This window comes from Rhizobium sp. R711 (assembly GCF_002211365.1).
Classification (GTDB): domain Bacteria; phylum Pseudomonadota; class Alphaproteobacteria; order Rhizobiales; family Rhizobiaceae; genus Rhizobium.
The window spans coordinates 57,015-111,487 of the sequence record NZ_LOKZ01000006.1 but is presented as its reverse complement, the minus strand read 5'-3'; the positions used below and the strand labels follow the sequence as shown (position 1 = coordinate 111,487).

Genomic DNA, 54,473 nt, shown 5'->3' with positions numbered 1-54,473 from the left:
CGTCGATGCGGTTCAACCGCGATTCAAGCTCGCGCTGGCGATCGCGCAGGATCTTCTCATAGGTCTGCATGTCGGTCATGGATGTTCCTCCATCGGTCCTTTGCCGTTTTTCTTCTTAGCGCTGCCTATCGACCAGCACCGAGCATTTGGCATGCCTGACGACACGGTCGGCGGTGGCGCCGATGAAGTAGTTGCTGAAGTCGGGGGTATGTGAAGCGACGATGATGAGATCCGCACCATGCGCTTCCGCGGCGGCGAGGATGCTGTGGGCCGGGCGGCCGTGACCGATCTCGATCATTGCCGGTATGCCGCTCGTTCGGATCAGCATGCCGAGCTTTTGCTCGGCATCATCGATGGCGTTCTGGATCAATTCGGCGGGCAGATCGATCGCGACATAGGTGGGCACGTCCTCGACAACGTTGAGCAGGACGATCTCGCCTCCCGTATCAAGGAGCGTGGATGCCTTGCGGAATGCCCTCTCGCCGCGGTCCAACGCGCCAATTTCGATCGGAACGATGATTTTCTTATACATTCAGGCCCTCCAGCGGTGCCGTTTCGAACTGCCCACATCCTCTCAGGAGATAAATAAGGCGCTTTGATCAAGATCAAGATCGGCACCGATTGTCGTCAATGATTGTCGAACGCTGAATCGCCAAAAACTGGGCTTCTGTGAACAATCGAAATCCGCCATATAGGGACCAAGTACAGCAACCAAGGATCTCTGAGGCACATGAACCGGCGCAAATTCGTTGGTATCGCTACGGGCGGCGCTTTCGCCGCCACCGCCGGTACGCCTCTCTCATCCAAGGCAGGAGAAAGACGCATGACCACTGAAACTTCCTACGCTCTGACGCGCCCTGCCTATGTCGACCAGTCGCATCTCGTCGTTACCGACCTGCCGCTGGTTTCCAGTTTCTATCAATCCATGCTTGGCCTTGAGGTCATCGAGAATAGCGCCAGCGGCGAAGTTCTCGGTGTGGACGGCACGCCGCTTCTGACGCTGACGACAGGCAAGGATGTCCGTATCGCGCCGCGCAATGCCGCCGGTCTTTTCCATACGGCCTTTTTGATGCCCAGCCGCACCGAGCTTGCCCGTTGGCTGCGCCACGCCGCACACAACAACGTCGTGCTGGACGGCGCATCCGATCACCTCGTCAGCGAGGCCATCTATCTCTCCGATCCGGAAGGCAACGGTATCGAGATCTATGCCGACCGTCCGCATGAGCAATGGAAATTCCATCAAGACGGCCAAGTGGAAATGGCGACGCTTCGGCTCGATCTCCAGTCGCTCTACAACAGCGCGCCTGACGACGCCTGGGACGGCATGGCCGGCGGCACAGCCATCGGCCACATCCACCTGCAGGTCGGCAATATCCCGGAGGCCGACACCTTCTACCGCGATGTGCTCGGTCTGAAACTGATGGCGCAGCGTCCCGGCGCCAGCTTCTTCGCGACCGGCGGCTACCATCATCATGTCGCCGCCAACGTCTGGAACAGCCGGGGCGCCGGAACCCGCGCGGACGGCATGACCGGTCTCTCGGACTACACGCTTCGCTTCAACGACAAGGCTTCGCTCGACAAAGCCGTCGCCAAGCTCGACGAACTCGAGATCAACAGCGAAAAGCGCAATGGCGGCGTCTTCCTGCACGACCCCTGGGGCATCGGCCTGACGCTCTCTGCCTGACCCCTCAGGAACCTCAAGGGGTTTCCACGCGTTTCCGTCGCGAAGCATCTGGGCTTCCGGGGGACCTTGTAACGATGGGAATTGCCAACGGCATCCGCAAGCAGGCCAGCAAGATTACGATGGGCGAGCGCCCTGTCAGTGCCTGGGCCGAAAAACTGAGCCAAGACGCGGAGGAGATGCCGCAGGCGCCGACGCGCCGCGTCGAAAAGGACGGGCTGGACATCACGATGGCCTGGGCGGTTATCGGCATCTTTGCGGTACTGGCTCTTTCGGCAATCTACATGATGTCGCTCATTCTCGTCCCGGTGACGCTTGCTGTGGTCGTCGGCATGATTCTCGGGCTGCTGGCGGAAAAGCTCAGCAGACTCGGCGTTCCACGCATCACCAATGCCGTCATCCTGTCGACCGGCGTCGCGCTGGTGATCATTCTCGTCGCCAATTCGCTTGCCGGACCGCTGACGACCCTTGCCAATGAGGGTCCGGCTTTTGTGGAAAAGACTTTCAACCGGCTGATGCCTTATCTCGAGCGGATCAGGTGGCTGCACATTACGCCCCAGACCTTCCAGGGCGGGCCGATGTCGAGCGAAAAGCTCCTGGAAAACACCGGCAACGTGCTGCATCTCATCGGCGCCAACCTTACCCCCGCCCTTGTCCAGGCGCTGATTTTCTTCGCCGCGCTGCTGCTGTTCCTTGCCGGACGTGTCAACCTGCGCAAATCGATCATCATGGTCTTCCGGACTCGCTCACAGCGGCTTGCCGCCATCCGGGTGATCAACGGCGTCGAACAGGTCCTCGGCTTCTACTTTGCCACGGCTTCGCTGATCTATGCGTGCCTCGGCGTCGTCATGATGGTGATTGCCTATCTCGGCGGCCTCTCAGCGCCGATGCTCTGGGGCTTCTTTGCCTTTCTTTCGAGCTTCATCCCCTATCTCGGCATTGCCTCCATGACGCTGGCCGTCGCCATCGCAGGCATCCTCACCCATGATGGCCTCGTGGTGGGGCTCGCGCCGGCCGCGGCCTTCTTCATCGTCCACCTCGTCATGGAAAATCTGGTCTTCCCCGCTGTGATGGGAAAGCGCTTGGAAATCAATCCTTTCGTGGTGTTTCTGGCAATTCTGTTCTGGACTTGGATGTGGGGCGCGGTTGGTGCTATGCTGGCTTTGCCACTATCACTGATTGTCATGACCATCGTCGATGAACTTTTCGTCGAGGAGAGACTGCAGCCGCAATTGCCGAAATGATTGAGGTAAGACGCGTCAGATGGCAGAAATCGATTTTGCAGAGTCCAGCCAGAACCGGCTGAAGAGCGGCCCCCCCCCGTGGAGCCGTGCCGGCACGAAACCCGCCTACCAGCCACTTCAGGATAATCTCAAGGTCGACGCGATGATCATCGGCGGCGGGATTACCGGCGCGCTGATGGGCCAATACCTTTCCGAACGCGGCCTTTCGGTGGTCGTCATCGACCGCGAGACACCCGGCCTCGGCAGCACTACGGCGAGCACGGCCATGTTGCAATGGGAAACCGACCGGACGCTCGGCGAACTCGAGCACTTCTATGGCTTTGAGCGCGCCGTCGGCATCTACAGGCGAAGTGCCGCCTCGGTCGCAGGCCTCTCCAAGCTGATCGTCGCCAACCGCATCGCCTGCAATCTGCTGCCACGGCAATCGCTGTTCCTGACCAGCAACCAGGAGGGCGCGGGTGATCTTCTGAGAGAGGTCGAGCTTCGTCGCCGGGCCGGTCTGCCGAGCCGGTATCTGGAGCATTGCGATCTCTTTACCGAGTTCGAATTGGACCGCGACGCGGGCATTCTGTCCCGCGGCTCTGCGGAGGCAGATCCGCTGCTCCTGACCTGGGGGCTGCTGGAGATTGCCGTGAAGCAGGGTGCACATCTCATTGGCACTTCGGTAACCAAGCTTCACAGCGAAGGCGGACATGTAACGGCGGAGACCGACGGCTCTTTCGTCATCGAGGCGAAAACCGCGGTGCTTGCCACCGGCTATGTCATGCCAGGGATCGAGATGCCGAAACTACATCGGACGACGTCGAGCTGGGCTCTGGCGACAATCCCGCAGGATCCTGCGGCGCACTGGCGGGACCAAGTGCTGATCTGGGAAGACAGCCGCCCCTATCTCTACATGCGCACGACGCCGGACGGGCGGATCATCGCCGGCGGCGAGGATGACGACACTATTGATCCTGATGCCCGCGACGCCAAGCTTGCCGGGAAGATCATGGCAATCCGGGAGAAGATGAAGCGGCTCTGGTCGAGGGCCGACACCCGCGTCGCGACGGCATGGTGCGGCACCTTCGGCGAAACGTCGGACGGACTGCCGCTGATTGGCCCGGTTCCCTCGATGCCGCAGGTCTATGCCGCCTACGGCTACGGCGGCAACGGCATCACCTTCTCTTATCTTGCGACACAGGTTATCGGCGCAATGATCGGTGGGGGATACCGCGACTGGTTTGACGATTTCGCCCTCGATCGCGATGCGCCGGCGTTCGTTGAGCGTCTGAGCATCGGCGAGGACAGCCGGGAGGTCGCCCTTAGCTAACTCACTGCGTCGTCTGGTCGTCGCCCATGTCGTCGACATCCTGCAGGCGGACGAATTCGACGCCCTTGGCCTTCAGGTCGAGGATCGCTTTGGCGACGCCCTCGCCGGCCGCATGGGTCGGCTGATTGATGTGGGAGATCACCACGTCGCCGTCCTTGGCGGCTGCAATCCGCTTTTCTGTGACACCAGCGCCGAGCAGCGAGCCGCCGTCGCCGTTCACGGAATAACCGGCGATGCGGTATCCCATTTCACGGATCTGCACGATCGAGGAGCGGTCGTATTTGGCCGTCGAGCCGCGGAACCAATGCGGCGGGGCAATGCCGGCCGCAACCATAGCATCGGCGCCACCCTGCACTTCCTGGCGCACGGCCTCCGGCGACCCGGCTGCCGCAATGCCGTAAATCGAGACCGGCTTGTCGACGGCTGGAGTGTGGTTCTGCCCGTGATTCTCGATTTCGAACAGATCGGGATTCTGAAGGAGGACCTGCAATGCCTGCGGATTGTGCTTCAGCCAGCGCGCGGTGACGAAAATGGTCGCGGAGATCCGCTCGTGGACCAGCACCGAGAGGATACGGTCGTCGGCTTGGCCCATGCAGGCGTCAAACGTCAGCGCCACGCGTGCGTGACCCTTGATGCCCGACGCGCCAATGCGCAGCCGCGGCTCCACCAGCTTCGGCCCGACCGCCTTAGGCGCCTGCGCGACATTCCGCGGTGCAGCGACGATGGTCTCGTCCTGCGCGGGAAGAGCGGCAGCAGCGGCTGCCGAGACGGAGGCGATCACCAGCGCCGAAACAAGAAAAAGACGATTCATGCCAAGGAGAAGCCATTCATGGTTCAAGCACTGCATAATGCACGCAGCGCGCCGGCGCCATGTGGTCTGATGCCGCTTGCGATTCGCGCCAGCATCAACGAAAGAGTTGATGCCTGAGGACTAAGGCTTCACAAAGGCAAAGCAGGAGAAGGCCTCTCCGCCACGCAATCAGTCATAGAGATAGTACTTTTCCCACTTCTCGCGCGGGACCTTCTCGCCGATCGTGTATTGCAGATCGCGGACGTTCATGTGCTGCGGACCGGTGATGCAGGTATAGGACAGATGATACCAATCACCCTTGCTGCGGAAGACCGCGCCGGGCGCCTCCAGCTTGTCGTCGCTAGGGACCGGATCCTTGAAGGTATAGGCAATCACCTTATCGGGCTTGTAACCGGTCTCGTCCTTGTTGATTCGGCTCATGGCCTCTGTGTCGCAACTCTGTTCGAGACGGGTCGCGGGATCGAGCTTTTCGAGTTGCTTCTTGATTGCGGGATCGACTGCGAAGGCTGGAAAGGCAAGGCTAAATGCGGACAGAAGCAACACGAGACGTTTTGGCATTACGGTGGGATTCCTTTGCATTCTCATTCCGGAATCGCCTGTGGAGAACCGAGGTTTCCGCAGTCGTACAAGGGGGCAAATTCCGGGCGACGCAGCGGACTTTCTTAAACAATGTGGTGACATCAAGGCAACGTGAGCATTCCTTCGGTTTTGCCGCTGACCTGTCTTCGGCGCTTGATCGAAGGCATCCGCGTCTCTATCTCTTGCCCACCTGACACCACGCATCCGGAGCCTTCCTTGACTGTCTTCAAGAACCTGCCGAACCCGCCCGCTGCCGCCAAGAAGCCGACCTCGGATACGCGCCACGGCATCACCCGCACCGACGACTACGCCTGGCTGCGCGCCGACAACTGGCAGGCGATGTTCAAGGATCCGTCGATCCTCGATCCCGCGATCCGCCAGCATCTCGAGGCCGAAAATGTCTACATGAACGCGGCGATGGAAGACACCAAGGCGCTGCAGAAGACGCTGTTTGCCGAAATGCGCGGCCGCATCAAGGAAGACGACAGCTCCGTGCCGATGAAGGACGGCGACTACGCCTACGGCACCTTCTTCGTCACCGGCGGCGAACAGCCGCGCTACTTCCGCATTCCGCGCAACGGCGACGTCAAGGACGAGGCGATCCGCAGCGTCCTGCTCGATGGCGACAAGGAGGCCGCCGGCAAGGCCTATTTCCGGCTCGCCGGCCTTGACCATTCGACTGACCACCGCCGCGGCATCTGGGGCTATGACGACAAGGGCTCTGAGTTCTATACGCTCCGCGTCCGCGATCTTGCGACCGGCGAGGATATGGCCGACGTGATCGAGAACACCGGCGGTGGCGGTGTCTGGGCGCCCGACGGCAAGAGCTTCTTCTATTCGGCGCTCGACGAGAACCACCGTCCCTCGAAGGTGTACCACCACATTCTCGGCACGCCTCAATCCGAAGACCGGCTGGTCTACGAGGAGAAGGATGCGGGCTTCTTCATGGGCGTCGGCGGTTCGCTGCTCGACGACTTCATCTACATCGACATCCACGATCACGAGACCTCGGAATACCGCCTGCTTTCCACGAAGGACCTGACGGCCGAGCCGAAGCTGGTCGCCGAGCGCGAGGAAGGTATCGAATACTCGATGACGGAAGGCGGCGACGTCTTCTACATCCTAACGAACGACGGCGACGCCAAGGATTTCAAGATCATGGAAGCGCCGGTTGAAAACCCGGGCAAGGTGAACTGGCGCGAGGTCGTGCCGCACAAGCCGGGGACGCTGATCATCAGCCACATGGCCTTTGCCCACCACCTGCTGTGGCTGGAGCGCAAGGACGGCCTGCCACAGATCATCATCCGCGACCGGCGCACCGGCGAGGAACACGCCATCGCCTTTGCCGAGGAGGCCTATTCGCTCGGGCTGCAGGGAGCCGCGGAATATGACACCGATGTCATCCGCTTCTCCTATTCCTCGATGACGACGCCGTCGCAGCTCTACGACTACAACATGGTGACGCGCGAGCGCACGCTCCTGAAGACCCAGGAAGTGCCCTCCGGCCACAATCCGGACGACTATGTCACCCGCCGCGTCTTCGCCCCGGCCTGGGATGGCGAGCAGGTGCCGGTTACCCTGCTCTATCGCAAGGACACACAGCTCGACGGTTCGGCGCCCTGCCTGCTCTATGGCTACGGCGCCTATGGCATCACCATTCCGGCCGGCTTCAACACCAACTGCCTGTCGCTCGCCGACCGCGGCTTCGTCTATGCCATCGCCCATATCCGCGGCGGCAAGGACAAGGGCTTTGCCTGGTACGAAGACGGCAAGATGGAGAAGAAGACCAACACCTTCAAGGACTTCATTGCCGCCGCTGGCTATCTGAATCAGGAGAAGTTCACCTCCTACACCAACATCATCGCCGAGGGTGGCTCGGCCGGCGGCATGCTGATGGGCGCCGTTGCCAACATGGCACCGGAAAAGTTCGCCGGCCTGATCGCCGCCGTTCCCTTCGTCGACGTGCTGAACACCATGCTCGACGACACGCTGCCGCTGACCCCGCCGGAATGGCCGGAGTGGGGCAACCCGATCGAGAGCAAGGAAGAGTACGAGCAGATCGCCGCCTACTCGCCCTACGACAATGTCGGCGCACAAGCCTATCCACCGATCCTGGCGCTCGGCGGCCTCACCGATCCGCGCGTCACCTATTGGGAGCCGGCGAAGTGGGTGGCGCGGCTGCGCGAAAAGACGACCGGTTCGGCGCCGATCCTCTTGAAGACCAACATGGACGCCGGCCATGGCGGCGCTTCGGGACGCTTCCAGCGCCTCGAGGAAATCGCCTTCGAATACGCCTTCGCGATCAAGGTTGCGGGCAAGATGTAAGAGGCTGGGAGAAGCCCGTGACGGTCTATGTGGCGCTCCTGAGAGCCATCAATGTCGGCGGCACGGGCAAGCTGCCCATGGCGACGCTGAAGGCGGTCTGTGAAGAGCTCGGCTTCAGCGATGTGAAGACCTACATCCAGAGCGGCAACGTGCTGTTTCGCGCCGATGCGGCGGAGGCCGAGGTCGAGCAGAGGCTGGACGACGCGCTGGGAAAGCTGCTCGGCAAGAAGCCCGGCGTGATGCTGCGCAGCCGCAAGGAGCTGGCAGCGATCGCCGCCAACGCGCCCTTCCCCGACGCCAAGCCCAACTATCTGCTGGTGAGCTTCCTCCCTGGAGCACCGCCAGCCGATGCACTGGACAAGATGGTCGCCCCTGATGGCGAAGGGGCTGTTGTCGCCGGGCGCGAAATCTACGTCCACTTCCCTATCGGTTCCGGCAGATCGAAGCTCAAGCTGCCGGCCCTGAGGCCGGGAACGGCGCGCAATCTGAATACCGTGCGCAAGCTCGCCGAGATGGCGGCTCAGATGGAGGATGGAGGTTAGGCTCCGTTCCTGGCCTCAGTGCTCGACGGCGTGTGCGGCCTTGCCAACCTCGTGACCGCTGATATCGGCGCCAGCGCTCCGCGAGAAGCGCAGGTTCCAGAAAGTCGCCGTGATCGAGATCGCGGTGACGAAGAGGAAGGCCGCGGAGAAATCGTGAAGCTGCGGCGTCTCGCTGCCGTTGACCGTCATCGATGTGTGCAGTGCCAGCGCTCCGACGCAGATGCCGAGTGACAGCATCAGCTGCTGGAACGTCGTATAGAAGCTGGTGGCCGAGCTCATCCGGTCGCGGTCGATCTCATCGTAAGCCACGGTATTGTAGGCCGTGAACTGGAACGACATGAAGAAGCCGCACATGACGAGGATCGCGAAGATCAGCGCCAGCGGCCAGTCCGGGCGGAAGGCGGCGCAGAGCGCATAGCCGCAGGTGGCGATCACGCCGTTCGCAACAAGGCTGTTGCGAAAGCCGAAACGGCGCAGCACGCGCGGCGCAAAGGCTTTCATCGCCATCGAGCCGAGCGCTGCGGCAGTGACGAGCTGGCCGGCCTTCGCGGCCGAAAGGCCGAAACCGAGCTGAAAGTAGAGCGGCAGCAGGAAGGGTTGCGCGCCTTGCGTGATGCGGGTCAGCGAACCCGCGATGACTGACGTGCCGAAGCTCGGCACCTTCATCAGCGAGAAATCCATGATCGGCGACGGATGGCGGCGAGCGTGCTTGAGATAGGCGGCGCCGAAGAGCAGTCCGACGGCGATCAGGAACAGTGAGAAAGCGCCCTCGCCCGGACGGCTCGAGCTCTCGAAGCCGAACAGCAGGGAGCCGAGCGCAATGCCGGAGAGGATGAAGCCGACTGTGTCGAACCGGCGCTTCGCCTCTCCCTTGAAGTTTTCGATGAAGATCGAGACCAGCGTGAAGCCGATGATGCCGATCGGCACGTTGATGTAGAAAATCCAGCGCCAGTCGAGATAGGTGACGATCAGACCGCCGATCGGTGGCCCGAGGATGGGGCCAACCAGGGCCGGTCCGAGCAGCCACGACATGGCGTTGACCGTGTCCTTGCGGCTGACGCTGCGCAAGAGGACCAGTCGACCGACCGGCAGCATCATCGCCCCGCCAAGACCCTGCAGCAGCCGCGCCAGGACGAGACAGAGGAGATTGGGCGAAAGCGCGCAGAAGATCGAGCCAGCCACGAAGACAGCGATCGCCGAGCGAAAAACGGTGCGCGAGCCGAAGCGATCGGCAATCAAACCGCTGGCCGGAATGAAGATCGCGAGACTGAGAAGATAGGAGGTCAGCGCGATGCTCATCGACGGGGCGCTGACGCCGAAGTCGCGCGCCATGGTCGGCAGCGCCGTTGCCAGAACGGTGGCGTCGAGCTGTTCCATAAACATGGCGCTCGCCACGATCATCGCTATCACGCGGAAATTCGGCTTGGCGCGCGCGATGGTCGCCGCCTGGTAGATCTGATCCGACATCGTCAGGGATCACTCGCAATGACGTGGCCGACGCGGAAGCGATGGCCACGGTATGGTATGGCGTGATGCCAAAAGAGGATTGGAGATCTTTGTATACGCCCGCAAATGTGGCGTCGTTATGCTTTTATGGAAAGGCAGCCGTGCCGTCCGGGAATGGCTGGGAATCGTGTCTGCTCAGTTGTCGCGCAGCAGTGCTTCGTAATCCTGTCCGCCGGCGAAAATGTTGGTAATTTTGACCACATGACCTTCGACGAAGTAAAGTATCACGATGCTTCTCTCAAAAACCGCCATACGCAGGTTGGTGTCGAGGTCCGGTCTCGCCACGCCGCCCAACGGCGCATCGCCGATACGCTCACAACGGTCGTACAGGCGCTCTATGTAGCGCTCCGCCGTAACGTGATTTTGACTGGCTTCGAGAACATAAGTGAAGATTGAGACGATCGCATCGAGTGCCGCTGGCCGGTATTCAACCTGGTAGTGCCCATTGCTCATCGGTGCTTTGCAAAGAGGGCATCGATGGCCGTTCTCATCTCCTGGCTGCTCAAATTCGGCCTTGGGTCGTCCAATGACGCCCGCACTTGAGCGCGGATCGCCGCGACACGCTCCTTGTGCTCCTCCTCGCGCCGCATCCAGACGCGCATGGCTTCACGCAGCACTTCGCTGGTCGAAGCAAAGGTGCCGGCCTCGACTTCGGCCTTGATCACATTGACCATCTCGGTCGGCAGGGTGATGCTCAACTTTTCCATCGAACGTGCTCCATGCGGAAGTAGGATAAAATCCTACCACCGCTTATCGCTTGCGACAATCGGCGCTGAACCCTACTTATGAAGCATGACCCAGGCCCTGCAAAACACCGCGCGCACCGGCGCCCCCTTCGCCTTCGACAACAGCTATGCACGGTTGCCGCAGCAGTTCTTTACGCGCCAGGCTCCCGCGCAAGCCGCCGAGCCATGGCTGATCAAGCTGAACGAACCGCTTGCCGAAGAACTCGGCCTTGATACCGAGGCACTGAGGCGAGACGGCGCGGCGATCTTTTCGGGCAACCTCGTGCCCGAAGGCGCGGACCCGCTGGCGATGGCCTATGCCGGGCATCAGTTCGGCTCCTTCGTGCCCCTGCTAGGCGACGGGCGGGCGATCCTGCTTGGCGAGGTCGTCGATCACAACGGTCAGCGTCGCGATATCCAGCTGAAGGGCGCGGGCCAGACGGCCTATTCCCGCCGTGGCGATGGACGTGCCGCACTCGGGCCGGTGCTTCGGGAGTATATCGTCAGCGAGGCGATGTATTCGCTCGGCGTCCCGGCGACCCGGGCGCTTGCCGCGGTTTCGACAGGGCAGCCCGTCTATCGCGAAGACATCCTGCCGGGCGCGGTCTTCACCCGCGTCGCCTCGAGCCACATCCGCGTCGGCACGTTCCAGTTCTTTACCGCGCGCGGTGATACGGACAGCGTGCGGGCGCTGGCAGACTATGTGATCGACCGGCACTACCCGGAACTCAAGGACAGGGACAATTCCTACCTTGCGCTCTATGAGGCCGTTTGCGAGCGGCAGGCGGCATTGATCGCCAAGTGGCTTCACATCGGCTTCATCCACGGCGTCATGAACACCGACAACATGACCATTTCGGGCGAGACGATCGATTTCGGCCCCTGCGCCTTCATGGACGCCTACGATCCGCGCACCGTCTTTTCCTCGATCGACCAGGGCGGGCGCTATTCCTATGCCAACCAGCCGGGCATCGGCCAATGGAATTTGGCGCGACTCGGTGAAACCCTGCTGCCGCTTTTTGATGCGGATGCGGAGAAGTCCGTCGAACTCGCCAACACCGTGATCCAGCAATACGGCGAGCGCTTCCAGATCCACTGGCTGCGCGGCATGCGCGAGAAGATTGGTTTGGCGACCGTCGAAGGTGGCGATCTGGACCTCATCCAGTCGCTGCTTGCAGTGATGCAGGCGAGCCAGGCCGACTTTACCCTCGCCTTCCGCCGCCTTTGCGACTGTGCCGGCCCTGGAGATGGCGAGGCACTCTTCCTCTCGACCTTCCGTGAGCCGGACGGTGTGCGCGAATGGCTTGCCCGTTGGCGCGATCGCCTCACGCGCGACGAAGGTCGGACCGCAGCCGACCGCAGGATGGCGATGCGCGCGGTCAATCCCGCTTTCATTCCACGCAACCATCGCATCGAGCAGGCGATCAACGCCGCCGTCGAGGATGCGGACTTCTCGCTCTTCGAGGCCCTGCTTTCGGTGCTCGCCAAGCCCTACGACGATCAACCCGGCTTTGCGGCATACATGGAGCCGCCGAAACCGGAAGAACGCGTGCTGCAGACCTTCTGCGGCACGTGATCGGGCGACACCTATGGTCGCAGTTGACGCTCGTTGCGACCGCTCTATCTCGCTGATTTGCAGACTTTTTTCGCGCTCTGATCGCACCCGTCTAACATCAGCGGGAGTCTTCCCAGATGGCAATCGTCATTACCTCCGTTCTTTTCATGCTTTTCGGTCTTGCCCTCGTCGGTGGTGGGCTCTGGCTCATCATACTCGGCGGCAGCTTCTTTTATCTCTTCACCGGCGCCATGTTCCTGCTGACCGCCATCCTGCTCTTGATGCGCAGGGCAGCCGCGTTGTGGGTCTATGCAGCGCTCATCGTCGTCGCTTTGGTCTGGGCGATCTGGGAAGTCGGCTTCGACTGGTGGCAACTCGGACCGCGCGGCGGACTGATCATTCTTTTCGGCCTGTGGTTGTTGACGCCCTGGATCCGCCGGCCGCTTGGCTTCGTCAGCCCGACCGGTATTTCCTATGGGCAACCCCCTGGCCGCTGGCGATACCAGTTGTGATCGCGATCGCGATCGCCGGCTATTCGATGACCACCGATCCGCAACGGATCACGGGCAATCTGTCGACGGCGGCCGTTGCAAGCCCCGCGACCTTCGGCGGTGTCGTGCCCGATGGCGAGTGGCATCAATACGGCCGCACACCCTTCGGCCAGCGCTATTCGCCTCTCGACCAGATCAATGTCAGCAACGTCAAGGATCTCAAGGAGGTCTGGCGCTACCAGACCGGTGATGTGAAGCGACCCGAGGATGTCGGCGAGACGACCTATCAGGTCACACCGCTGAAAGTCGGCGACACGCTGTACCTCTGCACGCCGCACAATTGGGCAATCGCGCTCGACGCCAAGACCGGCAAGGAGAAATGGAAGTACGATTCCAACTCCGGCATGAACCCGAACCGCCAACACCAGACCTGCCGCGGCGTCACCTACTATCGTGACACGGCCGCAGCCCCCGGCTCTGCCTGCGCCGAGCGTGTGTTTCTGCCGACCTCCGACGCGCGCCTGATCGGGCTCGATGCGGCAAATGGCCAAATCTGCACGAGCTTTGCCGAAGATGGCGTGCTGCATCTCGAAAAAGGCATGCAGTACAATCCGGCCGGCTACTACTATTCGACCTCGCCGCCGGTCGCGGTCGCAGGCAAGCTGATCCTCGGCGGCGCCGTCAACGACAACTATTCCACAAAGGAGCAGTCCGGCGTCATCCGCGCATACGACATCAATACCGGTGCGCTCATCTGGAACTGGGATTCAGGCAATCCCGATGTCACCACGCCGCTGGCCGAAGGCCAGACTTACACCACCAACTCTCCGAACAGCTGGTCCGTCTTCAGTGTCGATGACGGTCTCGGCATGGTCTACATCCCGCTTGGCAATCAGGTACCCGACCAGCTCGGCATGAACCGCAGCGCCCATGTCGAGAAATACTCCTCCTCGATCGTCGCGCTCGACATCGCCACCGGACAGGTGAAATGGGTGCAGCAATTCGTGCACCACGACCTGTGGGACATGGACGTCCCCGCCCAACCTGTGCTGTTCGACATGACGAAATCAGACGGAACGCCCGTGCCGGCGCTTGTTGCCCCGACCAAGCAGGGTGACATCTACGTACTCGACCGGCGCACCGGCGAGGCGATCATCCCGTTCAAGGAGATACCCGCCCCAGGCGGCGCGATCCCTGAAGACCATACGTCGCCATCCCAGCCGATCTCCGACCTCACCTTCTCGCCGCCGCCGCTGCAGGAGAAGGACATGTGGGGCGTGACGCTGCTCGACCAGCTCGCCTGCCGCATCCAGTTCCACCGCTACAAGTACGAAGGCCGCTATACGCCGCCGTCGCTGGTGGGTTCGATCATCTATCCCGGCAATTTCGGCACCTTCAACTGGGGCAGCGTTGCTGTCGACCCGGAGCGGCAGATCATGTTTGGCATGCCGACCTATCTCGCCTTCACCTCGCGGCTGGTTCCCGCCGCCGATATCCCGCCAAAGGGGTAGGATGAGAAGGGCAGCGAACAGGGCCTCAACCGCAACGATGGCGCGCCCTACGGCGTGTTCATGGGGCCGTTCCTCGGACCACTGAAAATCCCCTGCCAGGCGCCACCATGGGGCTATGTCACAGGTGCGGATCTGCGTACCGGAAAGATTGCCTACAAGCGCAGGAACGGAACCGTCTACGATATGACGCCACTGCCGTTGCCCCTCAAGGTAGGCGTACCGGGCATCGGCGGCCCGATCCTGACAAGGGGCGGCGTTGCCTTCCTCGGGGCCGCCGTCGACAACTTTCTGCGCGCCTATGACATCACCAATGGCGACCAGCTCTGGCAAGCCCGTCTGCCGGCCGGCGGCCAGGCGACGCCTATGACCTATACGACGAGCGACAACAAGCAGTTCGTCGTCATGGTGGCCGGCGGACATGGCTCGATCGGAACCAAACCCGGCGACTATGTGATCGGCTACGCCCTGCCCTGAAGTCTCCCAAACGTGCCGGATGGTCGCCGCCGAAGACGGCCATCCGTGCCCGCAGCCACAGGGCATCAGGGTCACGCATTGGAGCATGGTTCACGAACCGACGGACGGAAACAACCTGTCCAGCGGACGGAGAAGATTTAGCCGATCGGCCAAAATGCCGGTCAAACCATAACCGAACCCAAGGAAAAGCCGGCAAATGGCGGTGTTTTGTCCCTTGTGTTCTTTCATTGGAGAATTTCATGAAGATCGGCAGCAGCATTTCCAGCACCTATGGACTGAGCAGCCTCTTTAGCCAGTCCGGCCAGCGCAACAAGCAACAGACCAGCGATACCGAGGTCGGCGTTCGCCAAAGCGGGGCGGCACTACAGCCGAGCAGCACGCCAACGTCGATCTCCAACACGAAGTGGGCGCTGCAGAGCAGCGGCACGGCGACCATGGATGGCACCGAAGCCCTCAAAAGCGCGTCATGACGCTGTCATCTCTGAGTTCACGGACCTCGTCAACCAGACCCCCGCGGAGCGGATGCGCAGCCAGATCCTCGAGCGGCTCGGGCTGACAGAGGACGATCTGAAGGCGATGCCGCCGGAGGAGCGCGAGGCTATCGAAAAGCAGATCGCGGACGAACTGAAGCGGCAGCTGACCGGTGATGAACGGCAAGGACAAGCCGAGCGCCGATACGCTCGTCAGCGCCTGAGACCTCCATAAACTAAATTAGATCGATGCGACGGAGTTTCACATTTCCGTCGCATCCCTTTGACAGGAAAGCCCTATCCGACCATGTCGGCCACGATCTTGCCGACTTCGGCAAAGACCGGGTTGATCTCGGACACCGGCGCTTTGGCCTGCGTCACGTAAGCCGCGACCAGGATCGCTCCGTGACCAGGCGGCCAGATGACAGCAATATCGGCAGCGCTGCCATTGTTGGCGGTGCCGGTCTTGTCGCCGATCTTCCAGGTATCCGGCAGGCCTGCGCGCAGGCGAGCGCCGCCTGTCGTGTTCGCCACCATCCACTCTATCAGCTTGTCGCGCGACGGTTCCGACAGGGCGGAGCCCTGTGTCAGGTTGCCGAGCGTGTCGACCATCGCATCGGGAGTGGTCGTATCCTGCGGATCGCCGTCCTTGGCTTCGTTGAGCGCCGTCTCCCAGCGGTCGAGCCGCGTCGAACGATCGCCCAGCGTGCGCAACCATTTGGTCAGCTCAGCCGGTCCGCCGAAGCTTTCCAGCAGCAGGTTCCCGGCCGTATCGTCGCTAAGGGTGATCGCCGCCTGGCAGAGTTCACTGAGGCTCATGCCCTCGCCGCCGACGTGCTTTTCCGTTTCCGGCGAGTAGGTGACGAGCTTGTCCTTTTCGTAGACGACGCGCCGCTCGAGAGTCTCCTGCCCCTTGTCGACACGCGCCAGCACCAAGCCGGCGGCTAAGACCTTGAATGTGCTGCAGAGGGGAAAGCGCTCAGTCTCGCGATAGCCGAAAGAAATGTTGGTGTCAGTGTCGATGGCCGACACACCGATGCGACCGCCGATGGCTTTTTCGAGCGCATCCATCCGCCGATTGATTTCATCATCGCTGTCCTCCGACCATGCAACGCGCGGCAGAAGCAAGGCGGGGGAAAGCAGTGCCGAACCGAGAAGGGTTCGGCGGCGGATCGAAAAGCCACGCATGAAAATTCCTCTGCCTGAATCAATGGACACAGGGCTAGAGCCTGATTGTGGCCCGGATGCGTCGCGTCAGGCCGCTGCCGACTGCGTGACCTCGACGGTGACGTGCGAGAGGCCGGTAACGGGTTCGAGCTTCGCCTTGTAGAAAGCCGGGCTTTCCGGCTGCGGCGTCACCAGAGCGACAATCGCGGCGTGATGGCCGGGTCCGACCTGCCAGACGTGAAGATCGGTGATCCGCTCGCCACTCGTTTCCAGCGCCGAACGAATCTCGTCCTGCAGATCCGCTTCCTGCGGCACGACATCAAGCAGCACGCGGCCAGACGACTTCATGAGACCCCAGGACCATTGCGCAATGATGAGGCCACCGACGATGCCCATCAGCGGATCGAGCCAGAGCCAGCCATAGATACTGCCAAAGAGCAGTGCCGCGATGGCCAGCACAGAGGTCAGCGCATCCGCGATGACATGGACGTAGGCGGCGCGCATGTTGTTGTCGGAGGCATGTGCTGAATGAGCGTGATCGCCATGATGGGCATGATCGCCGTGGTCGTGGTGATGATGGTGCTCGTGATGATGGGAATGGCCGTGGCTGTGGCCATGATGGGCATGGTCATCTTTCAGGAGCCAGGCGCTCGCCAGGTTGACCAGCAGACCGACGACGGCGACGCCGATCGCCTGCGCAAAGCTGATCGGCACTGGATGGGTGATGCGCAGGAAGCTCTCCCAGGCCATCAGCAAGGCGATCAACATCAGGATGATGGCGCTGGTAAAGCCCGCGAGGTCGCCAAGCTTGCCGGTGCCGAAGGTGAAGCGAGGATTATGCGCCTGCCGACGGGCATAGAGGTAGGCAACCGCCGAGATCAGCAGCGCGCTCGCATGGGTCGACATGTGCCAACCATCGGCGACCAGCGCCATGGAGCCATAGTAAGTTCCGGCGCCGATTTCGACCACCATCATGACGGCGGTCAGCGCAATGACGAACCAGACACGGCGGGCGTTGCGGTCATGATCGGCGCCCAGGAATACGTGGCTATGTTCAAGTGTTTCGGTCTGTACGCTCATCGTACGCTCCTCATGTCGGTTGTCTTAGCGAATATAGGTTCGCAGAACTTCGGATATTTCCTCGACGGCTTCCGCCCGGGCCCTCTCATCGGCGGCACGCAGGACATGCTCGTGCAGATGGTCGTCCAGCACCTCGCCCGTCAGGCCGTTCAGGGCGCCGCGGATCGAGGCAAGCAGCTGTAAAATCTCTCCGCAGGGCCGCTCTACATCCAAGGCGCGCTCGACGGCCTCCATCTGGCCTTTCAGGCGGCTTACGCGGGCCATCAGCTTTTTCTTCTGGTGTGTGGTGTGGGACATGACATATCCATTTAGTATAGGGGGGTACCCTATAACAATGACCTGATGATGAAAAGTCCCCTCGGTGGACAGCGGCCGTGTCGACAGACGCCGTGCGCTTCCGGGCGCCCACGCGCAAACCCCATTGACAAACGGCACGTTCTGGATGATCTATCGACGCATGATCAAGAACACGCACATCACCAGCTCGTATTTTTGGCTGTACCTGTAAGGGGCGGCCGGACAGATCATATTGTCAACAAGCCGCCGTCAGGCGGCTTTGTTGTATCGGCAGCGTCCTGACGGCAGAACACCACACAAGGACGCGAAGACCATGGTTGAAATCGAAGACAGCGAAATCTCATTGATCCGCCCGCCGGTGATCAATATCCGCGCCGCCAAGCCGCGCGATCTCCCTGAACTCAGCGAAATGATCGGCCTGCTCGCCAGGCATCACGGCGATCCATCCGCCTCGAGCCCGGAGCAGCTCGAGCGTGATCTGTTCGGCCCGGTGCCGTGGATCAGCGCGCTGGTTGCCGAGAGCGATGAGGGCCTGATCGGCTACGCCATTCTCGTGCCGCTCTACAGGGCGCAGGACGGCGCGCGCGGCATGGATCTGCATCATCTCTTCGTGCGTGACGGACATCGCGGCCACGGCGTCGGCCAGCATCTCGTCAACCGCGCCCGCGACACGGCTCGCAGCGCCGGCTGCGGCTACCTCTCGGTCAGCGCCGCCACCGGCAACGTGCAGGCCCATCGCTTCTACGAGAATATGGACTTCGTCCCTCGCCCGGTCACCGGCATGCGCTATATGCAAGCTTTGGCATGAGCGGCATTGGCCGCGCCGGACAGCCTGCAAGGAGAAACGAATGACCCGACTTGCAATTGTCCTCACCGATGGATTCGCCGACTGGGAGGTCGCCCAACTGACGGCCTCCGCACGCTCCTATTTCGGCTTCGACGTGGTGATCGCAACGCCCGAGGGAGAGGAAGTGCGCTCGATGGGCGGCATGCGCGTCGCGGCCGATGCCGTCGCGGAAAATCTGCACGCCAATGCCTTCGACGGCCTTGTGCTCTGCGGCGGGACGATCTGGGAGACCGAAAAGGCGCCTGATCTGAAACCTGTCATCGACGACTTTATCACGCACGGCAAACTCGTCGCCGGAATCTGCGGCGCGACACTGGCGCTTGCGCGTGCGGGCGCGCTTGATGCCACCGACCATACCAGCAATGCCGCCGATTTCATTGCCAGCGCGCCGGGCTATGCTGGCCACGCGCGTTACAAGGATAGCCCGCAGGCGGTGCGTGTCGGAAAGCTGGTAACGGCGCCAGGATCGGCGCCGATGACCTTTGCCGCGGAAATCTACCGCGCGCTCGGGCACGGGGGCGACGAACTCGACCAGTACGTTCTGATGTTCGGCGCCGAGCATCAGCCGAAAGCGGCCTGAGCCGCGCTGCCGGGGTGTTGGCCCCTATTGTTTCGGAACCGCCTTCAGGTAGGCTGCGATTGCCTCGAGTTCCGGTTTCGGCAGGTGAGCGAGGTTGCGTTGCACGTCGGCCATCGAGCCGCCGGCCGAATCAAAGTCGGGGGTGAAGCCGGTTTCGAGATAGTTGGCGATATCCTCCTCGCTCCACGACCCGACGGTTTTCGCGCCCGGCGTGATGTTGGGGATCCTGCCCTTGCCTTCCGGATTTGGCGCGCCCGCCAGCCACTTGCCTGCCTCGAAGCCTCCAAGCCGGTCGCGCGGCGTGTGGCATTCGCCGCAGTGGCCGGCGCCTTCGACGAGATACTGGCCGCGCTTGATCCTGTCGTAGACATCGGCAGCGAGCGCAACACGTGGTTCATCGTTGAAATAGAGGAACTTCCAGCCGCCGAGCGCCAGCCGGATGTTGTAAGGGAACGGCAACTCATGCGACGGGGAGACATTGGTGCTTTTTGGCAGCGTCTTCAGAAAGCCGAAGAGATCGTTGACGTCCTTGTCGCTCATCCGGGCATATGAGTTGTAGGGAAACGACGGATAGAGGTGCTGTCCGTTTGGCGCGACGCCACGTTTCATCGCGTTGCCGAACTGCGCCAGCGTCCATGTCCCGATGCCTGCCTTTTCGTCAGGCGAGATATTGGGAACGTGGAAAGTGCCGAAAGGGCTCTTCAGCGCCAGGCCGCCTGAGAGCGTGAGCTTGGCATCCCCCTCCGACCCCGGCGTCGCATGACAGCTCACACAGCCACCCGTCCAGAAAACCATCTCACCGTTCTTCAGATCGGGTTCGCCAAGATTGGCCCAGTGACTTTCGGGAAGCGCGTTCGGCGCGGTGATGAAATAGACGGCCGCTCCGCCGATGACAACCACGCCCACGAGACAGAGCAAAAACCGGACGAACCTGCGAACCATCTGCCGCTCCTGCTGCTGATAACGTTATTGAAAACATAAAACGATCCGCTCCAGCGGCAAGACTGGCGCGGATTGTTGGGTTGAAATGCCGGGATCGCTATTCCGTCTTTATGCGGTATTTCTCATGACAGCCCCCGCAGTTGCCGCCAAGCGTCTTCAGAGCGCCGCCAACACCGGCCGCGTCAGCGGGAAGCTGAGCGAGAACCTTCTCGGCATCGGCTGAAAGCTTGTCGGCACGTGCCTTGAAGTCCGCGTGGTCTTCCCAGATCTTCGGGCTTGCTGCCTTATCACCCGTTTCGGTGCCAGGCTTGAACTGATCCGGGAAAACCTTTGCGGTTTCCGAGATCGTCGTCAGCGCAACCTTCACCGCCTCTGCGTCATAGGGCTTCTCGCCCTTGGCGATCGCGGTCATCGCCCCTGCCGCGCCACCGACCTTCTTCATCAGCGCAGAACGCGCATCGTGCGTGCCCTCCTCCGCTGCAATGGCAACACCTACCGCCCCCAGACCGGCGATGAGCACTGCCGCGGTTATAGCTCTCACTCTCATGTCTGCACTCCTATTTGATTTGATTCCAAGGTCCTTTAAGCCCGGCTTCGCTGGACGGGCGGCATCATTACAAATTTTTCCTGCTCTAAAAGTAACAAGTGGGTGAGATTTCAGGAAAGACAGACCGTTGGACCGCGTCACGCGCCTTACGCCGGCGCGCGCCAGCCGTGCCATGCGGTAAGGATAGAAACGGCGATGAGGAGCGCTCCGGCAATTCGGCCAACGAGGATTGTCGCCCTCGGATTGGACACCAGCATCGTACGGCTCCGTGCCGCTGTCAGGGCCAGGGTGCCGTAGACAGCGGCCTGGGTCGCCATCGTCATGATACCCATGACGAGGCCCTGCGCCCAAATCGGACCGTAGATCGGCTTCAGAAACTGCGGATAGACCGCGATCATGAACAGATACGCTTTGGGATTCATCAGGCAGGTTGCCGCGCCCTGGCGAAACGCCCTCCAACCCGAACGCAAGCCGCCTGCCCCGACAGCATCGACGGTGATCGAACTGCGGATCAGCGTGTAGCCGATCCAGGCCATGTAAGCCGCGCCGGCGAAGAGCAGGGGATTGAACAGGGTCGGCAGGAGGACGGCGAGTACACCGACTCCAATCGAGCCATAGAGCGAATGCACCGCCCCACCGGCCATGATACCTGCGGTCGCGGCGATGCCCGTGCGCCTGCCACCGGTCAGCGAATTGGCGAGCACGAACAGCATATCCATGCCCGGCACGATGATGATGCCGAAGAGAAGCGTGAAGTAGAGCCAGAGATTTTCGCTGTAGGTCATGTCAGTTGTCCGCTATCCAATTCAAGGTCGATTTCAAAGACCATGTTGATTTTCAATTCGATAGCGAGAGCTATACGAGGACCCAACTGACAGTGTATTGTCAGGAGCCTAGGCACAAGGAGGCGAAAAATGCGCAAGGCCTCACGACTTTTCGAGATCATCCAGATCCTGCGGGTGGCGAGCAAACCAATGACGGCAGCTCACATGGCGGAAACGCTCGAGGTGACGGTGCGCTCGATCTATCGCGACATCGCGGCCTTGCAGGCGATGCGCGTCCCGATCGAGGGCGGCCGCGGCATTGGCTACATCATGCGGCCGGGCTTCGACCTACCGCCGCTGATGTTCTCGGTCGAGGAAATGGAGGCAATCGTCTTGTCGCTGGCGCTGCTCGACCGGACCGGCGACGAGGAACTCAAGCGAGCGGCCAAGGGCGTCAATCAGAAGATTGCCGGCTCCGTGCCGGCGCCGCTGCGACAGGCGATGGAGCGAAAAGCGCTTTATGCCTGGGGATCGGTGGCGCAATCCCCCGTCGGGCTCGATCTTGGTTTGGTTCGCCGCGCCATCCGCGACGAACAGAAGCTGATGCTCGACTATCGCGACGAACTCGGCCGCGCGACAGAGCGCAGGATTCAGCCGATTGCGCTCATCTATTACTCGCAGACCGCAAACATTGTCGCCTGGTGCGAGCTACGCCAGGCGATCCGCAATTTCCGCAGCGACCGTGTCGAGCATTGCGAAACGGCCGACGCCTATTTCCGAGGCGACGGCGACCGGCTGCGGCAACTCTGGACGAGCGGATGGACGAACCCGCCGGCTGCCGCAACGGCCTAGATCAGGATTCAGATTTCAGGTCGAACGACCTAAAATCATCCTGATCTGGTGGATCAGAGGTGCATGCCACCGGACACCTCGATGCGCTGACCGTTGACCCAGCGATTATCGTCGGAAAGCAGCGAGGCGATCATCGGGCCGATATCGTCGGGTACGCCGGCACGACCGAGCGCCGTCGCATCGGCGACCATCTTGTTGTAGGTCGGATTGTCCCGCACCATACCGCCGCTGAAGTCGGTGGCGATTGCGCCCGGAGCAACCGTATTGGCCGTGATGCCGCGCGGGCCGAGTTCCTTGGCGAGGTAACGCGTGAAGACCTCGACCGCCCCTTTCATCGACGCATAGGCGGAAATGCCGGGCACTGCGAAACGAGCAAGACCGCTCGAGATGTTGATGATACGCCCGCCATCGGCCATCAGCAGCAGGAGCTTCTGCGTCAGGAAGAAGACGCCCTTCAGGTGCACGTTGACGAGCTCGTCGAAAGCCTCTTCCGTCGTTTCGGCAATCGTTGCGTGATAGCCGCTGCCGGCGTTGTTGACGAGGTAGTCGAATTGAGTCCTTCCAAGACCTTGCAAAGCGTACTTCACCTTGGCCACAAAGGCGTCAAAATCGGCGACCCGACCAGTGTCCAACTGCAGGGCAATGGCCTCGGCGCAGAGCGCCTTGATCTCCGAAGCCGCGGCCTCCGCTTCTGCCCGATTTTCTCGGTAGGTGAAGATGACGGTCACGCCACGACGGGCGAGATTGATCGCCGTGTTACGGCCGAGCCCACGGCTGCCACCGGTGACAATCGCAACCTTGGATGCTGAATTTGCTTGTGTTTCTCTTGCATGATCTCTTCCTTTGACTGGGAGTTCGTGCCGCTACGGTACGCCTGCCAAGGCCTTTTGTTGAATGCCGGAACTCTCGAATTTCTTGCCTAATCCTCCAAGCGGCTTGCGAACCGCGCGGCGCGGCGCCTATCTTCTGATGCCGCCCAGGAATGACCGAGGAGACGCTGGCAATGCTCGATACCCTGAAGCAAGCAATCCAGACCTTTATCGACCGAACTGCCGGTGACGCCGACGGACGCTTCGAGACCCCGTTGCCCTCGCTTTCGGTGTCGCGCGTCACCTATCCCGTCATGCCGAACCACATGATCTATCGGCCGACGATCTGCATCGTCGTCCAGGGGGCCAAGGAAATCATGGTCGGCGACCGGGTCCTGGAGTACGGCGAGATGCAGTCGCTGATCGTCACGTTCGAGGTGCCGGCCCTCGGACAGATCACGAAGGCCAGCAAGGAAGAACCCTATATCGGCTTGAACATCGATTTCGACGTGACGATCCTGCGCGACGTGATGGAGGCGATGGAACAGCCGCCTCGCCCGGTCGGCGATGGCGCGGCCGGTGTTTTCGTGCAGAATTTCGATGGTGTGCTTGCCGACTGCGTGCTGAGGCTTGTCCGCCTCGCCGACACGCCGAAAGCAATTCCGGTACTCTATCCCGCCATCATGCGCGAGATCTGCTACTGGCTGCTGACGGACCGAATGCGGCCGAGGTCAGCAAGCTGGCGCTACCGGGCAGCCATGCCCGACGCATGACCGATGCGATTCATCTGCTGCGCGAGAACTTTGCGGCACCGTTGCGCATCGAGCAGCTTGCGTCCGTCGCGCACATGAGCCCCTCCTCCTTCCATCAGCATTTCAAGCAGATGACGGCGATGACGCCGCTGCAGTATCAGAAGAACATGCGATTGCTGGAAGCGCGCCGACTTATGGTGTCGGACGGCGCCAGCGTTGCTACCGCCGCCTATTAGGTCGGTTATGAAAGCGCTTCACAGTTCAGCCGCGAAAATTCGCGCATGTTCGGCACACCGCCGAAGCGCGACACCATGGAGCGAAAAGAGTTGCCGATGGTCACGGCCGCCTGAGCCGATGCCGACAGAGACGAGCAGCGCACGCGATCTTCCTGTCCTATCCCGCAAACGCCACTATTGTCGGCCCGATGCGGTCATCCCCAGCTTTTCATGGCGTGTCGTCGATACGAAATCCGACCTTCATCACGACCTGATAGTGCGCTACCGCGCCATCCTTGATATGACCTCGGATTTGATCCACTTCGAACCATTCGAGATTTCGCATCGTCTTCGAGGCTCGCGCGACGGCGGTCTCGATCGCCTCGGTGACTGACTCCTTCGAACTCCCAATGAGTTCCACCTTCTTATAAACGTGATCGCTCATCCCATCCTCCTCCTATTTGGTGCAGGCTGTGGTTCACTGTTTCACCCGTCCTGAAACCGAGCCTAATTGACCCCGATACCAGCGGAATTTCAACACTAAAGCCGACAACGATACAAACCAAGCTGCGCCCTGCCTCGCCGCGTGCGGCGTTCGGCCTTGCGCTGGTTGCAATTGGCGCTCCCACGCCTACTTTCTGCCCTGGTCACCTCCCTCGGAGTGGCAGAGATGACCGGGAGCAGATCATGTGCCGAAATATAAAACCCCTCTTCAATTTCGATCCGCCAGCGACGGACGAGGAGATCCACGATGCCGCGCTGCAGTTCGTGCGCAAGGTGAGCGGAACGACCAAACCGTCGAAGCGCAATGAGGTCGCGTTCGAGCGCGCGGTCGGTTCGATCGCAGCATGCGCGCGCGAACTGCTCGATTCGCTGGAAACTTCTCAACCCCCTCGCGATCGTGAGGAGGTAGCGGCAAAGGCGCGCGCGAGAACGGCGGCCCGGTTCGCGTAAGAGAGACCGTCACGCAGGAAAACGAGCGTCGTGTTCAGAACCCGTTATCCAAAGGGAGGATGCCTTGCCTAGATCATCATTGTTTTTGTCACTAGCGCTGGCTGTTGGCCTGTCCGTCACATCAATATCCGTGCCGACGGAAGCACGCGCACAGACCCATATCTCCATCAGTGTTGGTACCAATCTCAACAGAGGCAGAGGGATTAGCTGTAGTCAGGGAGAGAGGCTGCTCCGTAACCGCGGCTTTAGGGACGTCAGGCGGATCGACTGCCGCGGTCGTTTCTTCATCTATCGTGCATGGAGGGGCGGCAGCCGGTTCGAGATTGCCATACGGCAGCGCGATGGCCGCGTTGTGGATATGCGCCGCATCGGTGGAAGGCGATAGTGCCAAGACGCTGAAACCGAGGATCTGTACACGCGCTTGCCCGATCTGGCGCAAAACCTACCGTCACGGTTGGTGGGACCTGCGACCGAATTTGGCGATCTTCGACCACAGCTGCTTCCGGAATCCGCCGCTCTTCACTCGTCGTCCTCTCGCCTAGGGATGTCGAGTTCGATCATGACAGGAGCGTGGTCGCTCGTGTGTTCCCAGCTTCTCGGCTTCCTGCGCACGCTCGCCGACTTCAGCCATGGGGCGACCGTCGGGCTGAGCAGGAAGTGATCGATCCGAAGACCGGCATCGCGCTCGAACGAGTTTCGCCAGTACTTCCAGAAGGTATAGATGCGCTCGTTGGGATGCAGATGCCTCACGGCGTCGGTCCAGCCCTGTGCAACGAGGTCAGCATAGGCCTTGCGGACTTCCGGCCGAAAGAGGGCGTCATCCAGCCAACGCTCCGGCTTATAGACATCGATTTCCGTCGGCATCACGTTGAAGTCGCCAACCAGTAGCGCAGGAATGTCGAGGTCATGCAGTTCGGCGGCATATTCGTGGAGCCGTCGGAACCAGCGAAGCTTGTAATCGAACTTCGGTCCAGGCGCGGGATTTCCGTTCGGAAGATAGAGGCAGCCTATCAGGATGCCGTCGACGGCTGCCTCGATATAGCGGCTATGCGTGTCATCTGGATCGCAGGGAAGACCGCGTCGTGTCAGGATAGGCGTTGAGCCTCTGGAGAGGATCGCGACGCCATTCCAGCTCTTCTGTCCATGCCAGATCGCGCCGTAGCCGGCCCGCTCCAATGCGCTGCGTGGAAACCGGGCATCCTCCGTTTTCAGTTCCTGTAGGCAGACGACGTCGGGCTTGTCCTCCTTCAGCCAGCGAAGGAGGATTTCCAGGCGTCCGTTCACGCCGTTGACGTTGTAGGTCGCGATCTTCAAGAGCCGAAGCACGCTTCGATGAGTTTCGATCGGAGGGAAATAGAAAGCCAGGCGGGCAAAATCCAGAGTCCGGAGCGACCGCTCTGGAATGAGGTGGCGACGGGGTCGGCATCATGGCCAACAGCCGCGCCGCCAAGGCCGGATATTTCCCCACGCGCGAAACCCCATTCAGTGATACGGTGGCGAGCCGAACGTCTCTGATGCAAACGGGAAAAGTGGGAGAAGTCAGATGCCGACAATGTTCATAAGGCATGAGGTTTCGGACTACGCTGCCTGGCGCAAGGTCTACAACGCGTTCGCGCCGGTGCAGAAGGCAAACGGGGTTATCGCCGAGGCGGTCTATCAAGCCGCCGACAATCCCAACGACGTAACCGTCACCCACGATTTCGCTACGGTCGAGGCAGCCCAGGCCTTCGGCAAGCTGGAGGAGTTGAGGGCGGCGATGCGCACGGGAGGCGTGCTGGGCGCGCCGACGGTGTGGCTCACCAACAAGGCATGAAACGACGGCATCGTTTTCGGCAGGGCAGAGACACGGGCAGCGCCCGGCGCAAGCACACCCTGCATGGGATCGCTCGGCTATGTCTTAGTTAATAACCCCGCCTTGCCGCGGGCGGTACAATCACGCATCGGTCGGTATTAGCCCTTGGCAGGCCGCTTGGGAGTCACGTAATTCTGCCTTTGCGGAGCAATGACAGATAGCCGATCTATCCGACACGATTTATTTTGCGGGCGCCATCGGTGTCGTGTTCGAGGCGCTGTCCAGCTGGTGTCATGCACACAAGGTCGAACAGTCTCGATCCGTGCCGGGCGGCCTCGATGCTCTTTGAGCTTTTCCAGCATGGCTACGACACCAAGGACGGGCTCTTGGCGGCGATGGATCGCGCCGATGCTGCCCGGCAGGGCGAGCAGCTGTCGGCGACGCCTTGAGCTCCGCCCCTATGTGTCCTACCGAAGCGTCAGTGTCCGGCTGTCCTCGCGTCCGAAACCACGGACGTCGATGCGGTCGGCGCGGATCTCGACAATCGCGAATGTGTTCTCGGCCTCGGTATCGACCATGCCCTTGAAATTGAGGAAATGGCATCCCTCGATCGTGCCGAAATTGCCCGCGTGGTTGTGGCCGCTGAAATAAGCCGCGACGTGGTCGTGCGCCGTCAGCAGCGCGATCATGCGCTCGCGGTCCCAGCTGTCGTGCTCGTTAGGCGGATAGACCGGGTAGTGGTTCATGACGATGACGCCCTCGCCGGCAGCGCCAGCCTCCTTGATCTGGTCGGAAAGCCAGGCGAATTGTTCGTCGCTCGGCATGGCGTTCCAGTCCTGCGCGTTGATGGCGCCGGCAGCCCTCAGCTCGGCGAGCCGGCGAGCGGCGATTTCCCGATAGGGATGGCCCTCCGGTGGAGCGAAAGTGCTAACCTCGTTGCCATTGAGAACAATGAACCGCCAGCCCTGCCTGACGAAGCTGTAGCAGGGTGACGCCAGGCCGACACGGCCGGCGACATCGGCCAACCGGTCGCCTGCGACGGAATAATCGTGATTGCCGAGCAGGAAGAAGTTCTCGGGCTTCAGGCTGTCGTAGAGCGGCAGGACATCGTCGAAGCTGTCGAAATCGCGGTCGATGATATCGCCGAGCGTGATGACGAAGCTCAAATCCTCGCCGTTGAAGACCTCGATCGCCTCCGAAAGCTTTGCGAGGCTTTTGGCATAATGCGATCCATCACGGCATGCGGCTCTCGCGCCGCGTATTGCGGATCTGCGACGACGCCGAAGCGGAGAATGGGAGGATTGGAAAAGGATGTCATGGCAATGCTTTAGGCGCGCGGCATGACAAGCTTGTGACGTTCATCGAAACGAAAACACCCGGCGTTTCGAGGCGCCGGGTGCCGACATCTTGCTTTTGCGAACCGCTTACTTCGCAGCGGCTTCGAAGCGCTCCAGGACGTAGTCCCAGTTGATCAGGCTGTCGACGAAGGCTTCGAGGTACTTCGGCCGAGCGTTGCGGTAGTCGATGTAGTAGGAGTGTTCCCACACGTCGACGCCGAGGATCGGGGTTGCACCGTGCACGAGCGGGTTTTCGCCGTTCGGGGTCTTGGAGATTTCAAGCTTGCCGTTCTTGACGGAAACCCATGCCCAGCCGGAGCCGAACTGCGTCGTGCCGGCGGCGATGAAATCAGCCTTGAACTTGTCGTAGCCGCCGAGGTCGGAATTGATGGCAGCTTCGAGCTTGCTCGGCAGCTTGTTGCCGCCGCCGCCCTTCTTCATCCACTTCCAGAAGTGGACGTGGTTGTAGTGCTGGGCCGCATTGTTGAAGAGGCCGGCATTGGTGCCGAACGACTTCTTCACAACGTCTTCGAGGGAGAGATCAGAAAGACCTGCCTCTGCAGCGAGCTTGTTGCCGTTGTCGACGTAAGCCTTGTGGTGCTTGTCGTGATGGAATTCCAGGGTTTCCTTCGACATGAAGGGCTGAAGCGCCTCGTAGTCATAAGGAAGTTCGGGCAATTCGAAAGCCATTGTGGGTCTCCTCTTGGCAATAGTTTGCGTAATCGGCAGGTGAGGCGGAACATAGGAGCGCAAGCATGGTGAGGCAACCGGCGAATTATCAAAAAAGACGGGCCGAGAGGAAAATTTGCCTTCGCCAACACTTGGCTTTGGAGCCCTGAATCGCCGATCATGGGCGCGTTTCATAACAGAAGGAAGACGAGGGCTTTTCAGATGCAGAGGAATAAAATCCGCTTTTGCACACTTGCCATCGCAATGGCTGCGGCAGCAGGGGCTGCCCGCGCTTCCTCAGGCGATGCCTGGCAGGAGTTTGCTTCTCAGGTCGAAGGCAAGTGCAAGCAGGCGGCACGCGCCTCGATCGAGTTTCCGCATGCCGTCGTCGACCCGTTTGGCAGCGAGCACTACGGCATAGCCTTGGTGACCGGCAAGCCGAAGGGCGGGAATGGCTTCGTCAGCTACTTCTGCGTCTACGACAAGCAGACGAAAAGCGTCGAGCTGGGTAGCGAACTTCAGACCGATGAGATGCGGATTCTGCCCGAGGAATAAGGTCACCAGCTGCCTGTTGCACAAACATCACAGATGCGCCCGTCAAACCTGTTGATTGTCATGCTGCATATTTTGACACCGACACATAGCCGTTTCTAGATGTAAGCGCAGCATGCGTTTACCGACTTACGGTAATTTTCGATCGGTCGTTTAATTAGCTGAAATCCATATTTCGCCGCCGTTTTTGGCAAGTACTTTTGGGGCACAAGTCATGGTCATTAGCTTTTTTCGTCGCGCAGAAGACGGCGGCAAGTCGCTGTCGACAACAGGATACCGACCCGTGTCAATAACCGATCAGCGCCCAGCAGCCGACGAGGCGCTGCGTTACGCCATTCCTGATGTAAACGCCTTCGCGGCCTTCGGCTCTGCGCTGGAGGAAAACCAGCGGACGTCGGAAGACCTGTTGTCGAGCCTCACATCGCTGCAGGAGCGCGTTTCCTCGCTGCTCGGGACCCACAGCCAGTCGTTGAACGAGACCAGGCGCGCTGCGCGCCGAATGCGCGCGCATCAGCTCGCTTCTCGATTACGAAAGCAACGCGCGCCAGAAAGCCGATCAGGACAATCTTCGCCTGATCACCGAAAACAAGGATTTTCGTGCCGACAACACGCAGCTTCGCTCCGAGATCGAAGCCTTCCGCGACGAGCTGACGAAACTGCAGGGCGTGCATCAGGTCACCCGCGAAGAATTCACGATCATCGAGAACCGGTTGCTTGACGCCGAACGCGAACTGACGGATCGCGCCATCCAGTTCGATGAAGCCTCGACGCTTCTGAAGCGTGCACAGACCGAGCTTGACCAGCGCAGCCGCGAACTTTCGGCCACGCGTGAGAAGCTCGACAACGAGACGACGGCGCATCAGCTGCTAATGGAAACCTCGCGCCGCGAGAACGGCATCCAGACGCGCGAGATGGCCCGCCTCAACGAGGAACGCAGCCATCTGAAGTCCAGCCTCATCGAGCAGGAAGCCCAAGTGCGCAATCTGCAGATGGCTGTTGCCAACCTGAAGCAGGACCTCTCCCTCTTCGAGGAACGCCACAAGAGGCTGGAAGTCGAGCATGAGACCCTGCAGGCCTCCTCGGCGCTCGAAATAGCCCACCTGACGACGAAGCATGAGGCGATCGGCTCCAAGGCCGAACTCGTGGAGAAGCTGCTCATCACGGCAAATGGCCGCAACAAGATGACGGACGAGGAACTGCAGGCGGCTCGCGCCGATCTCAAGCGTGTCAAATCGGAACTCGCCACCTCCCTCTCCCGCTCCGAGCGGCTTGCCGAGGAACTGCAGCGCGCCCGCACGACCGGCGCCGAGAGCGAGGCAGCGCGCCGCGAACTCGCGACACAGGCCAACGAGCTGACGCTGAAGCTGCGCGAAGCCGAAAGCCTACGCGTGCGCCGCGACCGGGATGCCGATGCGCTGCGTCGCGACGTCGATACGCGCATGGATTCGGATCGCTACGAAATCGGCCAATTGCGCACCAGCCTGGAGATCGCCAAGTCGGAGATCCGGCAACTGCGCGCCGAGCGTGCCATCCTGACCGGCCAGCTCGAAGTCGCGCGCAGCGACCGGACAGGCGGCATGACTCCAATTGCCCCCCGCGATGAGGGCGACGAGGTCCGCATGCCGGCAGCAAGCTTCACGCCGATGATCGACATCTCCGAGAAGTCGCTGCGTGGGCCATCGGCCGACAGCACGCCCGCCGAATGAGGTTTGACGGCGCCAGGCTCCGGCCTCGTGCCAAACCTTGCTTTTGCCTGTATTGTATTGGCTTCTTAAGGGGCTAAGGCCGATCGCGTGAACAAAGACTTACGCGATCTGCCTTAGGTCTTTGTTGTTATGCACGGCATGGCCTTGAAACGACTATGCGCTTTCGGAGGGCATGCCTTGGGCCGGAGAGGACGATGGCGCTCGGCATATCGCATCGCTTGCAGGATGGCATCGAATCCGTAGAGACCATGACCCGTTTCGCGTTCGCGGTCCTGGCGCTTGCCTCCGGCGTCTACACCTATCTCGGCGTGCGTAGCATCCTCGACGGATCGGCGACCGCCGTGTTCTTCGCAGCACTCATCTATTCCAGTGCCGTTTCGGTGGCGATCTACGCCTTCTGGACCTATATGGCTCGCTTCTATCCGCATGTGACCGGTACAGGCGGCCGGGCCGCCATGCTCGGCGTCATGGCGCTCGGTTGCGCGATGATCATCGCCATGTCGAGCTGGCTGAACGCGGCCGCCCTGGCCGGCTCGGCGGCGCTTGAACAGCATCTGGCAGAAACACTGGAAGGCTACACCGCCGATCTTGACCAGGCGCATCAGAACGCGCTCGCCGCGCAGAGCCTGCTTCCCGACATCCAGCGCACACAGGAGCGGTTCCAGCGGCTTGCCGACCAGGAGCGCGAGACCGGCGCGCTGACCGGAACAACCGGGACCGGCAGCGTCGTCCAGCTTCTGTCGCAGATGGCCTCGCAACTGACCGAGCTGGAAAACGGCATCAACGCCTCGCGCGAGCGCGTGACGACCCTCTTCGACGAGGGCCGAAAGCACCTTGAGACGATGCGGACGCTGGTTTCAGCGCCGGGCGCGATCAACCCGCGCGCCGACCAGTTCGCCGCCGAAGTCGTCGGGCTTTCCGGCGTCATCACCTCGCTGGAACAGACCTCGATCGCGCCATCGGTCAAACGCGCCGCGGAAGACCTGTCGCTCGGCTTCATTGCGCCGGTCGCGGACGGACGCGAGGCAGATCTTGTCAACCGGCAGGATCAGGTCATGGAGACGATCCGATCCTCCGTCGCGGCGCAGTCCAAGGTGTTGTCACAGGCAGCCGACCAGATTCTCGAGCGCGAGCCGGTGGCCGAGCGGCGTTTCGTGCCGCTGTCTTCGGCCGAAGCCGTGCTGCGCTACGCAGGTGATTTCATTCCCAGCTGGGCCGGCGCCATCTCGATCGATATCCTGCCCGCGGTACTGATCTTCATGCTGGCGATCGTCCATTCGACGCTGCGTCGGCAAGAACAACGCCTTCCCTTCGCCGAACGGATCACTGCAGCCGAGCTCCTGCAGGCGCTGGAGGTGCAGCGTGAAGTCCGGCGGCACGGCGTCGACATCGAAGCTGCCATGGATGCCGCAGAGCGGAGCGAAGCGACGGAGCAATCGAACATTGCGAGCTTCGATCTTTCCGGCAAGGGGCCGCGCAAGGGGCCGCCGGCATGAAACTGGAAACAGCGGGGCAGAAGCTGAAGGACTACGTGCTCTCCGCCGATGACGGCACGCTGATGCGGCATGTCTTCCATGCTCTGCTGACGTTGGCCGCAATCTTCGTGATCATCGATTGGCATGAAATCGGCGCCGCCAGTTCCGACATTCCAGCCTTCGATCCGATGATGCCGGATGCCATGCCGATGCTTCCGCCGGCTCTCACGCAGGGCAAGCCCCAAAAGGCACCTGCCGAGATCACCACAGACCCCGAGGTCTTGAGAAAGCCGATCCGCTTCGAACTGCAGGCAGGCGGTGTGCTCCTTGCGCAAGGCACGATCGAACCGGGTGCGGCCGCACGCTTTGATGCCGAAATCAAAGCCCGTGGCGAGTACGTTAAAACAGTCTCGCTCGACTCGCCGGGCGGATCGATTGGCGATGCGCTCGCCATCTCCACGGTTATCCGCGAACGCAAGATTGCAACCACCGTCGCCAGCGGCGCCCTTTGCGTCTCCTCCTGTCCGATCATCATGGCCGGTGGTGTCGCGCGCACGGCGGACAAGGATGCCGTTATCGGCGTGCATCAGGTTTTCAACGGCACCGGTGAGAAGCTTTCGCCTGAACTTGCCATGTCGGAAGCCCAACGCACCACTGCCGATGTGACCCGCCACTTCGACGAAATGGGAATCAAGCCCGGGCTCTGGATTCACGCCATGGAGACGCCGCCCGACAGGCTCTACTATCTCTCGCCCGATGAACTGAAGGAATTCGCACTCGTTGCGCCGGCTGTTGCGGCGGCCAAGAAGGCAAAATAGGGGGTCCTTTAAGCGGATCTTCCATTGATGGTGCTTGCTGTTGCTCTCGCCTTTCTTGGGAGCAAGTCATTTCATGGCATGGGTGCGAGTGGTACGCCCATGCCCAACGCGTCGTGGCCGAGCCATCTGGCGGGCTGTTCTATTGGTCCGGCTCCGGCAAGGATCGGGGACGCATTGCCCGCTCCAACTGGAAACGGCAGAATGACCGACATGGGCCGAGACCGGATATTTCAATCGCATTGTCGGATTGACAAAAACTGGTTCGTCCTAGGGGCACTCTCAAGTGTTCTGTCCATTGGAGGATCATCATGCCGAACACGATACGTCTTCACCGCGTCCTGGCCGCCAGTCCCGAGAAAGTTTATCGAGCATTCGTAGAGGCGGATGCGCTGGCCAAATGGCTTCCCCCGAATGGGTTTGTCTGCACGGTGCATCATTTGGAGCCAACGGTCGGCGGAACACACAAGATGTCCTTCCGGAATTTCACGACCGGTGGAAGCCATTCCTTTGGCGGCAGCTATCTCGAATTGGTGCCAGGCGAGAAGCTTCGTTACACGGACAAGTTCGACGACCCCAACCTGCTTGGCGAAATGGAGGTCACCGTGACATTGAAGAAAGTCTCGGTCGGAACCGAACTCGATGTCGTCCAGGCGGGCGTCCCGGACGAGATCCCCCCAGAGGCCTGCTATCTCGGTTGGCAGGAATCGCTCCGTAATCTGGCAAAACTCGTCGAGCCGGAAATCAACGAATAGATCTCAGAACCTGCGCCGTTTAGAGAACGGCCGCTCGATCGTTCATGAGAGCAAAGGCAAAGACCCGTCTGACGAGGTGGCATCGCGCGAACGCGCCCGCCGAGCTCCTCGTTACCTCCGGGGCGGAGCGACCGAAGGGCCTGACAGCTCGCCCAGGACATCGATCTCGATCTCCACGCAGACCGTCTCATATTCCGCGATCAGACGGTCGCCGCCATCGAGGTTCTGGCGAAACCTCTCCAGCGCCGAGCATGCCGCATCGTAAGCTTCGAGAATTCCGTCGAGCGGAGACCCTTCCTCCAAATGTTGAAGCTGCTTACGAACGGCGGGAAGCTTCAGCATCAGCCTGGCTCGTCCACGCTGCGTTGCCTCTTGGCTCCCGTCTCTCTCGATGCGATCGCGCCCCATCGAGCGCCCCCTCCTCAACACATGCCGAGAATTATGACAGGACCGCCCTCGGCGCCTCGATTGTCCTCTCGACCGACGGCAGTCCATTTCAGGGTGCATTGATAAATATGCTTGTCGCTATGTTTTTGAGCCTCTATCGTTTGAGTATCCCGTTGTAAATTCTACTTAATCAGAATCGTGGTGTTCCGATGAGCAGTGCAGAGACGGACAGAATCGGCCTGGTCGAACCGGCGCCAGATGACGTGCAGGAACAACTTACGCGTATTCTGCGGAGCCAGGAGTTCCGGTTGCCCGCGCGGGCACGCCAGTTTCTGCAGTTCGTTGTCGAAGAGACCCTCGAAGGGCGGCGTGATTACCTGAAGGCTTTCACTATCGCCCAAACGGTATTCGGGCGGGATGCGAATTTTGACGCCCAGAATGATCCATGTGTCAGGATCGAAGCCGGGCGGTTGCGAAGAGAGCTTGAGCGGTACTATCTGGTGGCCGGGGCCGATGATCCGGTCATCATCACGATCCCGAAGGGCGGGTATGTGCCGGTATTTCGGCGGAACTCGGAGACCAGCCCCGCGGGTGTCGCCGACGAGGTGTCGAGCGTTTCGGAACATGCCGAGGTGGGTTCGGCGCAGATCGATGCTCCTCCCGGACGAATGAAGCCGCCCTTGATGAAGCGTTGGCATTGGCTCGCTGCGGGAGGCACGGCGATTGCCCTCCTCGCCGCGATGGTGGGAATGCATCAAGGGATGAAGGCGCCGGAACAGAAAGAGACATTGGCGAGTGCGGAGAATCGCCTCGCACTCGTCGTGGAAAGTTTCGATACAGTCTCGGGTGGGCCGCTTGCATCGAGTGTCTCCCAGGGCATCACCGATGAGATTATCGACAAGCTTGTCCCCTTCAAGGACATTGTCGTCCTCACCGACGATCAAGCCCGTCAAGCCGGGGACATTCAAAACGAGCCATTGTATTCGCTCCAGGGGAGCGTCCGGCTGGAAGGCGACAAGCTTCGATCTTCCGCGCGCTTGGTCCGGCGGGCGGATGGAGCGGTGATTTGGGCGAACAACTATGACGCTGATTTGCGCGCACAGAGCGTCCTTGAAACAGAAGCAGCTCTTGCCGATGACATTGCGACCGCTGTCGCCCGCCCTTTCGGTGTCATTTTCCAGACGGACGCCGCCAACGTCGCCGGAAGCTGGGACACATATTCCTGCACCCTTTCGTACTACAGCTACCGAAACGAGATGACCCGGCTGGCACACGATGTTGCGAAGACCTGCCTGCAGCAAGCAATCGAGAAGAAAGAGACCGATTCCTCCCTTGCTGCCCTTCTTTCGCTCACTCTTCTCGACGAATTCCGGTTTCCTTTCCAACTCAATACCAAGCCGACGCCGGCGACGCTCAAGACCGCAAAAGACCTGGCCGAACGAGCAGTACAGCTCGACCCACAGAACGCTCGTGCCCTTCAGGCGCTGATGCTTGCCAACTTTTTCGGCAATGATATTGCCGGAGCCTTGAGAGCCGGTGAGGCAGCCTATGCCATCAACCCGAACGACACCGAGGTCGCTGGCGAATACGGCCTGCGTCTCTCCATGTCCGGAAAATGGGACACAGGATGCGAACTGATATCAACGGCGGTCAGAAAAAATGCCGGGCCAGGAGGTTATTACGAGGTCGGGATGGCGCTCTGTGCCTTTATGAGAGGCGATGCTCGGGCAGCCGAACTCTGGTCGCGGATGTCGGACCTCAACTACAATCCGATGCACAGGCTCGTCTTGCTGTCCATTCTCGGAGCATTGGGGAAGCACGAGCAGGCCAAGGAACAACTTGATTGGCTGACCACCAACAGCCCAGCCTTGATCCCGAATGTCCGGCAAGAGGTCGTCAAGCGTTTGGCGAGCCCCAAGGACCAGGAGCGGTTCTTCGCAGGATTGCGCTCTGGCGGGATGATCGTCGAGGACGAGCAGGCCGTTAACTGACACAGCAAGAAAAAGGGCCGCAGCTGGGCTGCGGCCAAGGCACTGCCACCAATCAGGCAAGTGTAGGTTAGGCTCGAAACCTGGCGCAGCCTATCACGACTTTGGGCGAAACTCCGTGCCCAGGGCCGTCAGTATGGCCACCATCCCAAATGTATCAACAGCGACAGAACACCCTGCGCGATGGCGATACCGACTAACGCCACAACCGCCGAGCTGCGCAGGAGTTTCCACCACCTGTTCTTCGCCACGATTTCCCTGGTTGAAGCGTTACGCATTGCGAAACCGCCTCCTTGGATAGCACGTTCCCCCTCAGGACTTCTTCGTGAATACTCCGAGGTTTATAAGCTGGACACGGCGGTTGTTCGAGGCATTTGCATCGGTTCCTTCGATCGGCAGATGTTCGCCGACGCCGACTGCGTAAAGACGCTGCGGGTCGACGGCGAATGTCGTCGAAAGCGCTTCCTTGATCGCCGCGGCCCGCTGCTCACTCAATTCCAGATTATGCTTTTCGTCGCCCGTGGCGCTGGAATGCCCGATGACCAGGAACTTGTAGTCCCACAAGTTCGGATGATGAAGGGCGTCGGCGAGCAGCCCGAGCGTCCGATAGGACTTCGGCTGGATGGCGACGGAGTCGTTCTCGAAGTTGATCTCCAACACCATCTGCGGAAGCTTTGCGATGCGCTTCCAGTTCGGCAGCGCCGACATTGGCTTGTCTCCGCCGCTGATTGCCTCCTGCCGCAGGATTTCCACGTCGATTGCGGGTGCGGCCGCAGTCAGCTTCCCCAATCCTTTAACGATTCGCTCTTGCGATACTTCCTGCGCGAACGCCAAGCCAGGGAGGAGAATACCGGCAGCCAGCGCAACTACGGTTTTTGAAAGCATTCTTGTCATCGGCTTATCTCCATCCCGCGTCGGTGATCACCTGATTGCATTCCTCGCTGACCCGTTTCTCCTTCTTGACGAGGCAGGCGAGAACGAAGCCGTCGCCCTTGATGCCCGAGCAGCTCTTGGACATGTCCCTCTGGCAGACCTGCTCGTAAGACGCTTGGGCGTGTTCGCGCTGCCCGATTGACTGGAAGACGGCGGACAACGAACTCTTGCAGGTGGGCGAAACCTTTGCGGCGTTCTGCTGCAGGCAGTCGGCAATACGTCCGCCTCCGAGGTTGAGACCTTTGCAAAGCTTTTGGATATCGGCCCCACAGTCATCGGCGAGCTTCGTCACCGCGTCTGCGTAGTTTAAGGTCTGGGCACTAACTTCTCCAGTATGAACAAGGGAAGCGACCAGAACAGCCGCCACCAGCAAATTGCGCTTCAGCATATCGCCCTCTTTCAGTCTCGGGGTGAGATCGAACACGTGAAGCTTGCATGATGCGTCGCGTTTGGGCACGTATATTACGGTAAAACACACCCCCGATACTCGGACGGTTTTTATCGCGCCGCCTTCTTGTGTGGGTGCCTGTCGGCCACCAATCGGCTAGCGAGTGCGGATCGCCACGTTCGGGAGACGCGCTCTAAACGTTGCGACCGAAATAGACGTCTACCGAGGTGATCCGATCGCCCATGAAGCGCAGGACTTCCATGTTGCGGAACGCTCCGCCGTCATGTTTTTCAGCCCTGTACCGAACGACGGCCTCGTCATTGACGATCTCGAGATACTCGATCTCCATGGCGCGAAACGGCGGCGGTTCGGGCCAGCAGCGGTTGAAATACTCGATGCGATCGATGTGATCGTCGCGCGGGCTGGAGAAGCGGAAATCCTCCGAGAGCATCGCGCCCGCATCATCCTTGCGTCCGTCAATGTAGGCTTCATAGAGGTTGCGAACGATCCGTTCGCGTCGTCCGTCATCATTGGCCATTGCACCGGTCCTTCCCGTTCATTCCGATTGCAATTTGCAATCAGTTTATAACGGGTGGAGCTGTTTTGCACAACTTCGGCTTGGAAATCCGGTGGCAATCGGCCAAGATCGTGTGATTACAGTCCCAGGCCATCCCCATGTCGGAAGCGCAAACCATATTGCAACGGCTGAGCAAGCTCGCCGCCAAGGACAATCGGCCGTCGGCTCTGCCGGCGGGAGGCGCACGCGCGTCGGCTCTGTTTTCCTTCGTGACCCGCGAGCGTGAACGGATTGCCGGCTGCGCTTTCCCACGCACCTCGATTGTGGTGATCGTAGAGGGGTCGAAGGAACTGGTCACCATGGGCCGGCAGATGCAGTTTGTCGCGGGCACGGTGCTGGTGTTGCCCGCAGGCTGGCGCGGCGACGTCGTCAACGATCCCGATCCAAAGAGCGGCGTCTATCGCGCCATCTTCATCGACTTCCAGGACGAACTGGTCAACCGGGCAAGGCGCTCGCTTCCGCCGCAGCGAGCCAGCGCACGGCTTCACGTCGCCCTTGATCCGGTGCTGGTGGCTGCGATCCACCACGCCGGCGAAGGCATTGTGGCTGGCACTCTGCCGGCAGCGCTGATCGAGCACCGCTTGATGGAAGTGCTGATGGTTCTCGGCATGCGCGGCGCCCTGCCCGAGGACACGACAACGCTCAGTGATGCGGTGCGCGCCTTGATCCGCTGGCAGCCGAACAAACCCTGGACCGCAGATCAGATTGCCGCTGAACTCGGCACCAGCAACGCAACGTTGCGGCGACATCTCGCTGGCGAATCCACGTCGCTGCGCGCCCTGCTGACAGAGGTGCGTGTCGACCTCGCTTCCACGTTGCTGTCGCAGGATGGTCTTTCGCTTCGCGACGCCGCGCTTGCGGCGGGCTACCGATCGCCGCGACGCCTTGCCGAGCGGATGCGTGCCGAGCCGAAGGGCAATTCACCCGCCGACATTTGAGCGTTTCCGGCTGATCTTTGAGCGTTTCAGTGCGCCAGATCGGCCGATACAATTGCTAGTTCTCCTGCACCGAAACAAGGAGACGCTCATGCTCACGATCGCCCGCACAGCCATCATTCTCGCCTTTACCGCTTCGCCACTTCTGGCGGCGGATATCAAGGTCGTTTTCGAGAACAGCGGACAAGGCGGCACCTTGCCGGAGAACAACGCCTCCTGCGTCGCAGCGGGCGGCAAGGCCGCAGCCGGAAGCAACAAGAGCCCGGCGCTCTCGTGGTCGAAGGGTCCGGAGGGTACGCGCTCGTATGCGCTCGCGATGACGGACCCCGATGTGCCGCAGGACCTCTCGCTGTTGAACAAGGACGGAACGGTGATCGCCAGGGATGCGCCCCGCATGGAATTCACTCACTGGATCCTCGCGGACATTCCAGCCACGGTCACCCAACTGACGGAAGGAGCTGACGGCGATGGCCTGCCGCAGGGCGGATTGCCGCTGGAGATGACCGGACATGGCCGCCGCGGCAAGAACGGCTTTGCGGCCTTCTTGAAGGACGGTCCATACGGGGGCTATATGGGCGCGTGCCCACCCTGGAATGACCTGCGCATTCACCGCTACCGGATAACGGTCTATGCGCTCGATACCGACCGGCTCATGCTTCCCGACGCCTTCACGCGCGCCGATTTTCTTGCCGCTGCAAAGGGACATGTCCTTGCCTCCGGCGCGGCTGAACTGACCTATACGATCAATGCAAAGGCCACGAAATGACCGATACCAAATGGGAGGCCGCCGTCATCGATAGCGGCTCGATCTACTGGAAGCGCAATTTGGTCATTTCGCTCCTCGGCTCCTTCACGACGATCGTCGCGATGACGCTGCTGCTGCCCTTCCTGCCGCTCTATGTCGAGGAGCTTGGCGTCAGCGACCACGCGGCGATCGTGCAGTGGTCGGGCATCGCCTATGGGGCGACCTTCCTGGCCGCCGCCTTCGTGGCGCCGCTCTGGGGCCGGCTCGGGGATATCTATGGACGCAAGCTGATGCTGGTGCGCGCCAGCGCTGGCATGACCGTTGCGATCTCGCTGATGGGCATGGCCGACAACGTCTGGCAGCTGGTGGCGCTGCGCCTGTTCGTCGGCCTTGCCGGCGGCTATTCGTCTGGCTCGATGGTATTGGTCGCGACGCAGACGCCGAAGGACCGTTCGGCCTGGGCGCTTGGTGTCCTCTCCTCCGGCATCATGGCGGGCAACCTCGTCGGTCCGCTGATCGGCGGCGCGCTGCCGCCGTTGATCGGCATCCGCAACACCTTCCTTGCCGCCGGCGGGATGATCTTCCTGGCGTTCCTCGCAACCACCTTCCTGATCAAGGAAGAGAAGTCCCCTGCCCGCAAGCAGGCCGCGAAGGCCAGCGGCGGCTGGGCCTCGATCCCTGACAAGGCGCCCGTCATCGCGATGCTCGCGACCGGCCTGCTGCTGATGCTCGCCAACATGTCGATCGAGCCGATCATTACCGTCTACGTCGCGCAACTGGCGGAAGATCCTCGCAGGGTGACGATGATATCGGGCATCGTCATGTCGGCGGCCGCGCTCGGCAGTATCCTGTCGGCCTCGCGCCTCGGCAAGCTTGCCGACCGGATCGGCCACTGGCCCGTGATCGCCGGCGCACTTGCCATTGCCGGCCTGCTCCTGGTCCCGCAGGCGTTCGTGACCAGCTCCTGGCAGCTGATCATCCTGCGCTTTCTGATGGGGATAGCGCTCGGCGGGCTGCTGCCCTGCATCTCGGCGGTCATCCGGCATAGCGTACCGGACAGCGCGGCGGGCAGCATCCTTGGCCTGTCTGTCTCCTCGCAATATGTCGGCCAGGTCGCCGGCCCGGTGCTCGGTGGCTTCACCGGCGGCCATATCGGCATGCGAGCCGTCTTTCTCGGGACATGCCTGCTTTTGATTGCCGGTTCCGCCTATGCCTGGCTCGTGCGACCGCGCGCCGCCGTCACGGCGCGCCGCAGATAAGATCGACGCCGGAGCGCGCCAGCGCTTCCAGCGCCTCACGGGTTTCCCCGGCTCGCGCCCGGACCGCCAGTGAGTGCATGATCGTCGAGGCCAACTGCGCCAATGCCTTCGGATCGGTCTTCTCCGGCAGCTGTCCGCGTTCGATCGCGAGGGCGAGCCGATCTTCTATTGCGCGATCGAAATCGGCAAGGCTGCGGCCCAACACCTCGCGCACCCGCTCGTGCCGGACGGCTTCGACGGTCGCAGTGCTGATCAACAGGCAGCCACGCGCTGCCGTATCGCCGTGAAGGTAGGTCGCAAGGGCGCGATCATACATCCGCGCCAGATTCTCGCGGACCGGCAAGGACGGATCCAGCGCGTCCTCGAGCGCAACCATGCTGTCGGCCCGGTAGCCCTCCAGCGCGTCCAGATAGAGATCCTCCTTGTCGCCGAAGGCATTGTAGAGGCTCGGCCGATTGAGGCTCGTGGCGGCGCTCAGATTGTCCAGCGACGCCGCGGAAAATCCCCGATCCCAGAAAACCTCACGCGCCTTGCCGATCGCGGCGCTCGCATCGAACCCGCGCGGACGGCCGCGCTTTTTCTCATCCTTCATATTTTTGTACCGCTTCGCATTAAATTCTTGACGAACATATTTTTATGCGAAACAGTACAAATGTCTAATGAATTGACACCGGCACGCCAATGCCGGTCTGCGGAGGAGGAAATCCGATGAAACTTTACATGCGTGCTGCCGCCTGTTCGCTTTCGCCGCATATCGTTTGCCGTGAACTCGGGATCGATGTGGAACTGATCGCCGTCGACCCCGCGAACCACCGAGCGGAGAATGGTAGCGACTATCTTTCCGTCAACGGCAACGGCTATGTGCCGGCCCTGGTACTCGACGATGGCAAGGTGTTGACCGAGGGGCCGGTTATCGCCCAGTTCCTTGCCGATAGTGCAGCCGAGGGAACATCGATGCTGCCGGCTGCCGGCAGCATCGAACGCAGTCAGGTGCAAGCGTACCTGAACTTCGTCGCCTCGGAGCTGCACAAGCCGATGGTCATGTTTTTCGATGCAGCCTATGCCGGCGCCCATGACCAGATCCACGCCCTGCTCCTCAAACGGTTGGAATGGTTGAACAGCCGTATGAAAGGGCCTTACCTGACCGGCGAAAATTTCACCGTGGCCGATGCCTATCTCTTCGTCTGCCTGAACTGGTCGCCATGGATCGCTATCGACCTCAGACAATGGCCGACGCTTTCCGCTTTCATGAAGCGTGTTGCCGAGCGGCCAAGGGTGAAAGAGGCGCTACAGGCCGAGCAACTACTGGCCTTCGAACAGGACGGCGTCTTTTTCGCCCCGGAAGTCTACCTTGCCGCGGCCAACCGGACCGGCACGCCTGTCCTGCCCTGACTTGTGTCCGCGCATGGGCGCCGGAGGTGCCTACATTAGCAGGTAATCCACCGGCACTGGGAGAGGCGGCAGATCCGTCTCTTCCAGCGCTCCGCGCAGATTGATCTCGATCATGTCGGCAAGAGCGCCAATCGGCAGTGCGTTCGGCTGGATGCCGAAGGGGGCCTCCAGCTCGTCGCCCAGCGCATCGAGGCCAAAGAAGGTGTAGGCGACCAGCGCCGTGGCATGGCATGAACCAGCCGAGAACATCGTCGAAGCCGAAGGGCAACAGCAGGCAGAAGAGATGCGCCGTGCGGTGCAGCAGCAGCGTGTAGCCGAACGGAACCGGCGTCCAGTGGACGCGCTCGCAGGAGGCCTGCGCCAGCGTCAGCTCACCGAGCGTCTTATCCAGTATCTGATAGGAGACGTCTGACAGCATGGCCTTGGCGCGTAGATCGGCAAGCTCCCGCGAGATTTCCAGCGAAATCGCCTCCGGCGGCGTGCGGCTCGCGTGATAGCGCGCCTTCGGTTCGGGCAGCAGCAGGCGCTCGACCTTTTCGCGGCCGCTGCCGGCGCGCAGATGCGGCACCAGCGACTGAATGAAGGCGATGACGAGTGTGGCCAGGCGTTTGCGTGCTTCGGTGCCGGCCTCGCCCTGCCCCGCTTCGAGGATCAGTGTCTGCCGCGCGAAGTGGCGCGCGGAGAAGATCAATTGCCCCCACTGCTTGCGCGCCTCCCACCAGCGGTCATAGCAGGCGTTGTTGCGGCAGCCGAGGAAGATGGAGATTGCGATACCGAGCAGTGCGAGGCAGGATCCCGGGCCAGACATTGTGGACAAGGACCACGAGCGAGGAGATGAAACCGGTCAGCAGAATCTGCGGGAAGACCTGCTTGATGATCGAGCCACGGAGAATGAAGAGGAGCTGAAGCAGGCTGGGGGGGGGCGCACGATCATGACGCGAGCTTCTCGGTCGTTCGAATGACGGGATCTCGGCCTCCTCCCTACAGCCGACCGAATGGCCGCGGCAAGCGCGGCCATTGCATTCAGGTCTGAGGCGACGGGCTCAGCTGTCGCTTTCGCTGCGACCGAAGGCCCAGTCCATGTAGAGTTCGAGCGCCTTGCGCGTGACCGGCCCTTGCTGGAAATCGCGGCCATCGAGGCGGCTGATGCCGACGACCTTGGAGTAGTTGCCGGTCGTGAAGATCTCGTCGGCACTTATGAAATCCTCGACGGAGAGCGTCATTTCGCGCACCTCGAAGCCCGCCTTGCGTAGCAGGCCGAGGACGCGGGCACGGGTGATGCCGGCAAGGAAGGTGCGGTTGGCGATGGGCGTGGAGACGATGCCGTCCTTGACCATGAAGATGTTGGAAGACGCCGTCTCGGCGACGTTGCCGTTCATGTCGCGCATCAGCGCATTGTCGAAACCGCGGCTTTTGGCTTCGGCGATGGCACGACCGCTGTTCGGATAGAGCGAACCCGCCTTGGCGTCCGTCATCGCCGTTTCCGGCGACGGGCGGCGATAGGGCGAAACCGTGAGCGAATTCGGCGCATTGTTGCCGAGCGGGGCTTCGAACAGGCAAAGCGCGAAACGAGTGGACTCGCCATCGACCGTGACGACGCTGCCGGCGGAGCCATGCTCGCCCCAATACATCGGCTTGATGTAGATCGGCGTCTTGCCGTCGAACTTCTTGATCCCTTCCCAGGCCAGCGCCTCGATTTCCTCGGCGGTCTTGACCGGCTTCAGGCCCATGTTGATCGCCGAACGGTTGACGCGCTGGCAATGCAGGTCGAGATCCGGCGCGATGCCATCGAACCAGCGTGCGCCATCGAAGACCGTCGAGGCCAGCCACATGGCATGCGAGGTCGGCCCGATCAGCGGCGGATTGCCGGTAAGCCACTCTCCCTCGACATAGGTCCAGGTGGTTGAACGGGGCGATGTATCGACGGCCATGGCATTCTCCTTGAAAAGACCACAGAGCAAAATCCCCGTGCAAAGAGCCGGTCAAGCGGAAATCCACGCCTCTGAGCCCTACGCAAGAAAATGGCGAAGAGGTTTCGCAGGGAGTAATATTCGTTCGCGATCCCTTGCGCGCTATCGATGGGTGTATCACTGAAAATCATGGATGGCGCGATTGGATGCGACATCGGCGCCGTGGCATGATGCGCTGGAATCGTTGCGACTGACAGGGAGTAAAATCGATGAAAGCCATGTTCTACGACGCCTTCGAGAAGGCTCCCGAAATCCGTACCCTGCCCGATCCGACGCCCAGCGAGGATGGCGTGGTCATCGCCGTCGGCGCGACCGGGCTTTGCCGCAGCGACTGGCATGGCTGGATGGGTCATGATCCGGATATCAAGTTGCCGCATGTGCCGGGCCATGAGCTGGCTGGCAAGGTGGTTGCGACGGGAAAAGGCGTCATGCGCTTCAAGATCGGAGACCGCGTGACCGTGCCCTTCGTCTCCGGCTGCGGCCACTGCAGCGAATGCCATTCCGGCAACCAGCAGGTCTGCCCGAACCAATTCCAGCCGGGCTTCACGCATTGGGGCTCGTTCGCGGAGTATGTGGCGATCGACTATGCCGATACCAACCTCGTGCATCTGCCTGACAGCATCGATGACGCGACGGCGGCAAGCCTCGGTTGCCGCTTTGCGACGTCGTTTCGCGCCGTCGTCGATCACGCGGGCACTGGCCCCGGCGAATGGATTGCCGTGCATGGCTGCGGCGGCGTTGGCCTGTCGGCAATCATGATCGCAACGGCGCTCGGCGCCAACGCAATCGGCATTGATCTCTCCGACGAGAAGCTTGCTTTTGCCCGCGAATGCGGTGCGGTGGCGACGATCAATGCGCGTAGCGTGGCCGATGTCACGGAGGCGGTGCGCGAGATCACCAAGGGCGGCGCGCACGTATCCATCGACGCGCTCGGTCATCCCGTCACCTGCTTCAACTCGATCAAGAATCTGCGGCGGCGTGGACGGCATGTACAGGTCGGCCTCATGCTCGACGACTACGCGACGCCGCAGATTCCGATGGCCCAAGTGATCAGTCACGAGCTCGAGATCTATGGCAGCCACGGCATGCAGGCCTGGCGCTACGATGCGATGCTATCGATGCTCACTGCCGGCAAGATCGCGCCGCAGAAGCTGATCGGCCGGCGCGTCACGCTTGAGGAGGCGATACCGGGCCTGATGACCCTGGATCAAGCCGAAGGCGTAGGGATCAGCGTCATTACGCAGTTCTGACCGTAAGCTCACAACCGACAGCAACCAAAAAGAGCGTTTCAGTTTGTAGTATTATTACGGTTGTAATTCATACCCCTCCACGACCGGATGAACCGGTACGGGAGGGGCAAATGGCAACGCGTTTTATTCTTTCGATCGACGGCGGCGGCATCCGTGGCATTATTCCGGCCGTGATCCTGGTGGAACTGGCACAGCGACTTGGACGGGCTGCCGCTCCACAGGGCCTTCGACCTGATTGCGGGAACATCGACCGGCGGCATCATTGCGGCCGGCCTCACCTGCCCTCACCCGTCAAATTCCGGCGAGGCAGCCTGCACCCCGGCCGATCTTCTCAGCCTTTACGTGAATGAAGGGGCCGACAACTTCAGCAAGCCGCCGCTCGCCGATGTCATCAATCCGTTCAGGCTAAACGACCCCAGCTACAGCGCAGACGCGCTGGAGGCGAAGCTCAAGCAGCAGCTCGGAACTGCCACGCTCGACAAGGGACTATCCACGGTCCTCATCCCTGCTTACGACATTCGCCGCCGCGCCGCGCTCTTCATGTCCAACGCGGACAGGAAGAACAGCAATTTCCGTTTCTGGGAAGCCGCACGGGCAACGTCTGCCGCGCCGACCTATTTCCCGCCGGCGCTGATCGAGCGTTGGCGTGAAGAAGCCGGAAGATCGTTTCGTGCCGCTGATCGACGGCGGCGTGTTTGCCAACGACCCTATCCTTGCCGCATACGTCGAAGCCCGCAAGAAGTCGTGGCACGACGACCGTCTGGTGTTTCTGTCGCTTGGCACCGGCCAGCAGAACCGGCCGGTTGCCTATCAGGAAGCAAAAGACTGGGGCGCCATCGGATGGATGCATCCGGCCCACGATACGCCCTTGATTTCCATTCTGATGCAGGGACAGGCGAGCACGGCTTCCTATCAGGCGAATGCACTCCTCAATCCCGCCGGCACCGATCTCGATTACTCCACCGTCGTCACGGACGCCAACGTCCAAAGCCTCGATTACTTCCGTCTCGACCGGCACCTGACGCAGAAGGAAAACGACGCCCTCGACGATGCCTCGCCAACAAATATTGCAGCGCTGAAGGCGATTGCGGCAGCCATTGCCAAGGACAATGCGAAGGCTTTGGAGGAAGTCGCTCGGCGCATTCTGGCAGCGCAGAGCGGAGGCCAAGAGAGTGCCGCCGCTTGAAGCGGCAAGCGGCAAAACCCATATGCGGCGGGACAGATCGCGACAGCGATGATCGGCGGCGGCGGGTTGCCAAGGGCTCCGGAAAGGTCTAACGGGCTCGCCGCCAAGAAAAAGAAAAGCGAGACATGATGTCCAACTCATTTGTGAAAGCGCCTGCCCAGGCGAGTGCGAAGGTCTTCTTCGTGCTGGGCGATCGGATCGAGCGTCGGGCTCGTCTGCAGGGAGCCTGGCTCAACATTTTCGACGTTACCGTGCCGGCGGGCAGCCGCACGCTGCTGCACCGCCACGCGAGCCCCGAGGTCTTCAGGATCATCGAGGGTCGGCTGACCGTCCGCCGCGCGACAGAGAACGGCATCGACGAGTTCGAGGCGACGGCGGGCGACATCGTCCGCATCGCGGCAAACCAGGCGCACTCCTATGCCAATCCCGGCCCTGAAGCCGCTGTCTTCTCGGCAATCGTCGACAGCGACATGGCGGACTACCTGGAAGCTGCCGGCTCGCAGGAGCCGCCGAAGGCAACACCTTCCGCGGAAACGATGGAACGCATGAAGGCCGCAGCCAACGCCCACGGCATCACCATCCTGGCGGCCTGATCTTCATCTCCGCCCGGGCATTCAGTTCGGGCGGTCTCCTGCCGTTAAAAATATCGTCATCTAAAGGCGATATGGGCGATTTCGGACGCGGCCCCTTGCGCTCGTTGCCGTTCCTCGACTGTATTTTGGTGGTCGCCGTGCGCGCTCTCTTGTATTTCGGCCTTTTGCTGGTCGTCGGGCCGCAAGATCGACAAGGTGCGCGTCCAGCGTATCGAGGAGGCTATGATCAAGGAGGCGTTTGATGGCATGGTCCGCCAGCCAGTATGTCAAATTCGAGGATGAACGCACGCGCCCTGCACGCGATCTGTTGGCGCAGGTGCCACTTGAGCGCGTTCGTCGCGCCGTGGATCTCGGCTGCGGGCCGGGCAACTCGACGGAGCTGATCGTCGAGCGGTTCGGCGCAACTGCCGTTTCCGGCCTGGACAGCGACCTGAACATGCTGGAAGCGGCCCGCAAGCGCATGCCCGGCACGCCCTTCGTCGAGGCGGACGTTGCCACTTGGCAGCCGAGTGAACCGGCAGACCTGCTCTTTGCAAACGCCGTCTTCCAGTGGCTGCCGAACCATCTCGATATCTTTGACCGCTTGATGGACGGACTTGCGCCGGGCGGCGTGCTGGCGATGCAGATGCCTGATAACCTAACCGAGCCGACCCATCTGTTGATGGAGGAGGCGGCCCGTGCCGGGCCTTGGAAAGCGGCCTTCGAAGCGAGGAGCGTTCGGCGCCAGCCGCTGCCACAGCCCTCCACCTATTACAGCCGGCTCATCGGCAAGGCGGCCCGCGTCGACATCTGGCACACCGCCTACAACCATCCTATGGCGGATGCCGCGGCAATCGTCGAATGGGTCAAGGGAACCGGCCTCAGGCCCTATCTCGATCACGCCGGCGAAGAGCATCAAGAGGCATTCCTGGCAGACTATCTCGGCCGCATCGAGAAGGCCTACCCGAAGATGTCGGACGGTCGCGTCTTGCTGCGGTTCCCGCGGATCTTCATGGTTGCCGTCAAGGGCTAAGAGGCGCTTGGGCCAAGGCGCCAGGGCTACCCGAGAAGAGCGCGACAGGTTTCACTGACATCACCTTGCAACGGACGAGCAGCATGCTGCTGCTTGCCGCCGCACCCGCGCGCACTATAGTCGTCGCAAACAGCGAGGAAACCTTCATGGACGCCGCCCCTATCCCCCCAGCCACACTCGTCATCTTCGGTGCCACCGGCGACCTGACACGGCGTCTGCTGATACCGGCGATCATCAATCTGACGCGAAGCGGATTGGTCGGCGACGATCTGAAGATTCTCGGCGTCGGCATTGACCCCGGCGATGACGCTTCCCTTGTGGCGCGGCTGGACAGCTTCCTTGCCACCCTGAGCGATCCGATCCTGCCAGAGACGGACGATGCATGGCGGCGACTGCGCCAACGCATCTCCTACATTTCAGGCGATTTCACGCAGGACGCCATATTCCTCGAGATCAAGAAGCACCTGACGAGTTGCAATGCCGCCTTCTATTTCGCCGTGCCGCCGCAGTTTTTTGGACCACTCGTCGAAAAGCTCGCCGCACATGGGCTAACCAGCCAGGCCGAGGGATGCTTCCGGCGGATCGCCATCGAGAAGCCTTTCGGCACCGATCTCGCCTCGGCCCGCGCGTTGAACGCGCATATCCTCAGCAATGTCTCGGAGAACCAAGTCTATCGCCTCGATCACTTCCTGGGGAAGGAGACGGTACAGAATATTCTGACCGCCCGCTTCGCCAACATGATGATCGAATCCCTCTGGAATAACAATTACATCGACCACGTGCAGATTTCCGCGGCGGAGATTGTCGACGTCGGCTCCCGCGGCAAATTCTACGACGCGACCGGCGCGCTGCGCGACATGATTCCCAATCATCTGTTCCAGCTGCTGGCGATGATCGCGATGGAAGCCCCGAACGGCTTCGGCGCCGAAGCGATCCGCACCGAAAAGAGCAAGGCGCTAAGCGCCCTGCGCATCTATACGCCAGAGGAAGCCACATCCCATGCCGTGCGTGGCGCCTACACGGCCGGCAAACTCAACGGAAACGACATTACGGCATTCCGGGAGACAAAGGACGTCTCGCCCGACAGCAACACCGAAACCTTTGTGGCGCTGAAGCTCTACGTCGACTCCTGGCGCTGGGCGGGCGTGCCCTTCTATCTACGAACCGGCAAGGCACTGAAGGCGCGCGATACGGAAGTCGTCATTACCTTCCAGCAGGTGCCGTTTGCGCAGTTTCGGAAAACGGACGTCAACCGACAGCTGCCGCCGAACAAGATGGTCATCCAGGTGCAGCCGGATGAAGGCTTGAGCGTCGAGATCTCTATCAAGTCGCCCGGTCTTTCCGTCGACACCGTCCCGGTCTCGCTCGACTTCCGCTATGACGACAAGTTCGACATCGGCAAGATGACCGGATACGAGTCGCTTCTCTATGACCTCTTCATCGGCGACCAGACGCTATTCCAGCGTGCCGACGGCATTGAAGCAGGATGGGCGGCGGTGCAACCCTTCCTGGATGTTTGGGCAAAGAGCAGCGAAACGCCGGAGGCTTATGCACCCGGAAGCAGTGGCCCATCCTGCGCTGACGAACTCATCCGACGCGATGGTCGGGAATGGCATGAACTGGGCGAATCGAGACACAACCAGGACCGAAAATAGGGCAGAAAATACACGTTTACCTAAAGTACAAACGCAATAGTATTTTCCCGCAGTTCGCGCACAAGGCGAAGAAATATTGTACCATGGCAGCACACCGTAATTCCATCCCCGCAGTTTTATCGTGCACTGTACAAAATATGGATGAGTTGACCCTTTTCCTTTGTGCAGTGAAGCTTTTCTTGCTGACCGCGTTGCTTTTTCTGTGCGACAAAGAAGGCTGGGCTCGCCCAACCCCGGCGGGCCCTTCTTGCGTTTTTCTATTATTTCGCGAATAAAACCAAACTTAGTCGAAATTATTAAAGCGTGACTAATATATTTACTTGCGCTCTTCCACCGCCTTGCTAAATCTATCCTCAGGGTTTTGGGGTATTCACATGGCAGATACTCATTTGTCTAAGAATCGTTCGATTTCCGATCAACGTATGGAAACCTGCCGGTCCGAATTCGAGCCGATTCTCTTCGAACTCATCCGCAACGGTGAGAAGCGTGGATGGAAGGCGGCAGAAATCGCGATGGCCCTGGCCGACGCCGCCGACGACGTCATCCTCAGGCTGTCAAGGGAAACGAAGAGCAAGCATTGATCCGCTTGCCTTTGCCGATCTTGATGCAATGACATACTCAGAAATGCTTCCCTAGCAGGTGCAAGAAGCTGTAGCCTGGCTGCAGTGATTCTTTTGCCGGTTACGGAGCCCGATGTTACAGTTGATCGCCGCAGCTCTTCTTGCCTGTGGATGCGTCAGCCTCGCAGAGGTTGCCGACTGGCCGCCTGCCGAAAGCTATGTGCCGAAAATAAGCTGCCATCAGAGCGACGCCGCCGAGCGCTGCGAGCAGATTCGCGCGGACTGGACCGGGCTTTACGCGGATGCGATCGGCGGCCGTATCGAAAGCCAGCGGAAAGTGTCGTTCTGCCTGAGCACCGGCTGCGACAAGGGCATTGTCGTTGAGCCGATCCTGGGCTGTGCCTGGCGCCAGGTCATCGCGGCTTCGCGCAATCCTCAGATCAACGACGCAGACCGGAGCAACATCGAGCGCTATTGTGGCCCTTATGTGCTTGACGATGCCGGACGCACTGCTGCCGATGACCAGTCGCGAAACTGGCTCGCTTTGCTCGGTGTAACGCGGTAGCGCCAATGGAAACGGGCGGGAACGAGCCCGCCCGCTGAACGCTTTATCCCGCCGCTTAGACGAACTGGCTGAGACCCGGAACCGAGCCGACAACCTCGTCCACCACTTCCTTGCCGGCGTGCTGTTCGGCAATCGCGATGGTTTCCTTGGCAAGCGTGGTGATCTCACCCATTCCGAGACCTTCCGACATCAGCTGCTGGCCGAGCGCCATGATACCGCCGCCGCCGAGCGCGCCAATGATGCTCCCGAGGATTCCGCCGCCACCACCCTCGCCTTCGCCATTGTACTTGGCAACGAGGTCGGAAGCGCCGGGAATGGCTTCGATCATCTTGGCGACCGGGCCGTCTGCCGCTTCGCGCTGCAGGAAGCCGAGCATCATGCCGAGCGCCTTCTCGGCAACCTCTGAGGGGATACCCACGCGCGCCGCGATCTGGTCTATGATTTCATTCATTGTCAGCCTCCTATTTTTGACGTTAACGTCAACGTTAATCGAACTTGCGGGGCAACTCAAGACGCCTGCCGCGAAAGCAGGCTTTATCCTACTTTTCCTTTTAATGCAGACAGTTGTCCGCACCGGGCTCCCTGCTTATAACAGGGAAGCGATATTACAATGACCGTGCGGAAAACGTTGCTCCGCATTTTGACGCAATAGGGGCCGACGGCCGCAGGGAGAATTTTCGAAATGCTCGAGGATGGCAAGATTTTCGTTGGCGTCAGCCGCAATCCTGATGACAGCATCAACAAGCCGGAATATCTCGACCTGAAATTCGGAAACCGCCACGGCCTGGTAACGGGCGCAACCGGCACCGGCAAGACGGTGACGCTGCAGGTACTTGCCGAGGGCTTTTCGAAGGCCGGCGTGCCCGTCTTCTGCGCCGATATCAAGGGTGATCTTTCCGGCATCGCCGCCAAGGGCGAACCGAAGGACTTCCTCACCAAACGCGCCGAGCAGATCGGCTTCGACGATTACGAATTCGACCAGTTCCCGGTCATCTTCTGGGATCTCTTCGGTGAAAAGGGTCACCGCGTCCGCACCACCATCGCCGAGATGGGACCGCTGCTGCTCGCGCGGCTGATGGACGCTTCGGAACCGCAAGAAGGCGTCATCAACATCGCCTTCAAGATTGCCGACCAGGGCGGCCTGCCGCTGCTCGATCTCAAGGACTTTTCCTCGCTGCTAAACTACATGGCGGAAAACGCCACCGAGCTTTCAAGCCAGTTCGGCTTGATCTCGAAGGCCTCTGTCGCCTCCATCCAGCGCGGCCTGCTCGTGCTGGAACAGCAGGGCGCTGAACATTTCTTCGGCGAGCCTGCGCTCAAGATCGGCGATATCATGCGGACCAACAATCGCGGCTATGGCCAGATCTCGGTGCTCGCCGCCGACCAGCTGATGATGAACCCGCGGCTCTACGCAACCTTCCTGTTGTGGCTGCTGTCCGAGCTCTTCGAGGAGCTGCCGGAAGTTGGCGATCCCGAGAAGCCGAACCTCGTCTTCTTCTTCGACGAAGCGCATCTCCTCTTCAACGACGCGCCGAAAGTGCTGCTCGAGCGTGTCGAGCAGGTCGTTCGCCTCATTCGCTCGAAGGGTGTCGGCGTTTATTTCGTCACGCAGAATCCGCTCGACGTGCCGGAAACGGTGCTGGCGCAGCTCGGCAACCGGGTGCAGCATGCGCTGCGCGCCTATTCCCCGCGCGAGCAGAAGGCGGTGAAGACCGCCGCCGACACCTTCCGACCGAACCCCGCCTTCGACTGCGCCACCGTCATCACCACGCTCGGCACCGGCGAGGCGCTGGTGTCCACGCTGGAGGCGAAGGGCTCTCCTTCGATCGTCGAGCGGACGCTGATCCGCCCGCCGTCCGGCCGCGTCGGTCCGCTAACCGATGCGGAACGCCAGCAGGTCATGGACAAGAGCCCTGTGCTCGGCGTCTACGACGAAGATCTCGATCGCGAATCCGCCTTCGAGATTCTGGCGGCGCGCGCCAAGAAGGCATCGGACGCTGACGCAGCCAAGCAGGCACAGCCGACGCAGCCGACCGAGGGCAGTGCCTCGGGTCGCTGGACGTTGCCGGGCTTCGGCGATGACGATAATGAACCACAGGACAAGAGCCAGGGCCGCGCCCGATCCTCCGGCTACCAGCGCGAAACGGTCGTGGAAGCCGCGATGAAGAGCGTGGCCCGCACAGTGGCAACGCAGGTCGGCCGAGCGCTGGTGCGCGGCATTCTCGGCAGTTTGAAGCGCTAAGCGGAAAGGGCGTTCCCGCCCTTTTTCCGCCTGCGGATGCTCTTCCCGTTGCGCCGCTCAGCGCTTGCGGACGAATTCGGTGCGCAGGACAAGACCCTTGATGGTGTCGTGGCGGCAGTCAATCTCTTCCGGGTTTTCCGTCAGCCGGATCGACCTTATCACCGTCCCCTGCTTCAGGGTCTGATTGGCACCCTTGACCTTGAGGTCCTTGATGAGGGTGACGGAATCGCCGTCCTTGAGGACGTTTCCAGAAGCATCCCGAACCTCAGCGGCCTGCGCGGCGGCCGCAGCCAGCTCCGAAGCCGGACGCCATTCACCCGTCGCCTCGTCATAAACGTAATCGTCGTCACCACCTGCCATGGTCTTCTCTCCTGAACACAAGAATTTGTTGATTGGGCGCTTATAACAGCCAAGCCGCCCTGTGCAAGAGAGAGCCTCCGAAGGGCCTGACGTGACCGCTTTGGTTGCATTTTTGCATGCCTGCTGCTATTTCTGTTGTGCACTCAAAGAGAAAGGAGGGTCGCGTGCAAAATTTCTATTTCCGGTTCAACCGGCAACGTGGCCCCGTCAACGCCCTGCAAATGCGTTTGCAGGGCTGACCAGAGACTGTTTCTCACAAACTTTCTTCCTGGTCTGCCCCTCGTGGCAGCAGTTCGAGCATCCGGCTCGTCTGCAACTATCCATCCACCGAGCTCCAAGCACA

Annotated in this window: 57 protein-coding genes and 5 pseudogenes (1 of these 62 only partly in view); 34 read left to right on the top strand and 28 right to left on the bottom strand. The window is 61.0% G+C overall.

What is annotated here, in order from left to right:
* Window positions 1-79 carry the beginning of a TraR/DksA family transcriptional regulator gene (locus ATY80_RS10255; RefSeq protein WP_088692326.1) on the bottom strand. Its footprint begins 239 nt before the window's first position, so the window shows 79 of its 318 coding nt (coding positions 1-79); the start codon lies at window positions 77-79; its stop codon lies off the left edge, out of view.
* 36 nt (window positions 80-115) lie between these two features.
* On the bottom strand, window positions 116-532 hold the full coding sequence (locus ATY80_RS10250) for a universal stress protein (RefSeq protein WP_088692325.1): 417 nt from the start codon (window positions 530-532) through the stop codon (window positions 116-118).
* 291 nt (window positions 533-823) lie between these two features.
* Between ATY80_RS10250 and ATY80_RS10245 the strand changes: the two genes are divergently transcribed.
* From ATY80_RS10245 to ATY80_RS10235, 3 genes are all read left to right on the top strand, one after another.
* Window positions 824-1,684 (top strand): VOC family protein, encoded by an 861-nt coding sequence (locus tag ATY80_RS10245; protein WP_088692380.1) that lies wholly within the window; start codon window positions 824-826, stop codon window positions 1,682-1,684.
* A 74-nt stretch (window positions 1,685-1,758) separates the two neighbouring features.
* Window positions 1,759-2,925 (top strand): AI-2E family transporter, encoded by a 1,167-nt coding sequence (locus ATY80_RS10240; RefSeq protein WP_088692324.1) that lies wholly within the window; start codon window positions 1,759-1,761, stop codon window positions 2,923-2,925.
* 19 nt (window positions 2,926-2,944) lie between these two features.
* Window positions 2,945-4,237 (top strand): FAD-dependent oxidoreductase, encoded by a 1,293-nt coding sequence (locus ATY80_RS10235; RefSeq protein ID WP_088692323.1) that lies wholly within the window; start codon window positions 2,945-2,947, stop codon window positions 4,235-4,237.
* A 1-nt stretch (window position 4,238) separates the two neighbouring features.
* Here the strand turns inward: ATY80_RS10235 and ATY80_RS10230 are convergent, their stop codons facing one another.
* Together ATY80_RS10230 and ATY80_RS10225 are read right to left on the bottom strand one after the other, a co-directional pair.
* Window positions 4,239-5,048 carry a polysaccharide deacetylase family protein gene (locus tag ATY80_RS10230; protein WP_088692322.1) on the bottom strand — a complete coding sequence of 270 codons (810 nt, stop codon included), beginning with the start codon at window positions 5,046-5,048 and terminating at the stop codon, window positions 4,239-4,241.
* Window positions 5,049-5,216: 168 nt separating this feature from the next.
* Window positions 5,217-5,606 (bottom strand): DUF930 domain-containing protein, encoded by a 390-nt coding sequence (locus tag ATY80_RS10225; protein ID WP_088692321.1) that lies wholly within the window; start codon window positions 5,604-5,606, stop codon window positions 5,217-5,219.
* A gap of 237 nt (window positions 5,607-5,843) precedes the next feature.
* Between ATY80_RS10225 and ATY80_RS10220 the strand changes: the two genes are divergently transcribed.
* Together ATY80_RS10220 and ATY80_RS10215 are read left to right on the top strand one after the other, a co-directional pair.
* On the top strand, window positions 5,844-7,952 hold the full coding sequence (locus ATY80_RS10220) for a S9 family peptidase (protein WP_088692379.1): 2,109 nt from the start codon (window positions 5,844-5,846) through the stop codon (window positions 7,950-7,952).
* Between the two features lie 17 nt (window positions 7,953-7,969).
* Window positions 7,970-8,494, top strand: coding sequence for a DUF1697 domain-containing protein (locus ATY80_RS10215; RefSeq protein ID WP_088692320.1), 525 nt, complete (start codon window positions 7,970-7,972; stop codon window positions 8,492-8,494).
* A 15-nt stretch (window positions 8,495-8,509) separates the two neighbouring features.
* Here the strand turns inward: ATY80_RS10215 and ATY80_RS10210 are convergent, their stop codons facing one another.
* The 3 genes from ATY80_RS10210 to ATY80_RS10200 all read right to left on the bottom strand — a co-directional run bounded on the left by ATY80_RS10210 (window position 8,510) and on the right by ATY80_RS10200 (window position 10,707).
* Complete coding sequence (locus ATY80_RS10210) at window positions 8,510-9,961, bottom strand: DHA2 family efflux MFS transporter permease subunit (protein WP_088692319.1); 1,452 nt, start codon at window positions 9,959-9,961, stop codon at window positions 8,510-8,512.
* A gap of 174 nt (window positions 9,962-10,135) precedes the next feature.
* Window positions 10,136-10,453, bottom strand: coding sequence for a type II toxin-antitoxin system RelE/ParE family toxin (locus tag ATY80_RS10205; protein ID WP_088692318.1), 318 nt, complete (start codon window positions 10,451-10,453; stop codon window positions 10,136-10,138).
* Window positions 10,450-10,707, bottom strand: a complete 258-nt coding sequence (locus tag ATY80_RS10200; RefSeq protein WP_088692317.1) for a type II toxin-antitoxin system ParD family antitoxin — start codon at window positions 10,705-10,707, stop codon at window positions 10,450-10,452. Before ATY80_RS10200 ends, ATY80_RS10205 begins: the two co-directional genes overlap by 4 nt.
* Before the next feature lie 85 nt (window positions 10,708-10,792).
* On the opposite strand from ATY80_RS10200, the gene ATY80_RS10195 reads away from it, so the two are divergent.
* The 4 genes and pseudogenes from ATY80_RS10195 (at window position 10,793) to ATY80_RS29535 (ending at window position 15,461) form a co-directional block, all read left to right on the top strand.
* Window positions 10,793-12,301 (top strand): protein adenylyltransferase SelO, encoded by a 1,509-nt coding sequence (locus ATY80_RS10195; protein WP_088692316.1) that lies wholly within the window; start codon window positions 10,793-10,795, stop codon window positions 12,299-12,301.
* 116 nt (window positions 12,302-12,417) lie between these two features.
* Window positions 12,418-14,756 (top strand): annotated as a pseudogene (locus tag ATY80_RS10190) (glucose/quinate/shikimate family membrane-bound PQQ-dependent dehydrogenase).
* Window positions 14,757-14,995: 239 nt separating this feature from the next.
* Complete coding sequence (locus ATY80_RS29540; RefSeq protein WP_245306794.1) at window positions 14,996-15,226, top strand: hypothetical protein; 231 nt, start codon at window positions 14,996-14,998, stop codon at window positions 15,224-15,226.
* Window positions 15,195-15,461 carry a hypothetical protein gene (locus ATY80_RS29535; protein ID WP_245306793.1) on the top strand — a complete coding sequence of 89 codons (267 nt, stop codon included), beginning with the start codon at window positions 15,195-15,197 and terminating at the stop codon, window positions 15,459-15,461. Before ATY80_RS29540 ends, ATY80_RS29535 begins: the two co-directional genes overlap by 32 nt.
* Window positions 15,462-15,523: 62 nt before the next feature.
* On the opposite strand, the gene bla is transcribed toward ATY80_RS29535, so the two are convergent.
* From bla to dmeR, 3 genes are all read right to left on the bottom strand, one after another.
* Entirely contained in the window at window positions 15,524-16,414 is an 891-nt protein-coding gene (bla, locus tag ATY80_RS10180) for a class A beta-lactamase (protein ID WP_088692315.1), read from the bottom strand.
* A 66-nt stretch (window positions 16,415-16,480) separates the two neighbouring features.
* The gene (gene dmeF, locus ATY80_RS10175) at window positions 16,481-17,473 is read right to left on the bottom strand and encodes a CDF family Co(II)/Ni(II) efflux transporter DmeF (protein ID WP_088692314.1); all 993 of its coding nucleotides are present in this window, start codon (window positions 17,471-17,473) and stop codon (window positions 16,481-16,483) included.
* 24 nt (window positions 17,474-17,497) lie between these two features.
* Entirely contained in the window at window positions 17,498-17,770 is a 273-nt protein-coding gene (dmeR, locus tag ATY80_RS10170) for a Ni(II)/Co(II)-sensing transcriptional repressor DmeR (RefSeq protein WP_088692313.1), read from the bottom strand.
* Window positions 17,771-18,083: 313 nt separating this feature from the next.
* Here dmeR and ATY80_RS10165 point away from each other — a divergent pair, with 313 nt between their 5' ends.
* Together ATY80_RS10165 and ATY80_RS10160 are read left to right on the top strand one after the other, a co-directional pair.
* Entirely contained in the window at window positions 18,084-18,578 is a 495-nt protein-coding gene (locus ATY80_RS10165; protein ID WP_088692312.1) for a GNAT family N-acetyltransferase, read from the top strand.
* Between the two features lie 40 nt (window positions 18,579-18,618).
* The gene (locus ATY80_RS10160) at window positions 18,619-19,197 is read left to right on the top strand and encodes a type 1 glutamine amidotransferase family protein (protein WP_088692311.1); all 579 of its coding nucleotides are present in this window, start codon (window positions 18,619-18,621) and stop codon (window positions 19,195-19,197) included.
* A gap of 24 nt (window positions 19,198-19,221) precedes the next feature.
* Here the strand turns inward: ATY80_RS10160 and ATY80_RS10155 are convergent, their stop codons facing one another.
* The 3 genes from ATY80_RS10155 to ATY80_RS10145 form a co-directional block, all read right to left on the bottom strand.
* A complete protein-coding gene (locus ATY80_RS10155; RefSeq protein ID WP_088692310.1) occupies window positions 19,222-20,139 on the bottom strand; it encodes a cytochrome c in 918 nt (305 codons plus the stop codon).
* 97 nt (window positions 20,140-20,236) lie between these two features.
* Window positions 20,237-20,686, bottom strand: coding sequence for a cytochrome c (locus tag ATY80_RS10150; RefSeq protein ID WP_088692309.1), 450 nt, complete (start codon window positions 20,684-20,686; stop codon window positions 20,237-20,239).
* Between the two features lie 146 nt (window positions 20,687-20,832).
* Window positions 20,833-21,471, bottom strand: coding sequence for a LysE family translocator (locus tag ATY80_RS10145; protein WP_088692308.1), 639 nt, complete (start codon window positions 21,469-21,471; stop codon window positions 20,833-20,835).
* 129 nt (window positions 21,472-21,600) lie between these two features.
* On the opposite strand from ATY80_RS10145, the gene ATY80_RS10140 reads away from it, so the two are divergent.
* On the top strand, window positions 21,601-22,302 hold the full coding sequence (locus ATY80_RS10140) for a YafY family protein (RefSeq protein ID WP_088692307.1): 702 nt from the start codon (window positions 21,601-21,603) through the stop codon (window positions 22,300-22,302).
* Between the two features lie 53 nt (window positions 22,303-22,355).
* Here ATY80_RS10140 and ATY80_RS10135 read toward each other — a convergent pair whose 3' ends face one another.
* Window positions 22,356-23,093, bottom strand: a complete 738-nt coding sequence (locus ATY80_RS10135; protein WP_088692306.1) for an SDR family oxidoreductase — start codon at window positions 23,091-23,093, stop codon at window positions 22,356-22,358.
* 212 nt (window positions 23,094-23,305) lie between these two features.
* Here ATY80_RS10135 and ATY80_RS10130 point away from each other — a divergent pair.
* Window positions 23,306-24,213, top strand: a pseudogene (locus ATY80_RS10130) (AraC family transcriptional regulator).
* A 94-nt stretch (window positions 24,214-24,307) separates the two neighbouring features.
* Here ATY80_RS10130 and ATY80_RS10125 read toward each other — a convergent pair.
* Complete coding sequence (locus tag ATY80_RS10125) at window positions 24,308-24,523, bottom strand: dodecin (RefSeq protein ID WP_088692305.1); 216 nt, start codon at window positions 24,521-24,523, stop codon at window positions 24,308-24,310.
* Between the two features lie 242 nt (window positions 24,524-24,765).
* On the opposite strand from ATY80_RS10125, the gene ATY80_RS10120 reads away from it, so the two are divergent.
* Window positions 24,766-25,032, top strand: a complete 267-nt coding sequence (locus ATY80_RS10120; RefSeq protein ID WP_088692304.1) for a DUF2277 domain-containing protein — start codon at window positions 24,766-24,768, stop codon at window positions 25,030-25,032.
* 519 nt (window positions 25,033-25,551) lie between these two features.
* Here ATY80_RS10120 and xth read toward each other — a convergent pair.
* Entirely contained in the window at window positions 25,552-26,346 is a 795-nt protein-coding gene (gene xth, locus ATY80_RS10110; protein WP_088692378.1) for an exodeoxyribonuclease III, read from the bottom strand.
* A gap of 229 nt (window positions 26,347-26,575) precedes the next feature.
* Between xth and ATY80_RS10105 the strand changes: the two genes are divergently transcribed.
* Window positions 26,576-26,845 carry a cyclase gene (locus ATY80_RS10105; protein ID WP_088692302.1) on the top strand — a complete coding sequence of 90 codons (270 nt, stop codon included), beginning with the start codon at window positions 26,576-26,578 and terminating at the stop codon, window positions 26,843-26,845.
* 446 nt (window positions 26,846-27,291) lie between these two features.
* Here ATY80_RS10105 and ATY80_RS10095 read toward each other — a convergent pair.
* Window positions 27,292-28,142, bottom strand: a pseudogene (locus tag ATY80_RS10095) (metallophosphoesterase).
* Window positions 28,143-28,248: 106 nt separating this feature from the next.
* Complete coding sequence (locus ATY80_RS10090; protein WP_088692301.1) at window positions 28,249-28,851, bottom strand: superoxide dismutase; 603 nt, start codon at window positions 28,849-28,851, stop codon at window positions 28,249-28,251.
* 201 nt (window positions 28,852-29,052) lie between these two features.
* Here ATY80_RS10090 and ATY80_RS10085 point away from each other — a divergent pair, with 201 nt between their 5' ends.
* Window positions 29,053-29,385, top strand: coding sequence for a hypothetical protein (locus ATY80_RS10085; RefSeq protein ID WP_189637121.1), 333 nt, complete (start codon window positions 29,053-29,055; stop codon window positions 29,383-29,385).
* A 413-nt stretch (window positions 29,386-29,798) separates the two neighbouring features.
* On the opposite strand, the gene ATY80_RS29525 is transcribed toward ATY80_RS10085, so the two are convergent.
* Window positions 29,799-30,053, bottom strand: coding sequence for a hypothetical protein (locus ATY80_RS29525; protein WP_245306792.1), 255 nt, complete (start codon window positions 30,051-30,053; stop codon window positions 29,799-29,801).
* Between ATY80_RS29525 and ATY80_RS10080 the strand changes: the two genes are divergently transcribed.
* The 4 genes from ATY80_RS10080 (at window position 30,048) to ATY80_RS10065 (ending at window position 34,133) form a co-directional block, all read left to right on the top strand.
* Complete coding sequence (locus ATY80_RS10080) at window positions 30,048-31,088, top strand: hypothetical protein (protein ID WP_245306791.1); 1,041 nt, start codon at window positions 30,048-30,050, stop codon at window positions 31,086-31,088. The two genes, ATY80_RS29525 and ATY80_RS10080, sit on opposite strands and share 6 nt — an antisense overlap.
* Before the next feature lie 194 nt (window positions 31,089-31,282).
* On the top strand, window positions 31,283-32,584 hold the full coding sequence (locus ATY80_RS10075) for a hypothetical protein (protein ID WP_141105547.1): 1,302 nt from the start codon (window positions 31,283-31,285) through the stop codon (window positions 32,582-32,584).
* On the top strand, window positions 32,581-33,381 hold the full coding sequence (locus ATY80_RS10070; protein WP_088692300.1) for an ATP-dependent Clp protease proteolytic subunit: 801 nt from the start codon (window positions 32,581-32,583) through the stop codon (window positions 33,379-33,381). Before ATY80_RS10075 ends, ATY80_RS10070 begins: the two co-directional genes overlap by 4 nt.
* A 308-nt stretch (window positions 33,382-33,689) precedes the next feature.
* Window positions 33,690-34,133: an SRPBCC family protein gene (locus ATY80_RS10065; protein WP_088692299.1), complete on the top strand. Its 444-nt coding sequence runs from the start codon at window positions 33,690-33,692 to the stop codon at window positions 34,131-34,133.
* Between the two features lie 111 nt (window positions 34,134-34,244).
* Here ATY80_RS10065 and ATY80_RS10060 read toward each other — a convergent pair whose 3' ends face one another.
* Window positions 34,245-34,475, bottom strand: coding sequence for a hypothetical protein (locus ATY80_RS10060; protein ID WP_245306790.1), 231 nt, complete (start codon window positions 34,473-34,475; stop codon window positions 34,245-34,247).
* A 254-nt stretch (window positions 34,476-34,729) separates the two neighbouring features.
* Between ATY80_RS10060 and ATY80_RS10055 the strand changes: the two genes are divergently transcribed.
* Complete coding sequence (locus tag ATY80_RS10055; protein WP_088692297.1) at window positions 34,730-36,511, top strand: hypothetical protein; 1,782 nt, start codon at window positions 34,730-34,732, stop codon at window positions 36,509-36,511.
* 309 nt (window positions 36,512-36,820) lie between these two features.
* On the opposite strand, the gene ATY80_RS10050 is transcribed toward ATY80_RS10055, so the two are convergent.
* The 3 genes from ATY80_RS10050 to ATY80_RS10040 form a co-directional block, all read right to left on the bottom strand.
* Window positions 36,821-37,402, bottom strand: coding sequence for an OmpA family protein (locus ATY80_RS10050; protein WP_088692296.1), 582 nt, complete (start codon window positions 37,400-37,402; stop codon window positions 36,821-36,823).
* Between the two features lie 4 nt (window positions 37,403-37,406).
* Window positions 37,407-37,829, bottom strand: a complete 423-nt coding sequence (locus ATY80_RS10045) for a hypothetical protein (RefSeq protein ID WP_088692295.1) — start codon at window positions 37,827-37,829, stop codon at window positions 37,407-37,409.
* Between the two features lie 193 nt (window positions 37,830-38,022).
* Complete coding sequence (locus tag ATY80_RS10040; RefSeq protein ID WP_088692294.1) at window positions 38,023-38,367, bottom strand: nuclear transport factor 2 family protein; 345 nt, start codon at window positions 38,365-38,367, stop codon at window positions 38,023-38,025.
* A 137-nt stretch (window positions 38,368-38,504) separates the two neighbouring features.
* Between ATY80_RS10040 and ATY80_RS10035 the strand changes: the two genes are divergently transcribed.
* From ATY80_RS10035 to ATY80_RS10025, 3 genes are all read left to right on the top strand, one after another.
* Complete coding sequence (locus tag ATY80_RS10035) at window positions 38,505-39,344, top strand: AraC family transcriptional regulator (RefSeq protein ID WP_088692293.1); 840 nt, start codon at window positions 38,505-38,507, stop codon at window positions 39,342-39,344.
* Window positions 39,345-39,432: 88 nt separating this feature from the next.
* On the top strand, window positions 39,433-40,107 hold the full coding sequence (locus tag ATY80_RS10030; protein ID WP_088692292.1) for a YbhB/YbcL family Raf kinase inhibitor-like protein: 675 nt from the start codon (window positions 39,433-39,435) through the stop codon (window positions 40,105-40,107).
* Window positions 40,104-41,345: a multidrug efflux MFS transporter gene (locus tag ATY80_RS10025; RefSeq protein ID WP_088692291.1), complete on the top strand. Its 1,242-nt coding sequence runs from the start codon at window positions 40,104-40,106 to the stop codon at window positions 41,343-41,345. Before ATY80_RS10030 ends, ATY80_RS10025 begins: the two co-directional genes overlap by 4 nt.
* On the opposite strand, the gene ATY80_RS10020 is transcribed toward ATY80_RS10025, so the two are convergent.
* The gene (locus tag ATY80_RS10020; RefSeq protein ID WP_088692290.1) at window positions 41,326-41,937 is read right to left on the bottom strand and encodes a TetR/AcrR family transcriptional regulator; all 612 of its coding nucleotides are present in this window, start codon (window positions 41,935-41,937) and stop codon (window positions 41,326-41,328) included. The genes ATY80_RS10025 and ATY80_RS10020 overlap by 20 nt on opposite strands.
* A gap of 116 nt (window positions 41,938-42,053) precedes the next feature.
* On the opposite strand from ATY80_RS10020, the gene gstA reads away from it, so the two are divergent.
* Window positions 42,054-42,737, top strand: coding sequence for a glutathione transferase GstA (gene gstA / locus ATY80_RS10015; RefSeq protein ID WP_088692289.1), 684 nt, complete (start codon window positions 42,054-42,056; stop codon window positions 42,735-42,737).
* Window positions 42,738-42,767: 30 nt separating this feature from the next.
* Here gstA and ATY80_RS10010 read toward each other — a convergent pair.
* A pseudogene (locus ATY80_RS10010) lies at window positions 42,768-43,705 on the bottom strand (bestrophin family protein).
* A 75-nt stretch (window positions 43,706-43,780) separates the two neighbouring features.
* Window positions 43,781-44,668 carry a branched-chain amino acid aminotransferase gene (locus ATY80_RS10005; protein ID WP_088692288.1) on the bottom strand — a complete coding sequence of 296 codons (888 nt, stop codon included), beginning with the start codon at window positions 44,666-44,668 and terminating at the stop codon, window positions 43,781-43,783.
* Between the two features lie 248 nt (window positions 44,669-44,916).
* Here ATY80_RS10005 and ATY80_RS10000 point away from each other — a divergent pair, with 248 nt between their 5' ends.
* From ATY80_RS10000 to ATY80_RS09975, 8 genes and pseudogenes are all read left to right on the top strand, one after another.
* Window positions 44,917-45,957 carry a zinc-dependent alcohol dehydrogenase family protein gene (locus ATY80_RS10000; protein WP_088692287.1) on the top strand — a complete coding sequence of 347 codons (1,041 nt, stop codon included), beginning with the start codon at window positions 44,917-44,919 and terminating at the stop codon, window positions 45,955-45,957.
* A gap of 198 nt (window positions 45,958-46,155) precedes the next feature.
* Window positions 46,156-46,533, top strand: a pseudogene (locus ATY80_RS29520) (patatin-like phospholipase family protein); the annotation flags it as partial.
* Between the two features lie 70 nt (window positions 46,534-46,603).
* A complete protein-coding gene (locus ATY80_RS29515; RefSeq protein ID WP_245306800.1) occupies window positions 46,604-47,143 on the top strand; it encodes a hypothetical protein in 540 nt (179 codons plus the stop codon).
* 125 nt (window positions 47,144-47,268) lie between these two features.
* Complete coding sequence (locus ATY80_RS09990) at window positions 47,269-47,736, top strand: cupin domain-containing protein (RefSeq protein WP_088692286.1); 468 nt, start codon at window positions 47,269-47,271, stop codon at window positions 47,734-47,736.
* Window positions 47,737-47,977: 241 nt separating this feature from the next.
* The gene (tam, locus tag ATY80_RS09985) at window positions 47,978-48,748 is read left to right on the top strand and encodes a trans-aconitate 2-methyltransferase (RefSeq protein WP_088692285.1); all 771 of its coding nucleotides are present in this window, start codon (window positions 47,978-47,980) and stop codon (window positions 48,746-48,748) included.
* A 146-nt stretch (window positions 48,749-48,894) separates the two neighbouring features.
* Entirely contained in the window at window positions 48,895-50,403 is a 1,509-nt protein-coding gene (gene zwf / locus ATY80_RS09980; protein WP_088692376.1) for a glucose-6-phosphate dehydrogenase, read from the top strand.
* 374 nt (window positions 50,404-50,777) lie between these two features.
* Window positions 50,778-50,984 carry a hypothetical protein gene (locus tag ATY80_RS28555; protein WP_141105546.1) on the top strand — a complete coding sequence of 69 codons (207 nt, stop codon included), beginning with the start codon at window positions 50,778-50,780 and terminating at the stop codon, window positions 50,982-50,984.
* A 112-nt stretch (window positions 50,985-51,096) separates the two neighbouring features.
* Window positions 51,097-51,528 (top strand): hypothetical protein, encoded by a 432-nt coding sequence (locus ATY80_RS09975; RefSeq protein ID WP_088692284.1) that lies wholly within the window; start codon window positions 51,097-51,099, stop codon window positions 51,526-51,528.
* Between the two features lie 55 nt (window positions 51,529-51,583).
* On the opposite strand, the gene ATY80_RS09970 is transcribed toward ATY80_RS09975, so the two are convergent.
* Entirely contained in the window at window positions 51,584-51,979 is a 396-nt protein-coding gene (locus tag ATY80_RS09970) for a hypothetical protein (RefSeq protein ID WP_088692283.1), read from the bottom strand.
* A gap of 231 nt (window positions 51,980-52,210) precedes the next feature.
* Here ATY80_RS09970 and ATY80_RS09965 point away from each other — a divergent pair, with 231 nt between their 5' ends.
* Complete coding sequence (locus ATY80_RS09965; RefSeq protein WP_088692282.1) at window positions 52,211-53,770, top strand: helicase HerA-like C-terminal domain-containing protein; 1,560 nt, start codon at window positions 52,211-52,213, stop codon at window positions 53,768-53,770.
* A 57-nt stretch (window positions 53,771-53,827) separates the two neighbouring features.
* Here the strand turns inward: ATY80_RS09965 and ATY80_RS09960 are convergent, their stop codons facing one another.
* On the bottom strand, window positions 53,828-54,130 hold the full coding sequence (locus tag ATY80_RS09960) for an alkylphosphonate utilization protein (RefSeq protein ID WP_088692281.1): 303 nt from the start codon (window positions 54,128-54,130) through the stop codon (window positions 53,828-53,830).
* Between the last annotated feature and the right edge of the window lie 343 nt (window positions 54,131-54,473).

Excerpts from the sequence above, each read along its gene's own strand:
- ATY80_RS10250 (WP_088692325.1), bottom strand. The coding sequence starts at position 532 with ATGTATAAGAAAATCATCGTTCCGATCGAAATTGGCGCGTTGGACCGC.
- ATY80_RS10245 (WP_088692380.1), top strand. The coding sequence starts at position 824 with ATGACCACTGAAACTTCCTACGCTCTGACGCGCCCTGCCTATGTCGAC.
- ATY80_RS10240 (WP_088692324.1), top strand. The coding sequence starts at position 1,759 with ATGGGAATTGCCAACGGCATCCGCAAGCAGGCCAGCAAGATTACGATG.
- ATY80_RS10235 (WP_088692323.1), top strand. The coding sequence starts at position 2,945 with ATGGCAGAAATCGATTTTGCAGAGTCCAGCCAGAACCGGCTGAAGAGC.
- ATY80_RS10230 (WP_088692322.1), bottom strand. The coding sequence starts at position 5,048 with ATGAATCGTCTTTTTCTTGTTTCGGCGCTGGTGATCGCCTCCGTCTCG.
- ATY80_RS10225 (WP_088692321.1), bottom strand. The coding sequence starts at position 5,606 with ATGCCAAAACGTCTCGTGTTGCTTCTGTCCGCATTTAGCCTTGCCTTT.
- ATY80_RS10210 (WP_088692319.1), bottom strand. The coding sequence starts at position 9,961 with ATGTCGGATCAGATCTACCAGGCGGCGACCATCGCGCGCGCCAAGCCG.
- ATY80_RS10205 (WP_088692318.1), bottom strand. The coding sequence starts at position 10,453 with ATGAGCAATGGGCACTACCAGGTTGAATACCGGCCAGCGGCACTCGAT.
- ATY80_RS10200 (WP_088692317.1), bottom strand. The coding sequence starts at position 10,707 with ATGGAAAAGTTGAGCATCACCCTGCCGACCGAGATGGTCAATGTGATC.
- ATY80_RS10195 (WP_088692316.1), top strand. The coding sequence starts at position 10,793 with ATGACCCAGGCCCTGCAAAACACCGCGCGCACCGGCGCCCCCTTCGCC.
- ATY80_RS29540 (WP_245306794.1), top strand. The coding sequence starts at position 14,996 with ATGAAGATCGGCAGCAGCATTTCCAGCACCTATGGACTGAGCAGCCTC.
- ATY80_RS29535 (WP_245306793.1), top strand. The coding sequence starts at position 15,195 with ATGGCACCGAAGCCCTCAAAAGCGCGTCATGACGCTGTCATCTCTGAG.
- bla (WP_088692315.1), bottom strand. The coding sequence starts at position 16,414 with ATGCGTGGCTTTTCGATCCGCCGCCGAACCCTTCTCGGTTCGGCACTG.
- dmeF (WP_088692314.1), bottom strand. The coding sequence starts at position 17,473 with ATGAGCGTACAGACCGAAACACTTGAACATAGCCACGTATTCCTGGGC.
- dmeR (WP_088692313.1), bottom strand. The coding sequence starts at position 17,770 with ATGTCCCACACCACACACCAGAAGAAAAAGCTGATGGCCCGCGTAAGC.
- ATY80_RS10165 (WP_088692312.1), top strand. The coding sequence starts at position 18,084 with ATGGTTGAAATCGAAGACAGCGAAATCTCATTGATCCGCCCGCCGGTG.
- ATY80_RS10160 (WP_088692311.1), top strand. The coding sequence starts at position 18,619 with ATGACCCGACTTGCAATTGTCCTCACCGATGGATTCGCCGACTGGGAG.
- ATY80_RS10155 (WP_088692310.1), bottom strand. The coding sequence starts at position 20,139 with ATGGTTCGCAGGTTCGTCCGGTTTTTGCTCTGTCTCGTGGGCGTGGTT.
- ATY80_RS10150 (WP_088692309.1), bottom strand. The coding sequence starts at position 20,686 with ATGAGAGTGAGAGCTATAACCGCGGCAGTGCTCATCGCCGGTCTGGGG.
- ATY80_RS10145 (WP_088692308.1), bottom strand. The coding sequence starts at position 21,471 with ATGACCTACAGCGAAAATCTCTGGCTCTACTTCACGCTTCTCTTCGGC.
- ATY80_RS10140 (WP_088692307.1), top strand. The coding sequence starts at position 21,601 with ATGCGCAAGGCCTCACGACTTTTCGAGATCATCCAGATCCTGCGGGTG.
- ATY80_RS10125 (WP_088692305.1), bottom strand. The coding sequence starts at position 24,523 with ATGAGCGATCACGTTTATAAGAAGGTGGAACTCATTGGGAGTTCGAAG.
- ATY80_RS10120 (WP_088692304.1), top strand. The coding sequence starts at position 24,766 with ATGTGCCGAAATATAAAACCCCTCTTCAATTTCGATCCGCCAGCGACG.
- ATY80_RS10105 (WP_088692302.1), top strand. The coding sequence starts at position 26,576 with ATGCCGACAATGTTCATAAGGCATGAGGTTTCGGACTACGCTGCCTGG.
- ATY80_RS10090 (WP_088692301.1), bottom strand. The coding sequence starts at position 28,851 with ATGGCTTTCGAATTGCCCGAACTTCCTTATGACTACGAGGCGCTTCAG.
- ATY80_RS10085 (WP_189637121.1), top strand. The coding sequence starts at position 29,053 with ATGCAGAGGAATAAAATCCGCTTTTGCACACTTGCCATCGCAATGGCT.
- ATY80_RS29525 (WP_245306792.1), bottom strand. The coding sequence starts at position 30,053 with ATGCACGCCCTGCAGTTTCGTCAGCTCGTCGCGGAAGGCTTCGATCTC.
- ATY80_RS10075 (WP_141105547.1), top strand. The coding sequence starts at position 31,283 with ATGGCGCTCGGCATATCGCATCGCTTGCAGGATGGCATCGAATCCGTA.
- ATY80_RS10070 (WP_088692300.1), top strand. The coding sequence starts at position 32,581 with ATGAAACTGGAAACAGCGGGGCAGAAGCTGAAGGACTACGTGCTCTCC.
- ATY80_RS10065 (WP_088692299.1), top strand. The coding sequence starts at position 33,690 with ATGCCGAACACGATACGTCTTCACCGCGTCCTGGCCGCCAGTCCCGAG.
- ATY80_RS10060 (WP_245306790.1), bottom strand. The coding sequence starts at position 34,475 with ATGCTGAAGCTTCCCGCCGTTCGTAAGCAGCTTCAACATTTGGAGGAA.
- ATY80_RS10055 (WP_088692297.1), top strand. The coding sequence starts at position 34,730 with ATGAGCAGTGCAGAGACGGACAGAATCGGCCTGGTCGAACCGGCGCCA.
- ATY80_RS10050 (WP_088692296.1), bottom strand. The coding sequence starts at position 37,402 with ATGACAAGAATGCTTTCAAAAACCGTAGTTGCGCTGGCTGCCGGTATT.
- ATY80_RS10045 (WP_088692295.1), bottom strand. The coding sequence starts at position 37,829 with ATGCTGAAGCGCAATTTGCTGGTGGCGGCTGTTCTGGTCGCTTCCCTT.
- ATY80_RS10040 (WP_088692294.1), bottom strand. The coding sequence starts at position 38,367 with ATGGCCAATGATGACGGACGACGCGAACGGATCGTTCGCAACCTCTAT.
- ATY80_RS10035 (WP_088692293.1), top strand. The coding sequence starts at position 38,505 with ATGTCGGAAGCGCAAACCATATTGCAACGGCTGAGCAAGCTCGCCGCC.
- ATY80_RS10030 (WP_088692292.1), top strand. The coding sequence starts at position 39,433 with ATGCTCACGATCGCCCGCACAGCCATCATTCTCGCCTTTACCGCTTCG.
- ATY80_RS10025 (WP_088692291.1), top strand. The coding sequence starts at position 40,104 with ATGACCGATACCAAATGGGAGGCCGCCGTCATCGATAGCGGCTCGATC.
- ATY80_RS10020 (WP_088692290.1), bottom strand. The coding sequence starts at position 41,937 with ATGAAGGATGAGAAAAAGCGCGGCCGTCCGCGCGGGTTCGATGCGAGC.
- gstA (WP_088692289.1), top strand. The coding sequence starts at position 42,054 with ATGAAACTTTACATGCGTGCTGCCGCCTGTTCGCTTTCGCCGCATATC.
- ATY80_RS10005 (WP_088692288.1), bottom strand. The coding sequence starts at position 44,668 with ATGGCCGTCGATACATCGCCCCGTTCAACCACCTGGACCTATGTCGAG.
- ATY80_RS10000 (WP_088692287.1), top strand. The coding sequence starts at position 44,917 with ATGAAAGCCATGTTCTACGACGCCTTCGAGAAGGCTCCCGAAATCCGT.
- ATY80_RS09990 (WP_088692286.1), top strand. The coding sequence starts at position 47,269 with ATGATGTCCAACTCATTTGTGAAAGCGCCTGCCCAGGCGAGTGCGAAG.
- tam (WP_088692285.1), top strand. The coding sequence starts at position 47,978 with ATGGCATGGTCCGCCAGCCAGTATGTCAAATTCGAGGATGAACGCACG.
- zwf (WP_088692376.1), top strand. The coding sequence starts at position 48,895 with ATGGACGCCGCCCCTATCCCCCCAGCCACACTCGTCATCTTCGGTGCC.
- ATY80_RS28555 (WP_141105546.1), top strand. The coding sequence starts at position 50,778 with ATGGCAGATACTCATTTGTCTAAGAATCGTTCGATTTCCGATCAACGT.
- ATY80_RS09975 (WP_088692284.1), top strand. The coding sequence starts at position 51,097 with ATGTTACAGTTGATCGCCGCAGCTCTTCTTGCCTGTGGATGCGTCAGC.
- ATY80_RS09970 (WP_088692283.1), bottom strand. The coding sequence starts at position 51,979 with ATGAATGAAATCATAGACCAGATCGCGGCGCGCGTGGGTATCCCCTCA.
- ATY80_RS09965 (WP_088692282.1), top strand. The coding sequence starts at position 52,211 with ATGCTCGAGGATGGCAAGATTTTCGTTGGCGTCAGCCGCAATCCTGAT.
- ATY80_RS09960 (WP_088692281.1), bottom strand. The coding sequence starts at position 54,130 with ATGGCAGGTGGTGACGACGATTACGTTTATGACGAGGCGACGGGTGAA.